We start from the raw sequence: 56,906 nt of genomic DNA, 5'->3' as shown, positions 1-56,906 counted from the left end.
CAGATGGGACGCCCTGCGAACCCTCGCCGCGTGGTGAGCAGCATCGCCCCCGCGCCCGCGCGCGAGGTCGTCACGTCACGGGAGGCCGACGCGTTCGTGGAGCAGTGGATCGATTCATGCAACTGAGCGGAGTCGCAACCGATCGGGTGTCTCCTCCCCACAGTCGGACCTCAACGGCCATCGCATTTTTCATAGGATCACGCGCATGGAGTCCCATGAGGACACGCCCGGCATTCTCTATGTGATCGCGTGTGCCGCACCTGCCGCCGCCGATCTCCATCTCTTGATCCCCATGGCTCAGGCGGCCGGGTGGCAGGTGCACGTGGTCACCACACCGATGGGCGAACGCTTCGTCAATGTCCCCGAGTTGAAGCGCCTAACCGGTGACCTGGTCCGCAGCACGTACCGCATGCCGCAGGATCCCAAGGGCCTCCCTCCCGCCGACGCCGTGATCGTCGCTCCGGCCACGTTCAATACGATCAACAAGTGGGCGAACGGCATCGCCGACACCTTCGCGGTCGGACTGCTGTGCGAAGTGATGGGGTTCGGCGTTCCGATCCTGGCCGTGCCGCTACTGAAGGACGCGCTCGCCCGGCACCTCGCGTTCCAGCGGAGCCTGGACACGCTTCAAGAGATGGGCGTGCGGGTCCTGTTCGATCCCGCCGCCCCGCCGCAGTCCCGCATGCCATCCTGGGAACAAATCATCCAGGAGCTACACGCCGTTGTCGGGGAGCGACAGACCCAGGGGTGATGGCATGGACGCCCACAAGGAGATCGGCCAGCGGATCGCCCGGGCACGCCGTCGCCGTGGACTGTCCCAAGCCGTCCTAGCCGGTCTCGTCGGCCGTTCCGAAAGCTGGCTGAGCCAGGTGGAGCGTGGGCAACGGGCCGTCGACAACCACACCGTGATCAACGCCCTTGCTGACGTCCTCGGTCTGCCTGTGGACGAACTCACCATGAAGAAGACGAACGCGATGACGCGCTACCAGGCAGCATCGGCCATCCGGCAGGCGATGATGGGCTACGACGGCCTGTCCTCGCTCATCGATCCCCGGCACGCGCAGGGCTCCCCGGAGAGCGTCGTGTGGCTGCGGCACGAGATCCGCCGCGTGAACCGGCTCTACCAGGCCACGCGCTACGACGAGGTGGGCAGGCGGTTGCCTCACTTGATCGTGGCCACCGAACTGGGCAGCCGCCACGCACCCGCCGCCCAGCGCCGGGCGTACCAGACCCTTCGCTCGCTGACCTACCACTCCGCCACCACGACCCTGCGCCGCGTGGGAGAGGCGGAACTCGCCTGGGTGGCCGCCGACCGATCGCTGGCCGCCGCCCAAGAAGCCGACAGGCCCCTTCTCGCCGCCGTGAGCGCCTACCGGCTCGGCTACGTCCTGGTACGGCTCCGTGAGACCGAACGCGCCCTACACCTGGTTCTCCAGGCAGCCGACGCCTTGCAGGGCGCCACCGGGCGGCCCACTCTGCGCGCCCTGCCCATCGTCGGCGCGCTCTACCTGGTCGCCGTCACCGCCGCTGCTGCCGCGTACGACCAGGCCGCCATGCGTACCTTCCTCGCGCAGGCCCGGCAGATCGCCGACATGCTCGGCGAAGACCGCAACGACTTCTGGACCGCGTTCGGCACGACCAACGTGACCATTCACGAGATCTCGGCGGCCGTCGAGTTCGGCGATACCCGGCAGGCGATCAGCAGCAGCGAAACCCTCGACCTGGCGCAGCTCTCTGACGGCCTGGTCGGACGCCGCGCCCAAGTGCACCTGGACCTCGCTCGTGCCTACGCCCTGAAGCGCAAGGACGCCGCGTCGGTCAACATGCTCCTCGAAGCCGAGCGGCTCTCGCCCGAACTCGTCCGCTACGGCGGCCGTCCCCGCGAGCTGCTGACCCAACTGCTCAAACGGGAGCACCGTGCCAGCACCCCGCAGCTCCGCGGGCTGGCCCACCGGGCGGGCATCGTCTGACCCGCACTTTTATGCGGCTTCTTGACCTTCACCACCGTGCGGGTTCCCCCATTGACCCGCACATACGGTTCCTCCTGCGTGGCGCGACCAGAGGCCACGTCCCCCAACAGGAGGGAACGTCACATGCGGCACGAACAGAGAAACCCGTGGAATCGGTGCGTCTGCTGCCCCGAGCCGTCTCAAGCGGTCGGCCTCGCCCCCATGACTGCCACGGTTCGGCCCCTCTCGGCGCTGGAAACCGCCGACCAACTCTGCGCAGCCTTGGCGCGCATGGAGATCCCCGCCGACATCCACAAAGGGCGCGGGCTCGCGCTGGTGTCTGTATGTACCGGACTCGTGGTGTGGACGGACGGCTTCTGGTACCGGTGGTGGACGGGGCGTCGCTCCAGGACGGGCCGCTGGCTGTACGCGCATCATTCCGCGTTCGAGCCGGAGCACGCCGCGCGCAGGATCACTGCTCGATATGCCGAACTCCACCGAGCGCCAAGCATCGTGACCGTAGGTGTGTCATGACGGTTGGTGAAGGCTGCCTGAGCCCGCACATCCCCATGGCCCAGCGTGACCACGTCCAGCTCACGTGGCTGAAACCGTGTGCGGCCGTGGATCGCCTCCGCGTCGTGGCGTGGACGTGCGCCTGCCGGGCGGTGTTCTACGAGTTGTGCGAGGGCGGCGGTCAGACACTCATCCGCCGTACCCTGCAGGCCGAAACCGGGGACGTGGTTCACGAGACCCACCAATGCTCGATCGTTGAAGCTCGCACGCTCTGGACCGCACTGCTGTCAGGCCGAGCCCGATAGACGGGCACGGCGGCTGGGATGACTCCGGGCGCCGTCCCGTCGCCGTGCCGCACCCCGTGGTCGTCGCATCCCACGGCCACTCTGCCCCGCCCCCGATAGCTGCCCGATTGTGTGTCCCGCCCGAGGTGTCAACTCCGTCTTCGGACGCCCTGCCCTGTGGCGTTCCACGCGGCCCACATCCCATGCCGCACAGACGGAGTTGACGCCGACCGAGGGACACGAACAATGCGGTATCGGGGGCGGGGTACGGACCTCAGCCCGCGAACCATGCGTGATGAGAGTGGAGCGGCCGGCGCCCATGCGAAGCACCCCGCAGGGCCGCGAAGCGGTGGGGGCCGGCGGCGGAACGGCCATCGTTCGCTGCACCGCCGTGGAGCGGAGGCGGCGCGCGCCGGGACCGAGCTCCGCCCCGTCCTCCTGGAAGGCGCGGAGGCCATGGACCTGATCTTCCCCGGCGAGAACCGGGAAGCATAGTCACTCAGAAGATCAAAAAGGCCACTTCCGATCTACGGAAATGGCCTTCGAGCTGGGTGGGGCTACCAGGACTTGAACCTGGGACCTCTTCCTTATCAGGGAAGCGCTCTAACCGTCTGAGCTATAGCCCCGCGCACACCGCACCGTATCGCATCGGCTGAACCAACGCGACCCGGTTGTTCGGTCGAAGAAAGCTTACCGTGTCTTCGCCCCTGCTCGCGCCGCCCCCGGCGTCGGGTGCGGCGCGAGCGGCGGGTCATTCGGCTTCGCTGAAGGTCACCTCGACGCCACCCACCAAGTCGGAGGCGATGTTGTAGATGACCGCCCCCAGTGTGGACAGGGCCGTGATCAGGACGACGTTCACCGCGCCGATCAGGGCCGTGTAGCCGAGGATGCGGACGGGTTCGAACCAGGAGGCGATGTCGATCGGGATCGAGTTCTGCCCTCCTTCGCCCTTGCCGAGCTGGTTGACGAGGTCCACCAGCGAGTCGAACACGCCCAGGGCGGACAGCACGCCGTACAGGACGGCCACCGCCACGAAGAGCACCACGAAGCAGACGAGCGACACCACGAAGCTGAACTTCATGGCCGACCACGGTTCGACACGACGCAGCACAAGATGGGCCTTGCGGGGGAGACGCCCCCCGCCCCCACCTGAAGACTTCTTCTTATTGGGAATCTCAACGGCAGGCGGAGCTTCGGACGTGAGAGACGGGCGGACGTGGATCGCCGTCTCGTTGCCCTCCTGCTCCTCCCTGGCCTGGCCGGGACCCGGCGGGGCCGGTTTTCCCTCGTCAGCCGGGCCGAATATCTCAGGCTCGCCGGGCTTGTTCGGCTGCTGCCCGTTCTCCCGACCCGCCTTGGTCCTCGCGGGGCCACCCTGGGCGCTCATGAGTTACTCTCCTCCCCCGTCTTCCTCATTCTCAACCGAGCTGTCCATCGACTCGGCGTTGCGGGCGAGGGCCACCACACTGTCGCCTTCAGCGAGGTTCATCAATCGCACTCCCATGGTCTGGCGGCCGGACTGCTTGATCTCGCCGGCACTCGTCCGGATCACCCCGCCAGCGGACGTGATCGCGAAAACCTCGTCCTCCGGGTTGACCATGACGGCTCCGACCAGCTTGCCACGGGAACTTACGATTTTCGCAGTCAGCACACCCTTACCGCCGCGTCCTTGGACTGGATACTGCTCCACTGGCGTCCGTTTTGCGTACCCGGCCTTCGTGGCGATAAGCACATCTTGACCGTCGCCCATCCGATTCATGGCGAGAAGTTCGTCGCCTTCGAGGAATCGCATGCCGATGACGCCGCTCGTGGCCCGGCCCATGGGCCGCAGCGCGTCGTCGGAGGCGGTGAAGCGGATGGACTGGGCTCCCTTGGAGACCAGCAGCAGGTCGTCCTCTTCAGAGACCAGCCTGGCGCCGATGACCTCGTCATCGTCGCGCAGGTTGATCGCGATCAGGCCGCCCGTCCTGGGCGAGTCGTACTCGGACAGGCGGGTCTTCTTCACCAGCCCGCTGCGGGTGGCGAGTACCAGATATGGCGCGACGTCGTAATCGCGCAGATCGAGAACTTCCATGACTGTTTCGTCGGGCTGCATCGCCAAAAGGTTCGCGAGATGCATACCGCGAGCGTCGCGCCCGGAGTCGGGAAGCTCGTACGCCTTTACCCGGTACACCCGGCCCTTGTTCGTGAAGAACAGCAGCCAGTGGTGGGTGGTGGTGACGAAGAAGTGGTCGACGATGTCGTCCTGGCGCAGCTGGGCGCCGCGCACGCCCTTTCCGCCGCGCTTCTGCGCCCGGTAAAGGTCGGTACGGGTGCGCTTGGCGTATCCGCCCCGGGTGATGGTGACGACGATCTCGTCCTCGGCGATGAGGTCCTCGATCGACATGTCACCGTCGTAGGCGATGATCTCGGTGCGCCGCTCGTCGCCGAACTTGCCGACGAGCTCGGCCAGCTCGTCGTTGACGATCTCGCGCTGGCGGGCCTCGCTGGCGAGGATCGAGTTGTACTCGGCGATCTGCGCCATCAGCTGGTCGTACTCGTCCTGGATGGCCTGGCGCTCCAGGGCGGCGAGCTTGCGCAGCTGCATGTCGAGGATGGCCTGCGCCTGGATCTCGTCGATCTCCAGCAGCGACATCAGGCCCTGCTGGGCGTGCGACGCGGACTCGGAGGCGCGGATCAGCGCGATGACCTCGTCGAGCCGCTCAAGGGCCTTCAGCAGGCCGCGCAGGATGTGCGCCCGCTCCTCGGCCTTGCGCAGCAGGTAGCGCGTCCGGCGGACGATGACCTCGATCTGGTGGGCCACGTAGTACCGGATGAACTGGTCGAGCCTGAGCGTGCGCGGCACGCCGTCGACCAGCGCCAGCATGTTGGCGCCGAAGGTGTCCTGGAGCTGGGTGTGCTTGTACAGGTTGTTCAGCACGACCTTGGCGACGGCGTCGCGCTTGAGCACGATCACCAGCCGCTGCCCGACGCGCGAGGAGCTCTCGTCGCGGACGTCGGCGATGCCGGTCAGCTTGCCCTCGCGGACCAGTTCGGCGATCTTCAGGGCCAGGTTGTCGGGGTTGACCTGGTACGGCAGCTCGGTGACGACGAGCGCCTGCCGCCCCTTGTCCTCCTCGACCTCGACGACGGCGCGCATGGTGATCGAGCCGCGCCCGGTGCGGTAGGCGTCCTCGATGCCGCGGCGGCCGACGATCAGCGCCCTGGTCGGGAAGTCGGGCCCCTTGACCAGCCGGATCGACGCCTCCAGCAGCTCCTCGTCGGTGGCCTCCGGGTTCTCCAGGCACCACTTGACGGCCGCGCCGACCTCGCGCAGGTTGTGCGGCGGGATGTTGGTGGCCATGCCGACCGCGATGCCGCCGGAGCCGTTGACCAGCAGCTGCGGGAAGCGCGCCGGCAGGACGTCGGGCTCCTGCGACTTGCCGTCGTAGTTCGGACGGAAGTCGACGGTGTCCTTGTCGATGTCGCGCAGCATCTCCATGGCGATGGGCGCGAGCTTGCACTCGGTGTACCGCATCGCCGCGGCCGGGTCGTTGCCCGGCGAGCCGAAGTTGCCCTGCCCGTCGACCAGTGGGTATCGCAGCGACCAGTCCTGCGCCAGGCGCACCAGCGCGTCGTAGATGGAGGTGTCGCCGTGCGGGTGGTAGGTGCCCATCACGTCACCGACGACGCGCGCGCACTTGAAGTAGCCGCGGTCGGGACGGTACCCACCGTCGTACATGGCGTAGAGCACCCGGCGGTGCACCGGCTTGAGACCGTCGCGGACGTCCGGCAGCGCCCTGGACACGATGACGGACATCGCGTAGTCCATGTAGCTGCGCTGCATCTCGGACTGGATGTCCACAGGCTCGATGCGCTCAGCCGGGGGAGTGGTGTTCACTTCCGTCACAGGTAGTCCTTCTTTGTGATTCGGCCGGCCACTAGACGTCGAGGAAGCGGACGTCGCGCGCGTTGCGGATGATGAAGTCGCGCCGGGCCTCGACGTCCTCCCCCATCAGCACGCTGAACAGGTCGTCGGCCTGAGCCGCGTCGTCCAGCGTGACCAGGCGCAGCAGCCGCGTCTCGGGGTTCATGGTGGTCTCCCAGAGCTGGCCCGCGTTCATCTCGCCCAGACCCTTGAACCGCTGGACGTTGTCGCGGGGCCGCGGGTCGGGCTTGCCCGCGTCGATGCCCGCCTGGATGACGGCGTCGCGCTCGGCGTCGGAGTAGGCGTAGGACGCGTCCTCGCCCTTCCGGTCCCACTTGATCTTGTAGAGCGGCGGGCAGGACAGGTAGACGTGCCCGGCCTCGATCAGCGGCCGCATGAACCTGAACAGCAGCGTCAGCAGCAGGGTGTTGATGTGCTGGCCGTCGACGTCGGCGTCGGCCATCAGGATCACCTTGTGGTAGCGCAGCTTGGCGATGTCGAACTCGTCGTGGACGCCGGTGCCGAGCGCCGTGATCAGCGCCTGGACCTCGTTGTTCTTGAGGACCTTGTCGATCCGCGCCTTCTCCACGTTGAGGATCTTGCCGCGGATCGGCAGGATCGCCTGGAAGCGCGAGTCGCGGCCGCCCTTGGCCGAGCCGCCGGCCGAGTCGCCCTCGACGATGAACAGCTCGCACTTCTCCGGGTCGTTCCACTGGCAGTCGGCCAGCTTGCCGGGAAGCCCGCTGCCCGCTTCGAGCAGCGACTTGCGCCTGGTCAGGTCGCGCGCCTGGCGGGCCGCGATGCGGGCGCGGGACGCCTGCAGCGACTTGTTGATGATGTCCTTGGCCTCGCCGGGGTTGCGCTCGAACCAGTCGCGCAGGTGGTCGTTGCAGGCCTTCTGGACGAACGACTTGGCCTCGGTGTTGCCCAGCTTGGTCTTGGTCTGGCCCTCGAACTGCGGGTCGGACAGCTTCACCGAGATGATCGCGGTCAGGCCCTCGCGGACGTCCTCACCGGAGAGGTTGTCGTCCTTGCCCTCCTTGAGGAACTTCTGCTCGCGCGCGTACCTGTTGACGATGGACGTCAGCGCGGCGCGGAAGCCCTCCTCGTGGGTGCCGCCCTCGGCGGTGTTGATCGTGTTGGCGAAGGTGTACACCGACTCCGAGTAGGAGTTGTTCCACTGCATCGCGATCTCCACCGCGATGCCGTCGCCCTCCTCCTCGAAGGAGATGACCGACGCGTGCGCCGCCTCCTTCTTGGCGTTGAGGTGCTGGACGAAGTCGGCCAGACCGCCCTCGTAGTGGTACTCGACCCCGCGCGGCTCGCCGTTGACGTGGTCGGGACGCTCGTCGGCGAGCGTGATCGTCAGGCCCTTGTTGAGGAAGGCCATCTCCTGGAAGCGACGGGAGAGGGTCTCGTAGTTCCAGTTGGTGGTCTCGAAGATCTCGGGGTCGGGCCAGAACGTGATCGTGGTGCCGGTCTCGTCGGTCTCCTCGCCCTTGGCCAGCGGGGCCTGCGGCTTGGCGTTGACGAGGCGCAGCCGCCAGAAATGGCCGTTCTGCTTGACCTCGACGTCCATGGCTGTGGACAACGCGTTGACGACGGCGGAGCCGACGCCGTGCAGGCCACCGGAGACCGCGTAGGACTGGCTGTCGAACTTGCCGCCCGCGTGCAGGGTGGTCAGCACGACCTCGACCGCCGAGCGCTTCTCCACAGGGTGGATGCCCGTGGGGATGCCGCGGCCGTTGTCGACCACGCGCACGCCGTTGTCGGCCATGAGAGTGATGTCGATCCTGTCGGCGTAACCCGCCAGAGCCTCGTCGACCGCGTTGTCTACGATCTCGTAGACGAGGTGGTGCAGGCCGCGCTCACCGGTCGACCCGATATACATACCCGGGCGCTTGCGAACCGCCTCAAGCCCTTCGAGTACGGTGATTGAGCTAGCGTCGTAGGACAACTGCGAAATCCTCCTGCCGCGGACACGCGGCGGGGGAGAAGCCAAACTGCTCGTTGCCCCTGCCGTGCCCGTCACCGTCGTGAGTGCCCCGATGCGCGGTCACCCAGGGGAGTCGGCTTGGTGCCGGGGTGACACGCAAGCGGACGTGTCCGGAATCCGCTTTCATTCTACCGGCTCCGGAGCCCGAAGGTGGCAATGAACGCGCCTGTAATGCTCTCTAGCTCGTTTTGCCCCCCAGGCGAGCATCCCCCCTCTCGAACGGGGGGTCATCGCGTCAGGGGCTATCTGATCGCCTGGCGCGACCTAGCCGTAGGTGTCTCCGGGGCCCCGGCTTCCGGTCACCCGCAACCCTCCGGACGGCCGCGGAGCGTTCTGCGGGCCCCTGACCTTCACCTTCGTGACCGTGCCGTCGCCGAGCTCCTCGTTGAGCCTGCGTACGAGGGTCCTGGCCAGCAGGCGCACCTGGGTCGCCCAGGCCGTGGAGTCGGCGACGACGAGCACCTCGCCGTCGTCGAACGACTCGGGTTTGGTGTGCGCGGCCAGGTCGGGGCCGACGATGTCGGGCCAGCGGCCGAACACCCCGCCGACGGCCGCCGACTGCTCCCAGCCCCGGTCGGCCAGCAGGTCGAGAATGGCGCGTCCGAAAAGCTGGGGATCGCCGGACGCCCTGCGCGGCCCCGCGGCCCTGCGCCTCGGCTCGCGGCGGGGGAGCTGGCCGCGTTTGGCGGCGTCGGCCTTGGCCTGGGCGAGCTTCTCCCTCGCCATGGCGGCGCCCCTGGCCGCGGGGTTGTCGTCAACGGACACGGGTCACCTTCCCCTCTACGACGTCGTATCTGGCTCCGGTCAGTTCCTGTGGGATGTCGTCGGCCACGGCCGCGGTGATGAGCACCTGCTCGGCCGGTGCGACGATCTCGGCGAGGCGGCGCCTGCGCTGGCTGTCGAGCTCGGCGAAGACGTCGTCGAGGATCAGCACCGGATCGCCGCCGTCGGCCCTGAGAAGGTCGTAGGCGGCCAGGCGCAGCGCGAGCGCGAACGACCAGGACTCGCCGTGGCTGGCGTAGCCGCGGGCGGGCAGCTCGCCGAGGCCGAGGATCAGGTCGTCGCGGTGTGGACCGACGAGCGTGACCCCCCGCTCCAGCTCGGCCGAGCGGACCTCCAATAGCCGCTCACGCAGCCGCGCTTCAAGGGTTTTCCCCAAGTCTGTGGATAACGTCTGTGCATCGGAAGATCCGCGCTCACCGGCGACTTCGTCCTCCGCTTCATCCCCACCTGTGGACAACGTGCTGCGGTAGGCCAGCGTCGCGGGGGCGCTCGTGGGGGCGAGCGCGGCGTACGCTCCGGCGACCAGCGGGCGCAGCGCCTCGATGAGGTCGAGCCGGGCCTGAAGGAGCTCCGCACCGTGCCGGGCCAGATGGGCGTCCCAGACCTCCAGAGTGCTCAGGACGTCGCCGGCGCCCGCCGACGCGAAGCCGGAGTCACGCTCGGCCCGTCGGGCGCTCCTGGCGCCTCTCCGGGCCTGCGAGGCCGTACGCAGCAGCGCGCCGCGCTGCTTCAGCACCCGGTCGTAGTCGGCGCGCACGCCGGCGAATCTGGGAGCCCGCGAGACCAGCAGGTCGTCGAGGAACCGCCGCCGCTCCGACGGGTCGCCCTTGACCAGGGCCAGGTCTTCCGGCGCGAACAGGACCGTGCGCAGCAGGCCGACGACGTCGCGCGGCCTGGACATGGGGGAGCGGTTGAGCCGCGCCCGGTTGGCCCGCCCCGGGTTGATCTCCAGCTCGATCAGCGCCCGCCGCTCATCCCTGTGGACGGCGCAGCGCACGATCGCCCGGCTCGCTCCCTGCCGCACCAGCGGCGCGTCGGTGGACACCCGGTGGCTGGAGTGCGTCGCCACGTACCCGAGCGCCTCGACCAGGTTGGTCTTGCCCTGGCCGTTGGGCCCCACGAACGCCGTGACGCCCGGCTCCAGGCCGAGCTCCACGGACGCGTAGGACCGGAAGTCGGTCAGCGAGAGGTGGGCGACATGCACCCCACGAAGGTTAGTGGGCCACGCGCGCCGCTGGGGTCACCGGCTCACAGCCTGTGGAAAACCGTCACACGGCCTCGGCCGGCGGGACCACGTCGGCGCCCGGCGCGTCGGCCCCCTTCTCGGTGGAGCCCTCGGTCGCGGAGACCGCGTGCCCGCCGAACTGGTTGCGCAGCGCCGCGACCACCTTCATGGACGGCGAGTCGTCCTGGCGCGAGGCGAACCTGGCGAAGAGCGCGGCCGTGATCACCGGCAGCGGCACCGCGTGGTCGACCGCGGCCTGCACCGTCCACCTGCCCTCGCCGGAGTCCTGTGCGTAACCACGGAGCTTGTCGAGGTGCTCGTCGTCGTCGAGCGCCCGCACCATCAGGTCGAGCAGCCAGGAGCGGATCACGGTGCCCGTGCGCCAGCTCCTGAAGGAGCCCTTGACGTCGGTGACGATGTCGGACGCCTCGAGCAGCTCCCAGCCCTCCGCGAAGGCCTGCATCATGCCGTACTCGATGCCGTTGTGGACCATCTTCGCGAAGTGCCCGGCGCCGACCTCGCCCGCGTGGACGAAGCCGTCCTCGCCCGCGGGCTTGAGGGTCTCGAAGATCGGCATCAGGCGCCGGACGTAGACGTCGTCGCCGCCGCACATCAGCGCGTAGCCGTTCTCCAGGCCCCACACACCGCCGCTCACACCGCAGTCGACGAAGCCGATGCCCTTCGCGGCCAACTCCGCGGCATGCTTCTGGTCGTCCACATAGTGGGAGTTGCCGCCGTCGACCACCAGGTCGCCCTCGGACAGCATCTCGCCGAGCTGGTCGACCGTCTGCTGGGTGGGCTTGCCGGCGGGAACCATGACCCAGACCACCCGAGGCGCCTGCAACCTGTCGACCAGCTCCCTGAGGCTGCCGACGTCGCTCACCTTCGGGTCGCGGTCGTACCCGATCACCTCATGACCGCCGCGGCGCAGCCGCTCGGCCATGTTGCCGCCCATCTTGCCCAGCCCGACCATGCCGATCTGCATGTTGGTTACCCCCTTGTACAGGCTTCCATCATCCCTGATGGCCGGATCAGCCCGACAAGCGGATCGGCATGATCAGGTAACGGTAGTCGGGAGTGCCCTCGCCGTCCACAGGCTTGCCGCCGGTGAGGATGGCGGGCTTCGTGGACGTGGTCATCTGCAGGCGGGCGACGTCGGAGTCGATCGCCCCCAGCCCTTCCAGCAGGAACTGGTGGTTGAAGGCGATGTTCATCTCCTCGCCCTCGTAATCCACCGGCAGCACCTCGACGGCCTGCGCTTCGTCGCCGCTGCCCGCCTCCAGGACGACCTCGCCGCTCCTGAACGCCAGCCGCACCGGCGTGTTGCGCTCGGCGACCAGGGCCACGCGCTTGACCGCCTCCACGAACGGGCCTGTGGACAGATCCGCGCGGGCGGAGAACTCGGTGGGGAGCAGCGAGCGGTACTTGGGGAACTCGGGGTCGAGCAGGCGGGTGGTGGTGCGCCTGCCGGCGCTGGAGAAGCCGATCATGCCCTCGCCGGTGCCGCCTGCGGCGCTGAGCGCGACCTCCACCTCGGCTCCGGTGGCACCGAGCGCCTTGGCGGCGTCGGCGAGCGTCTTGCCGGGGATCATCGCGACGGACGAGAAGTCGGGTTGGCCCGGCTGCCACTTCAGCTCTCGGACGGCCAGGCGGTAGCGGTCGGTCGCGGCGAGGGTCACGGTGTCGCCCTCGATCTCCATGCGGACGCCGGTGAGCATGGGGAGCGTGTCGTCGCGGCCCGCGGCGACGGCCACCTGGCCGACGGCGGAAGCGAAGACGTCTGCGCCGACGCGTCCGGCGGCCGGGGGCATGGCCGGGAGCGACGGGTAGTCCTCCACAGGCATGGTCAGCAGGGTGAACCGGGCGCTGCCGCACGTGACGACCGCCTTGGCGCCCTCCACGACGAAGTCCACAGGCTGTGCGGGAAGGGCGCGGGTGATCTCGGCGAGCAGCTTGCCCGAGACCAGGACGACGCCGGCCTCACCGGTGTGGAGTTCCAGCGTCACCTCGGCGGAGACCTCGTAGTCGAAGCCGGAGAGCTTGAGCTGCTGCTCCTCGGTGACCTCCAGCCGCATTCCGGCGAGGACGGGCACGGACGGGCGCGCTGGGAGGCTGCGTGCCGTCCATGCCACCGCCTCAGCGAGGACGTCTCGCTCGATTCGGAACATCACGGTGATCAGCCTCCTGGTTTCGTCGTTGCTTCAAGTGTTGCCTCTCCCGCACCTTGGATCCGGGAGAACCCCTCTATGGGTCTTGAGTTTCTTTGTAGGAGAGATAAGAGGTCATCACACTAGGGGGTGTGGATACTGTGGACAACCGGCGTTGGCGCTGGTCACTGGCCCTGTTTTCATCCACTGCCCATGTGGGTGACGCCTGGGGGTAACTCTGCCGCCTGGGGATGAAGGTTCGTTGCACACAGGCCGTCCCCAGATCTTGGTGCGTTCATCCACGAGTTATCCACTGGGTTTCCACCGGTTGTCCACCGGGTAAACGGCCTCTCGGAGCGGGCCCGAAAGAGTATGCACAGGCCGTCCCCAGGCTATCCACGAGTAGTCCCCAGGTTCTCCTCAGGATGTCCCCAGACTTATCCCCAACCTCTGTGCAGGAAATTTCGGGCCAAGAGGGGGCGTAAGGCCGCCGCGTTTGGACGTTTTCCCTGATCCACAGTGTTATCCACAGGGTGTGCATGACGCTCAAGATCCGCGAGATGTCTGCTTGATACGCATTGTCAGCTCGTTGACCTGGTTGTACATCGACCGACGCTCCGCGATGAGCGACCGGATCTTGCGCTCGGCGTGCATGACCGTCGTGTGGTCGCGACCACCGAACTGCTGCCCGATCTTCGGCAGCGACAGCTCGGTCAGCTCCCGCGCCAGATACATCGCGATCTGCCTGGCGTTGACCAGAGCCCTGCTGCGGGAGCTGCCGCACAGGTCGTCGATGCTGATGCCGAAGTACTCGGCCGTCTTCGCCATGATCGTGGCGATCGTGATCTCCGGCCCGGACTCCGAGGTGATCAGGTCCTTCAGCACCACCTCGGCCAGCTGGAGGTCCACACCCTGCCTGTTGAGGCTGGCGAACGCGGTGACCCGGATCAGCGCGCCCTCCAGCTCGCGGATGTTGGTGGAGATCCGGCTGGCGATGTACTCGAGCACCTCGGGCGGCGCTGCCAGGCCCTCCTGGATCGCCTTCTTCCTGAGGATCGCGATACGCGTCTCCAGCTCGGGCGGCTGGACGTCGGTGATCAGCCCCCACTCGAACCGGTTGCGCAGCCGGTCCTCCAGCGTGATGAGCTGCTTGGGCGCGCGGTCGCTGGAGATCACGATCTGCTTGTTGGCGTTGTGGAGCGTGTTGAAGGTGTGGAAGAACTCCTCCTGCGTCTGCTCCTTGCCCTCCAGGAACTGGATGTCGTCGACGAGCAGGATGTCGATCGCGCGGTAGCGGCCGCGGAAGCCGTCGGCCTTGTGGTCGCGGATGCTGTTGATGAAGTCGTTGGTGAACTCCTCCGAGCTCACGTACCTCACCCGTGCGCCGTCGTACAGGCTCTGCGCGTAGTGCCCGATCGCGTGCAGCAGGTGGGTCTTCCCCAGACCGGAGTCGCCGTAAATAAAGAGGGGGTTGTACGCCTTCGCGGGGGATTCAGCGACGGCCACGGCGGCGGCGTGCGCGAAACGGTTGCTGGCGCCGATGACGAATGTCTCAAATGTGTACTTTTGGTTGAGCCTGGCCGTTTCACTGGGCTTGCTGCTCTTCGCCTCCCACCTGTTCGGCGCCGGGTCCGGCGCTTTCTCCACAGTCGGCTGGCCCTGTTCAAAAGTGAACGTCGGCTGTGGATATTCAGTGGATACCTGGGGCGGCTCGGGCTGTGGAGAATAGAACTGCGGAGGCTCGGATGCCTGGTAGACCTGCGATTGCGGGGGCTGTGCAAAACGCGGCTGCGGCTCCTGGCTCTGGGGATAACTTTGAGCCACAGGCTGTTGATGAAGGTCCGGCATCGGCTGCTCGGGCGCCGTTGTGTCGATCATCACGGCCAGCCGCGTGGCCCGTCCGAGCTCCTGGGAGAGCGCGTGGGCGACGAGGGACTTGAGCTTGCCCTCGATCAGGTCCTTGAGGAAGTCGTTGGGGACGCCCAGCACGATCGTGTCGTTGGCCAGCGCGATCGGGCGGACCATGGAGAGCCAGGTGCGCTGCTGGATGGGCACGTTCTCGTTGAGAAAGTTGCCCAGAGCTCTCTCCCACACCGTGCCGAGTTCGACACCGTTCATGGTGCGGCTCCCCTCCTTCCTCTCGCGGCCCCCCGCGATAGTTATCCACATGGGCCCGCCGTCCTGGCGGCGTGCGGCCCCTTCGTCCACAACGTGGATTCCGCGCTGAGTACCCAGGGAGTCCACAGGAGATCCACAGGTTGTGCACAGCCCTGCAGCGGCTCTGGAAGGGCCGACAGTATCCCTGTGCACAGCAGGGTTCAAGGCGTTGTCCACAGCCTAGTGGCACCACGATGCACATACTGTGGACGCGACCACAGCGGTGGAAAACCCGCATGTGGATTAGTGGATAACCGGCTCATGTTCGCCGCCGGTTTGACCTGGGCCATGATTGGCCCGTAACGTACGACGGTCGGCTTGCCACGCGACGGCTATTTCGCGTGCCCTCGCTACAGTGGTAGGCCAGCCATGTGTGTAAGCGCCCTAGCGGCGCACCCTCAAGCCTGGAGCCCACCCGTGAGCAAGCGTACTTTCCAGCCGAACAACCGTCGCCGCGCGAAGACCCACGGCTTCCGGCTGCGGATGCGCACCCGGGCCGGTCGCGCCATCCTTGCCGCTCGTCGCCGTAAGGGCCGCGAGAAGCTGTCGGCCTGATCGTCCCGCGCCAGATAGTCCTGCCCGTCGGCGAGTCCTGCCGGCGGGCGATAGGCGTATAGCGGTGCTTTCCCGAGGATCCCGCATGCGGCGCGGGGATGAGTTCGCGTTGGCGATCAAGCGCGGTAAACGCGCGGGTCGCCCCACTCTGGTGGCGCATCTCAACATTTCCGGGGGTGCGGCGCCCCTGGTCGGCTTCGTGGTGAGCCGGGCAGTCGGGGGCGCGGTCGTCCGCAACAAGGTCAAACGGCGGCTCCGACACCTGATGCGAGACCGTCTCGACCGGCTCCCGCGAGGTAGCCTGCTTGTGGTACGCGCCAATCCACCGGCCGCGTCAGCGCGATATGAGTATCTTGCCGCCGAGCTTGACCAAGCGTTGGATCGACTGCTCAGGCGGCGCGAGTCCTCGATGGATGGACACAGATGACGGAGCAGCCGCAAGGGACGCTCCCGAGCCTCGCCGCTCGGGTGCTGATCGTCCCGATCCGGTTCTACCGGGCCTTCATCGGCCCGATGCTCGGTCCACGCTGCCGTTTCCACCCTTCGTGTAGTGCGTATGGGCTGGAGGCGCTGGCCGTACATGGAGCTTTGCGCGGCACATGGCTGACTGTCCGGCGCATCGGGCGGTGCCACCCATTCCATCCCGGAGGTATAGACCCGGTGCCCCCACGCCCGGTTCGGTCCCACGAAACGCAAGGGAGATAGCTCAGTGGAGCTGTCCTGGCTGAGCTGGCTCTACGAAGCCGTAGCCCACGTCATCATCTGGATCCATACCGGATACAGCGCGGTCCTCAACCCGGACAGCGGGCTGACCTGGGCTCTCACCATCATCACGCTGACCGTTTGCATGCGGCTCCTGATCTTCCCGCTGTTCCTCAAGCAGATGAGGTCCTCGCGGAAGATGCAGGAGCTCGCGCCCAAGGTGGCGGAGATCCGCAAGCGGTATAAGAACGACAAGCAGCGCATGAACCAGGAAGTCATGGCGCTGTACCAAGGAGCGGGCGCCAACCCGCTCGGAGGCTGCCTTCCGGTCGTCGCCCAGTTCCCGATCTTCATCTCGATGTTCACCGTGCTGCGCGCGATGGCCGACGGCCACGCCAAGTACGGCATGACCCAGGAACTCGTCGACAGCGCCAGGTCCGCGCACATCTTCGGTGCGCCGCTCCCCGCCAGCTTCTGGATGTCCGAGGCGCAGATCGCCAGCTTCGACGCGAGCGTACTGCAGACGAAGATCGTGCTTGGGATCTTCGTGGCGATCAGCTCGCTCACCACGTTCCTCACCGTCCGGCAGAGCGTCGGCCGCTCCATGGCCCAGATGCCGGACAACCCCATGGCGCAGCAGCAGAAGATCCTGATGTACATCTCTCCGCTGTTCGCCTTCTTCAGCCTGAACTTCCCCCTGGGGTTGATCCTCTACTGGGTCACCACCAACCTGTGGACGCTGGGGCAGCAGCACTGGTTCTACAGCCGGCACCCGATGCCGCAGTACGACGCCAAGGGCAACGTGATCCCGGTCGAGCCCAAGCCCGGCCTGATCGCCAAGCTCCGCAAGTCCGCTCCCGAAGAGCAGGCACCCCCGCCGCCTCCGGAGCCTAAGATCATCAGGCAGCAGCCCAGTCGCCAGTCACGCAGCAAGCGCACGGGCAGCAAGAAGTCGTGAACACGAAGGAGAGGCCGGCCATGACCGACGAGGCCGAGCAGGAGAAGACTCCTGACCTCAACGCGCTCGAGCAGGAAGGCGAGATCGCTGCCGACTACGTCGAGGGCCTTCTCGACATCGCCGACATCGACGGCGACATCGACATGGACGTCGAGGGCGACCGTGCGATGGTCTCCGTTGTCGGGGTCAAGGGCAACGAGCTGGTCGGCCCTGGGGGCGAGGTCCTCGAGGCGCTGCAGGAGTTGACGCGCCTCGCCGTCCACAGGCAGACGGGGGAGCGGTCGCGGCTGATGCTGGACGTCGCCGGCTACCGCGAACGCCGGCGCGCGGAGCTGACCAAGCTCGGCACCGAGATCTCGAACCAGGTCAAGGAGCGGGGCGAGCCCAAGTCGCTCCAGCCCATGACGCCGTTCGAGCGCAAGATCGTCCATGACGCGGTGGCGGCGGCAGGCCTCCGCAGCGAGTCGGAAGGCGAGGAGCCCAACCGCTACGTGGTGGTCCTCCCCGCCTGACCTGATCGCTTTCCCGCGCGACCGATCGGCCGCCGACTCCGCCTCACCCGAGGTGGATCGGCGGCCGTTCCACTTCCCCCGGCAACGAGCCCTGTCTGCCAGCCCTCGCGCCCGCTCTCCGCGCACGCCCGCCGTCCGCTTCTGCGGCGCCGTGTTGGGGCGGCGCTTCGCGCCTCGAGGTCTTTTGGTACGGCATGCATGGGTCACCCGGCCCGCCGCGGCCGTCGCGTTCCCCGTGACGCCGTTGCGGGGGAGCCATGGGGCATCGAGAGGTGGCGACTCTGTGATGCGATAGCGAGGCCGCTCCGGGGAATGAGGATGTTTCGACCGGACCACTTCGTACCGCAACGCATGCCCGATATAGCGTGCTCGTCAGTTCCCACTTGGGGCGGCCCGTTAGTCTTTTCACAGTGATCGCACACTTAGCCTTGGGTTTGACAGTGAACCTGACCCGACCCCCGAGACCACGCCCTCACCGGGCGAAACCCGCCAGCCCGTAACAGAACCCTAGAAAGGGCCACCATCCCGTGAGCGACGAGCTACCCGCTCCGCCGGACATTGCGCGAGACGTCTTCACCGGCGAAGCCTGGGATCGGGCGAAGGCATTCGCCGAGCTCCTGGCAGGCCCAGGGGTGGTTCGTGGGCTGCTCGGCCCGCGCGAGGTGCCGCGGATCTGGGACCGCCACCTGCTCAACTGCGCCGTCGTCGCGGAGGCCGTCCCTGAGAACGTGCGCCTGGTCGACATCGGCTCCGGAGCCGGGCTGCCCGGCCTGGTGCTCGCGATCGTCCGGGACGACATCACGGTTACGCTGCTGGAGCCGCTGCTTCGCCGTACCGTGTTCCTGGAGGAGTGCGTTGCGGCGCTCAAGCTCGACAACGTCGAGGTGCTGCGCGGGCGAGCGGAGGAACTGGCGGGAAAGCGTGAGTTCGACGTGGCCAGCGCCCGCGCCGTCGCGCCGCTCGACCGGTTGCTGAAGTGGGCCATGCCGCTCCTGCGTGAGGGTGGCGAGCTGATCGCCATGAAGGGGGAGCGCGCCGCTGAGGAGCTCGCCGAAGCGGAGCCGCAGTTGCGCGCGAGCGGAGCGACCACGGCTGAGCTTGTGACCGTCGGGCGCGGTAAGGTCGAGCCGCCTGCAACTTTGGTTCGGGTGGTAGCGGGCCGCGCGCCGGAGCGAGGTAGGCGGCGACGAAGGAGGTGACAGGCTGTGCCGATTGGGCCATGCGGGCTTGGCTGGCCGGACAGTCCTTCGTCCGAGAGTCCTGCTGGGGTTGGCTGGCCCGAAATGGGCGTGTCGCGACAGCAAATTCCCGGCACCACCATGCCGCTGGTTGAAAGGATGGCCATCGTGACCCAGACCCCCCTGAACCCCGGTGACTCCCCGTTGGTACGAGAGGCGCTCAGCTCAGTGGTTTCACGTGAAACATCTGCCACCCAGACGGCGGCGCAGTCGGACGAATCCTCCCGGCCGGGCAGCGGGGCCTGGCCTCGTCCGTCCAAGGGCAGAGTGATCGCGGTGGCGAACCAGAAGGGGGGTGTCGGCAAGACGACGACGTCGGTCAACATCGCGGCGGCGCTCTCCATGAACGGCCAGCGGGTCCTTGTCGTCGACCTCGACCCCCAGGGCAACGCTTCCACCGCGCTGGCGACCGAACACCGGGGCGATGTCCCGGATGTCTATCAAGTCCTTGTGGACGACCTCCCGTTGGCCGAGATCGTCAAGCAGGTGCCTGACATGCCCGGCCTTTACTGCGCTCCCGCCACGATCGACCTGGCGGGAGCCGAGATCGAGCTCGTCTCCCTGGTGGCCAGGGAAGCCCGCCTTCGCCGGGCCCTCGCGGCGTACGATGCGATCGACTTCGACTACATCATCATCGACTGCCCGCCCTCGCTGGGGCTGCTGACGGTCAATGCCCTGGTCGCCGCCGACGAGGTGATGATCCCGATCCAGTGCGAGTACTACGCCCTGGAAGGGCTGGGCCAGCTCCTCCGCAACGTGGACCTGATCAAGGCGCACCTGAACCCGACGCTGCGCCTCTCGACGATCGTCCTCACCATGTACGACGGCCGCACCCGCCTCGCCTCCCAGGTCGCGGACGAGGTCCGCGCGCACTTCGGCGAGACGGTCCTCAAGGCCGTCATCCCCCGGAGCGTCCGCCTGTCGGAGGCACCCAGCTACGGTCAGTCCGTCATGACGTACGACCCAGGTTCCAGCGGCGCGATGGCCTACATGGACGCCGCCCGCGAGATCGCTCACCGCGCCACCGTCTGACCGACCGCACCCCGTCATCCACAGGACTGTCTCGCGCCTGGGACCGCTGGTCTCGGCGGGGGGTTGGCATGTGCCGCTCGCGCCGGAAGCCATTTCCTGGGTCTGCCCAGGCATCCCTGAGGAGCCCGGCGGAAGCATCGGCTCGGCCGCTCCCATCGGTGGGCTGGCACAGGTATTCCAAAAGGACAGCGGAAGCGCCAGCTCAGCATTCCCGTCAGGAGGCCAGCACAGCCATCCCGAGCGGGGCGGTAGCACCGGCTCGGCATTGCTCGGGCGCGTCACCTGGGCTCGTCGTTATCCATAGCCGGCACCGAGCGTCGGTGGCCGGGGCTGGGTGCCCGGCTCGTGGCGTCCGTGATCCGCTGGCTGGTCGTGCGGGGAATCGATGTGCTCAGCGGTGGGCACGGCACGGAGCACCTGGGGGACGCGGCGCGCGCAACGGCGACTGGTCGCGAGGGTGGCGGCAGGGGAGATTGGTTTCCGTTGCTGGGCGGGTGATGGGCTCTGGGGGAGTTTGGTGGAAATCCGGTGGAGTCGCGTGTGGCGAGAGGGTACCCCGTCGCGTTCACGACGGTAACCTCTCCTGGAGTGACCGGAATCGGCCGGGTGGTGAGGAGACGCAGTGAGTCAGCAGCGGCGGGGATTGGGCAAGGGGCTCGGGGCGCTCATCCCGACCGGTCCCATCGTTGACGGCGCGGGGGCGGTGGCCAACGGCAGCGGGTCAACGGGGGAGACCGAGCTCAAGCCGATCGCTGGGGCGTACTTCAAGGAGGTCACCCTCACCACGATCGTGCCCAACCCTCGGCAGCCGCGTGACGTGTTCGACGAGGAGCGGCTGCACGAATTGGCTGCGTCCATCCGTGAGGTCGGGCTGCTACAGCCGATCGTGGTGCGGCCGGTTGGTGGCGGGCAGTACGAGCTGATCATGGGGGAGCGGCGGTGGCGGGCCAGCAAGCTGGCCGGGCTGGAACAGGTCCCCGCGATCGTCCGCAACACACAGGACGACGAGCTGCTCCGCGACGCGTTGATCGAGAACCTTCAGCGGGAACAGCTCAACGCGTTGGAAGAGGCCGCGGCGTACCAGCAGTTGCTCGACGACTTCCAGGCCACTCACGAGCAGCTTGCGCAGAAGGTCGGGCGCTCACGGTCGCACATCACGAACACCCTGCGTCTGCTGAATCTGCCGCCAGAGGTTCAGACCAAGGTGGCTGCCGGCACGATCAGTGCCGGGCATGCGCGCGCTTTGCTCAGCCTCAGCGACCCGGACGAGCAGATCCAGTTGGCCAAGCGGATCGTGGCCGAGTTGCTGTCGGTGCGGGCGGTGGAAGAGATCGTGAGCCTCGGTAGCGCCAAGGCCGCCCCGAAGGCTCCGCGTGAGCGGCAGGCGAACAAGCCGATCGCCCCTGGCCTCACGCACCTCGCCGACCGGCTCTCCGACCACTTCGAGACCAAAGTGAAGGTCGACCTGGGTCGCCGAAAGGGGAGGATCGTCGTCGAGTTCGCGACGATCGACGACCTGGAGCGGATCATCGGCACCATGGCTCCGGAGGCTGTCCGCGCCATGCGTGACGCAGAGGACTGACGCTGTTTCACGTGAAACCATCGTGGCGCCCTCGTTCAGGGGGCGTTTCACGTGAAACAACGGCGCATGGAGAGCTGTAGCGACGGTTGTACTCCTCTCCCGTGCGCCCACCGAAACCGTCCCTGTGGGCGTTGCGGAGTCGAAGGTGCGGCACCCCAAGTGCTCAGGGCGTGCGGATCAGGCGCCATGCGAGGGCGGGCGGCTTGTGGGTAAGCGGCGTGTGGGGAGGCAGCGTCGGGTCCGTGGCGTGCGGTCAGCGCCGTCCGGGGCGCATGGCGTGCGAGCGAGCGGCGTGTGGGGCCGAGCGGCGTCCGGGAGCGAGCAGGGGCGAGTGGCGGTCGGGGTGGTGCTCGCGGTTGGGGTGCCCAACGCGATGGTGCTCTCGGATTAGGGAGTGCTTTACGCGGCCGCGTGCGGCAGTCGCGAAGGTGGAGTGGGGCGGGGGTGGCAGGCTCCACCTGCCGCCGCTTAGTTGGAGCCGACCGGTCGCGCCCTCGCGCAGAGGCTGGGAGTTCGACTTGGTTTCACGTGAAACAGCGAGACGTCGGCTCTCATCATCCGGCGAGACTCCGGATCCCTCCTCGGGGTGTCAATGCTGCACGCTCTGTTCGGCCAGTGCTGCACGCTCTGTTCGGCGTCCGCTGAAAGGCTGGATAGCCTGCCGCCACTGTTTCACGTGAAACAGCGTGCCGCTTCGTCGGCTGCTCCTGTGGTGCTGACCGTCACAACTGCAGCGCTCGCGTGCGATGTCCGATGCTGGGGTCGTAAGTCTTTGCCGGGGCGGCACGGAAGGCCGAGCTGGCATCCACACGCGAGTGAATCCCGATGAGCCCTTCCGGCCGCCGCACTAGCCGTCGTGCTAGCTCTCAGTCGCGGCGAGCTTTCTCTACCGTGAGCTCTCCCGCGAGGGGCGTCTCCGCTGCTCGCTCGCCGCGTCCGACAGCTGTCGCTGGACGCTCCACATGGGGGTTGTCAGGAAGTCGTTGAGGCGCGGATGTCCGCGAGGAAGTCGTCGATGTGAGTCTCCGTGGTGTCGAAGGCGGTCATCCAGCGGACCGTGCCGGTGGACTCGTCCCAGGGGTGGAAGAGGTAGCGCGACAGGAGCGTGCGCGTGGCTTCCGGCGGGAGGGTGGCGAAGACGGCGTTGGACTCCACCGGGTACGCCAGGCGCACGTCCGGGATGTCGGCCAAACCGGTCGCCAGGCGTTGGGCCATGGCGTTGGCGTGTCTGGCGTTCTGGAGCCAGAGGTCGTCCGTGAGGAGAGCGGAGAGTTGCGCGGAGATGAAGCGCATCTTCGAGGCGAGTTGGAGCGACTGGCGCCGCAGGAAGGGAACGGCGGTCGGCAGCGACGGGTCGAGGACCACCACCGCCTCCGCCGCGAGCGCCCCGTTCTTGGTGCCGCCGAAGCTGAACACGTCGACTCCCGCGTCCGTGGTGATGGCGGCGAGGGAGCAGTCGAGGTGCGCGGCGGCGTTGGCGAGCCTGGCGCCGTCGACGTGGAGGCGTAGGCCGGACGCGTGCGCGATCTCGGCCAGGGCGGCGATCTCGGCCGGGGTGTAGCAGGTGCCGAGCTCCGTGACCTGGGAGATGGAGACGACGGTGGGCTGCGGCTCGTGGTGCCGGCCGAGGACGTGCAGGCGGCTGGTGACGTCCTCAGGGCGGAGCTTGCCGTCCTGCGTCGGGACGGTGAGGAGTTTGACTCCGAGCAGCCGTTCCGCCGCGCCCGTCTCGTGGGTGGCGATGTGCGCGGTGTCGGGGCAGATGACGGCGTCGTAGCGGCCGAGCGTGAGGGCCAGCCCGACCATGTTGGCGCCTGCCCCGTTCAGCACCGCGAAGCCCTCCGCCGCGGGGCCGAACACGTCCTTGATCTGGTTTGAGAAGGTGGACGTCCAGCGGTCGTCACCGTAGGCGGGGGCGTCTCCTTGGTTGGCGGCCGTCATGGCCTCCATGACGGCCGGGTGGACGCCCGCGTGGTTGTCGCTGGCGAAGCTCTTGGGATAGTTGGGATCGATCAGCACCCCGCCAGGCTACTTACCCCGGGCGGCGGCGTTCTGAAGGAGGACGCGGCAGAGGTCGCCGAGGTCGCGCCCGGCGGCCTCGACCGCCATCGGGAGGAGCGAGGTCTCGGTCATGCCGGGCGCCACGTTCACCTCCAGGAAGTGCGGCTGGTCTGACGCGTCGACGATGAGGTCGGTGCGGGAGATGTCGCGCAGGCCGAGCGCGGTGTGCGCGGTGACCGCCATCTCCGCGCAGGCGGCCGCAGCCTGGGGGGAGAGGCGGGCGGGGGCGAAGAACTCGGTGTGCCCGGCGGTGTAGCGCGCGGCGTAGTCGTAGACGCCTTCGTCGGGGACGATCTCGACGGCCGGGAGCGCCGCCGGGCCGTCGCCGAGGTCCACCACGGAGACGGAGACCTCGACGCCTTCGACGTACCGCTCGATGAGCGCGGTGTCGCCGTAGGCGAAGCAGCCGACCATGGCGGCGGGCAGCTCTTCGGCGGTGCGCACGATGGACGCGCCCAGCGCGGAGCCGCCACGGGAGGGCTTGACGAAGAGGGGGAGGCCGAGGTGCTCCACGATGCGGCCGAGGACGACCGTGGCGCCCAGGTCGTGGAAGGTCTCCTTGGGCAGCGTGACCGACTCGGGAGTGCGCAGCCCGACGCCGCGGACGACCGCTTTGGCGGTGGGCTTGTCGAACGCGACCCGGCAGGCGTCAGGGTCGGCGCCGACGTACGGAACGTTGAGCAGCTCCAGCACGGAACGGATCGCGCCGTCCTCGCCCGCGCCGCCGTGGAGCGTCACGAAGACCGCCTCGGGCGGGTCGGCGAGAATCGAGGGGACGAGCGAGGCGTCGGTGTCGCGCGCCTCGACGTCGACGCCGGCCGCGCGCAGCACCTCGCTCACCCGGCGGCCTGAGCGCAGGGACACCTCCCGCTCGTACGAGAGGCCACCGGCCAGCACGAGCACGTGGCCCAGATCGCTCATCACAACTCCTCCGCTGATGGCACGCCGCACCACCGTACCGGCGCTGGGGCGGAGTGGCCGCCCTGCGGCCGTCCAACCGTACCGGTGTCGGGGACGGGGGTGTCCGCGCGGGGAGCGAGCCCCCGCGATGGTCGTCCCACCGTACCGATGCCGGAACCGGCCGGCATCCCGAGGGGGGCCGGCCGGTGGGCGGAGGTCAGGCCAGGTCCGGGCCCGGGGTGTCGATGCCGTTGTGACCGCGGGCCGAGGCGGTGCCGAACGTGTCGCGGAGCTGCATCTCCTGCTCGATCACTCCGGCGAGCCGTCGTACGCCTTCGCGGATGCGGTCGGGCTCGGGGAAGCAGAACGACAGCCGCATCTGACGTGAGCCGCTGCCGTCGGAGAAGAAGCCGGTGCCCGGTACGAACGCGACCCGTTCGGCCACGGCGCGCGGCAGGATCGCCTTCGAGTCGAGCCCCTCGGGCAGCGTGACCCAGACGAAGAAGCCGCCCGCGGGTTTGGTCCAGGTGACCTCCGGGGGCATGAGCGCGTCCAGGGCTTCGAGGAGGGCGTCGCGGCGCTCGCGGTAGAGCTCCTTGAAGGACTTGATCTGCTCGCGCCACGGCTGCGTCGCCAGGTACTGCCCGACGGCGAGCTGGGTGAACGACGAGTGCGACAGCACGGCCGACTCCATGGCGAGCACGAGCTTGTCGCGGATGGCGTGCGGTGCGAGCGCCCAGCCGACCCGGAACCCGGGGGCGAGCGTCTTGGAGAACGACCCGAGATAGACCACTCCGTCGGGGTTGTCGGCCCGGAGCGCGCGCATCGGCTCGGCGTCGAACCCGAGCAGCCCGTACGGGTTGTCCTCGATGATGAGGATTCCGGCCCGCTGGCAGATGTCGAGCACCTGCTGCCGCCGCGGCAGGTTCAGCGTGACTCCGGCCGGGTTGTGGAAGGTCGGGATCGTGTAGAGGAACTTGATCGGCGCTCCGGCGGTCTCCAGGGCGTAGATGGTCTGTGCCAGCGATTCGGGCACGATGCCCTGATCGTCCATGGCAATATGCACCACTTTGGCCTGGTAAGCGGCGAACGTGCCCAGGGCGCCGACGTACGAGGGACCCTCGGCGAGCACCACGTCGCCCGGGTCGATGAAGATGCGGGTGACCAGGTCGAGAGCCTGCTGCGAGCCCACCGTGACGACCACGTCGTCGGCCCCGGCCTCGATCCCCTCCAACTGCATGACGTCGCAGATCTGCTGGCGCAGGTGCGGGTCGCCCTGGCCGGAGCCGTACTGCAACGCGACCGGGCCGCGCCTGGTCACCAGGTCGGAGACCAGCTCGCCGACCATGTCGAGGGGGAGGGCCGTGACGTACGGCATGCCGCCGGCGAGCGAGACCACCTCGGGTCTCGACGCGACGGCGAAGAGAGCTCGGACCTCGGAGGCGACCATCCCGGTAGCTCGGGCGGCGTACCGGTCGACGTAGGCATCGATGCGCGACCCCTGGGGCGCGGGCGTTTGACCGTGATCGAGCTCTTCTGTCACGGTCCACCTCCTAGATGTCATATGAGCCGAAATACCAGATTACGCCAGTCCGACATGTCGCCTGTGAGAGGGCACGTCCGTCGTGGTGCCCGCTGGCTGCGTCATCACTGAGCTACGATGCCAGCAACGGACGCGGTTTTCGCGCGCTTTTCCGGTTCAACGATTGGGGCCGTAGTTGTCGCGTCGGCTGGTCAACATCACCCTGGACAACCTGGACGATCTGCCTCGCCGCTGCCGGCGGTGCGTGTTCTGGGAGCTCGACCCTGTCAGCGGGGAGCGGGCCGTCGTGTCGGGTGACCCCGGGCTGGAGAAGGAGGCCTGGCTCTCCGGCACGCTGCTCGAATGGGGCAGCTGCGGAAAGATCGCCTATGTCGACGGGGTGCCCGCCGGATTCGTCATCTACAGCCCGCCCCTCTACTCGCCCCGCTCGGTGGCCTTCCCCACCTCGCCGGTGAGCGCCGACGCGGTCCTGCTGATGACCGCGCACATCATCCCCGAGTTCTCGGGTGGCGGCCTGGGCCGGATGCTCATCCAGGGCGTGGCCAAGGATCTGACGCGGCGCGGGGTGAAGGCCATCGAGGCGTTCGGCGACCTGAAGTGGGAGGAGCCGAGTTGCGTCGTCCCGGCCGAATACCTGCTTTCGGTCGGCTTCAAGACGGTCCGGCCGCACCTGCGCTTCCCGCGCCTGCGGCTGGAGCTGAAGACCGCCATCTCGTGGCGTGAGGACGTCGAGGTGGCCTTGGAACGGCTGCTCGGCTCCATGAGCCCGGAAAGGGCCCTTCGGCCCGTCTAGCCGCCTTTGAGGGCCGTACGCGAAGAGCCCCCCGCGAAGCGCGAGGGGCTCTCGGACGAGGACGGGCTAGATGATGCCGTCGAGCTCGCGCAGCAGCATGGCCTTCGGCTTGGCGCCGATGATCTGCTTCACGACCTCTCCGCCCTTGTAGACGTTCATCGTCGGGATCTGGAGCACGCCGTAGTCACGCGGGACGTTCGGGTTCTCGTCGATGTTGAGCTTGACGATCTCCAGCTTGTCGCCGTGCTCGTTGGCGATCTCCTCCAGGATCGGAGCCACCTGACGGCACGGGCCGCACCACTCGGCCCAGAAGTCGACCAGCACGGGCTTGTCGCTCTTGAGGACCTCGGCCTCGAACGTGGCGTCGGTTACTGCCTTCACGGTGAGCTCCTTACTTCTCGTTGTTGGCGAGCCAGCGCTCGGAGTCGAGCGACGCCGCGCAGCCGGTGCCGGCCGCGGTGATGGCCTGGCGGTAGGTGTGGTCGACGACGTCACCAGCGGCGAACACGCCGTCGATGTTGGTGGCGGTGGTCGGCGCCGCCACCTTGATGTAGCCCTCGTCGTCGAGGTCGATCTGGCCCTTGACCAGATCGGTGCGCGGGTCGTGGCCGATCGCCAGGAACAGCGCGTCGGCGGCCAGCTCGCACTCCTCGCCGGTCTTGACGTTGCGCAGCTTGACGGCCTCGACCTTCTTCTCGCCCAGGACGTCGACGACCTCGGAGTCCCAGACGAAGCGGATCTTCTCGTTCGCGAACGCCCGCTCCTGCATGATCTTGCTGGCGCGCAGCTGGTCACGCCGGTGCACGACGGTGACCATGCGGCCGAAGCGGGTCAGGAAGGTGGCCTCCTCCATCGCGGTGTCGCCACCGCCCACGACCACGATGTCCTTGTTGCGGAAGAAGAACCCGTCGCAGGTGGCACACCAGGACACGCCGTGGCCGGACAGCCGCTTCTCGTTCTCCAGGCCGAGCTCGCGGTAGCCGGAGCCCATCGCCAGGATGACGGACTTCGCGTAGTAGGTGCCGCTGTGCGTCTTGACGACCTTGGGGTTGGCCTCCAGGTCGACCTCGATCACGTCGTCGGCCACCAGCTCCGCGCCGAACCGCTCCGCCTGCTTGCGCAGGTTGTCCATCAGGTCGGGGCCCATGATGCCGTCGGGGAACCCCGGGAAGTTCTCCACGTCGGTGGTGTTCATCAGCGCGCCACCGGCGGTGACGGACCCCTCGAAGATCAGCGGCTTGAGTTCGGCGCGCGCGGAGTAGACGGCCGCGGTGTACCCAGCGGGGCCGGACCCGATGATGATCACGTTACGGACGTCGCTCAACGCGCTCACGCCTTCCTCGTCTGCTGTTGCCTGTCGCCTCAACAGATCCTAGGCCGCCCTGATTCCCGGCCTTCACCCACAGCGCCCCAGGAAACCGAAAGAGCCCGCCGAAGCGGGCTCTGACGTGCGGTTTTCGCGTGGAGCTACCAGCGGCCCAACGCGGGCCTGCGCAGGTTCTTGCAGTTGAAGGGGTCCACGACGTCGATGCGGAGTTTCTTGGCCTGCGTGTCCTTCCAGGAGGTCACGATGATGGCCTCCTGGCCGTTGTACTGGCCCTGGTCGACGGCGAACGTCTTCAGCTTGGACCGGTCGGCGACGCGGGTGACGCACTTGGCGACCTGGTCGACGTCCGGCGAGCCGCCCGCCATCGCAGGCGCGGGCGCGAGGAAGCCCGCCAGAGGCTGGCGCAGCTCCTGGTTGCTGTAGTTGTGACCGCTGTCGGTCAACGCGTACGGCCTGGCCGGAACCTCCTTCTTGGTCTGCGCCTTGCTCGGCGCCGCGGGTTGGGCGACCCGCTGGGCGCCCGCGCCGTCGCTGCCACCGCCGGCGAGCAGGCCGGTCGAGAGGGCCGCCGTGCCGACCACGGCCACCGCCGCGACCGCCGCCGCAGCCGCGGCGGGCATCGCCCACCTGCGCTGCCGCGCGGGACGCCGCCGGGCCGGGACGACCGTGCCGTCGTCGGACACCACCCCGAGGCGTACCGGCTCGGGGACCTCGACTGGCTGCCGCTCCCACGGGGAGTCCCGCATGAGCTCATCCCAGTCGGGTGTTTCCACGAGGCCGACACCTCCGCGCCGAGACTCGCTCTCGGCGGCAAGTGCCTTGTCGATGCGCAGTGCGACCCCCATCGGCATGGCCGGTGTGGAGGTCGCCGCGAGCACCTCGCGAACCGCTGCCAGGTCGGCCAGAAGCTCCCCACAGGGGTCACATACCGCGAGATGCTCGCGGACCTGGCGGGCCGTGCCAGCGTCCAGGAGACCTTCGGCCAGCTCGGCCAGGATCTCCAGATCGTAGTGCGTTTCACCCGTCACGAAGTTCTGCTCCCTTCGCGGATGAGACGCGACTGAGGTCTGATCGGTTCCGTAGATGCGAAAGAATTGGGGCAAGTTTCGCGCGCCCCCGCGCACACCGGCTTTTCACCGTCCCGCTGGGCACTTGGAGCACCTGAGCTGCGTCTTCGACCGAGTAGCCCATCATGTCGACGAGGACGAGAGCCGCTCGCTGATCGGTGGGCAGCAGTTTCAGCGCGGCCGAAACCTCCATCGAGACCTCGCGCTCGCCCGTCTGGTCGGGCAGCGGGGTCTCTCGCTCGGCGGCCTCGATGAGCTCGTCGTCGGCGACCGGCCTGACGGACTTCCTGCGCATCCGGTCGAGGCAGGCGTTGACGACGATGCGGTGGAGCCAGGTGGTGACGGCGGCCTCGCCGCGGAAGGTGCCGGCCTTGCGGTACGCGGACACGAAGGCGTCCTGCACGGCGTCGGCCGCCTCGTCGGGGTCGCCCAGCGTGCGCAGAGCGACCGCCCACATGCGGTCACGGTGCCTTTTGACGATTTCGCTGAAGGCGCGTGGGTCCCCGTTGATGTGCGCAGCCAGCAGTTCGGCGTCGCTGACCGCGGGCCGTTCCGCTTCTGAGGGAGTATCGGGTGGGGAGTTCACAAGAGAGTTTCCTGATTATGCCGATCCTGGGGAATGCACCACTACCTCATAGATGGTGCCATGAAACCCGCCAGCATCTGCCGGAAGACGCGTAAACCAGATCAAAACGTACTGACCGGTTGCGGGTTGATCCGGGGTAAAGGTGACCTTGCCTGCCGCGTCCTTCTGGCGGGCGACCGTCTTCAGCGAGCCGAGCTCGGGCTTGTCGCCGACCTTCAGCTCCACGTTCGCGCCCGGCGCCTGCGCCAGCGTCGCCACCACATCACTCACCTGGACGGACTTGCCCATGTCGAGCAGCAGACCGACACCGGGCTTCAGATTGCCCAGCTCGGCGCTGGTGTACGCCTCCGTCTTCCACAGCGTGCTCGGCTGCCCGTCGATCGCCAGCGGCGCCATCTCGGGCTTCTCCTTGCCGTCGCCGAGCGGGTCGAACCCGGTCGCCTTGGACGGCTTCACGACCTGAACCGCCACCGGGGCCGAGGTCGAGGGCTTGGGAGAGGACGACGCCTGCTCAGGCGTGCCCGGATTGCCGAGGCTGCGGCCGACCGTCCAGGCGCCGACGCCGACGGCGGCGATGACGAGCAGCACGACCACCGTCATCAGCACCCGGTTCAGCGTGCCGCTGCTCGGCCGCGGCTGCTGCACCGTCAGAGACTGGATCGGCCGTGCGGGACGCTGCTCGGTGTCGGGCCCCTCGGCGTGCGAGACCGAGGGCGTCACCGCCGGCGCGGACGGGTACGCGATCGGGATGGGCATCGGCCTGGCCACGTCGGCGAGCGACTCGGCCACCTCGGCCGCGCTCGACAGCGCGCCCTGCCCCTTGCGGGACTCAGGCAGGCAGGCCCGGACCGTGACCGTCTCCAAGTAGCCGGGCACGCCCGCGGTCACCTGGCGCGGCGTGCAGAAATGCCCGTCGATCGTCGGTGCGGCGGGCAGCCCGCCCTCTTCCTCGTCGCCGGGCCAGTGGCCGGTCAGGCCCGCGTAGAGCAGGCGGCCGAGCCCCTCGGCGTCCTCCAGGTCCGGTTGGTCGGTGGTGAGCCCGGACAGCGCGGCGTCGACCGCCACGCCGAGCACCTTCACCGTGTTGCCGGTCGTCCAGACCAGGTGGGCGGGGCGCAGGCACAGGTGGTAGAGGTTCGACTCGGCCGCGTGCGCGAGGGCCTCGGCCGCCTCGGCGACCAGCCCGGCCGCGCGCTCGGGCTCCATCGGGCCGGCGGCGAGCAGGTCGGTCAGCGTGTCGCCGGTGACCCACTCGCTCACCACGTAGGAGTGGTCGTCGTCCTCGGCGGCGTCGAAGACCTGCGTCAGCCGCGGGTCGGTGAGCCGGCTGGCGGCGCGGGCGGCGGTGACGACCTCGTGGACGCGCGGGAAGTCCGGACCGAAGGTGTGCACGGCGACGGGCCGGGCGAGGATCTCGTCGATGGCCTTCCACAACGTGGCGCCGTCAGACTCGCTCACCCGATCTTCCAGCCGGAAGCGCTCGGCGAGGCGGGTGCCAGGTTCGACCGCCGACGTGCTCACTGGCTCACTCCGCTCGGCCGATCGGGCGTGCTCATGACTCGTCTCACCTGCGTGGGAGTGCCCCACGAAGGCGTGTTATGCCGCGTGGATCCGCCCACGCCCCTCCTGCTTCCATTCGCGCGTGTCGGGCACCATGCTAGTGGCGGGGTGGTTCCGCCCGTGTTCTTTACCGGCCTACCCGCCTCGCAACCATCCCAACGATCGAGTTCACCTCCGGGATGCGCATCCGGTGGGCCACACCGAGATACAGCAGCCCGCCCAGCCCCCCGCCGACGGCCAGAGTGATCAGCGAGTTGACGAAGGTCAGCCCACCGAGCAGCTGCTGGACGCCCCAGACGGCGGCCAGCGCCACCACGGCCGTGGGCAGCGCCGCCAGGTACATCCTGGTCATGGACATGCCGATGGTCCAGCCCCCCAGGCCGTGGACCCGCCGGCTGGCCACCACCCAGGCGACCGCCGCCCCCAGCGCGTACGAGATCGCGTACGCGAAGGCCAGGCCCATGACCGTGTACTCGTACGGCAGCAGCACGTAGAAGGCGTACATGAGCAGCGCGTTGACGGCGGTGGTTCCGGCGCCCACGTACACGGGGGTGCGGGTGTCGCCGAAGCTGTAGAAGACGCGCAGCAGGAGCTGGAAGATCGAGAACGGCACCAGCGCGAGGCCATACACCTGCAGGACGTTGCCGATGTAGACGGCGGCCTCGAAGGGGACGACGCCGTGGTGGTAGAGCGGCACGGTGATGGCCGGGCCGAGCACCATCAGCATCAGCGACACCGGCACCATCACCGCGCTGATCAGCCGCACGCTCGACCCGAACTCCGCCCGCACGTCGTCGAGCCGGCCCTCGCCCACCGCGCGGCTCATCCGGGGCAGCATCGCGGTGATCACCGAGACGCCGATGACGCCGTAGGGGAGCTGGAAGAGCTGGAAGGCCAGCGTGTACGGGGTGATGCCGTGGCCGGAGACCGCCGCTCCGGCCGCGCTCGACAGGTTCGTGGTGAGCATGAAGCCGAGCTGGGTGATCACCACGTAGCCGATGGTCCAGACCCCGGCCCTGCCCATCTCGCCGAGCCGCGCGTTGCGCACGTCGAAGCGGGGGACGAAGGAGAAGCCGATCCGCTTGAGCGCGACGATGAGCACCACCGCCTGCGCCACGATGCCCGCCGTGGTGCCGAGGCCGAGCAGGGCCAGGTCGCCGTCGGTGATGCGGGAGATGTCGCTGCGCGCGTCACCCGCGACCACCACGTAGAACAGCATCACGACGATGACGACCAGGTTGTTGAGGACGGGCGCCCACATGGGTGCCGCGAACCGGTCGCGGGTGTTGAGTATCGCCCCGGCCACCGCGCCGACGCCGAAGAAGGCGAGCTGCGGCAGGATGAACCTGGCCAGCATCACCGCGACCTCGAACTTGCGGCTGCCGGGTGCCCAGTCGGTGGTGTACAGGTCGATGAGCAGCGGCGCGGCCAGCACGGCGAGGGCGGCCACGGCCACCAGCACGACCGTGGCCAGCGTCATCAGCCGCTGCTCGTAGGAGCGCCCGCCGTCGGGGTCGCTCTGCTGCGCCCGCACGATCATCGGCACCACCACGCTGCTGAGCACGCCGAGCAGCAGCAGGTCGAGGATGCTGTACGGGATCGCGTAGGCGGCGTTGTACGCGTCGCCCATGGCCATGGTGCCGATGGCGTACGCGAGCACCATCGTCCGCACGAAGCCGGTGGCCCTGGACACCAGGGTGCCCGCCGCCATGATGGCGCTGGCCCGCATCATGCGGCTCATACGGTCTCACTCTCTCGGGACTTGGCCCGCGCCAGCCGTCGCTGCGATCTGCGCCGGAGCACCCGGGTCACGACCGCGGCGAGCATGACCGTCAGCGCGCCTCCGACGATGACCAGGGCGACGCCGGTGTAGCCGGTGCTGCGGATCGTGAGCTTGCGGGGTTCGCCGTACGGTTTGTGGTCGACGGTGCTCAGCTGGACGGTCACCGTCGCGTCGCCGCTGGTCAACGCGGTCATCTCGACCTGGACGGTGGCGCTCTGCTGGCTGAGGATCTTCTGCGGTTCCGTCTGGTCGAACTTGACGTGCAGCAGCTCGGGGTTGTCGGACTTCACGTCGATGAACACGTAGACCGGGTCGTCGAGCGTGTTCTTCACGCTGATGGGCACCACGCCGTCGCGCCCGGCCAGGGTGCGCGGCTGGTCGGGGTCGGCGCCGGCGATCGAGATGCCGTCTATCCGCTTGTCGACGGCCTCGTTGACCAGCTTGGTCGCGGCACGTCCGGTGCGGGTGGTGTTGCGCCAGCCCGACGAGGCGAGCCTGAGCACGGAGGCGTCGAAGTCGGACTCCTGCTGGCCGGTGATCGAGGCGGTGGCGTGCGCCTTCGCGGCGACCTCCTTGACCCGGCCGAGGTACTTCGCGCCGAGCTCGTCCTTGCGGTTCTCCTCGGTGTAGGTGAGGGGCGCCCGCGGTGTCGAGGTCTTGGTGGCCTTGAGGGAGCTGAGCGGGGTCAGCGTCAGCCAGGGCAGCCGGTCCGCGGTGTCGAGCAGGGTCTTGACCAGCTGCGGGTTCGGGTCCCAGCGGCGCGACGGGGCCACCACGAGCTGCCTGGGCGTCGTCTGGCCCGGCTCGGACGCGATCAGCGCGGTCTCGGCGATGAAGCGCTGCTTGCTGAGCACCGCCGACCCGGGGACACCGGGGACGGGCTCGAACAGCTTGCTCAGCTCGGTGTCGGCGACGAGGGCCGTGACGGGGCCGTTGACGCTGTCGAGCGTGGTGGCGGCGTCGGGGGTGAACGTGACGGGCGTCTGCGTCGGCAGGTTGGCGGAGTTCAGCAGGACCCGGTCGGTCTTGGCGACCTTGGGCTTGCCGACGGCGAGCAGGTCGAGCGCGTCGGCGTCGAGCACGCCCGCCGCCGGCCAGTTCGTGGACGTCTGCACGTCGGGCTTGATCAGCCGCCGGGCCTCCTGCGCGCCCAGCTCCATCGCCCGGCCGGTCTGCGTGTCGAGGCCCTGGTGGGCGAGCGCGGTCACGTCGGGGTCGGCGTACGGGGTGGCCACCACCGGCACGTTCGCGAGGGACTGGCGGATGTCGGCCAGCCACGCGGCGGCGTTGGCGTCGGCGGGCCTGCCCTCCTGCTTGTCCTTGGTCTGGATCGTGTGGCCCTTGGTGAGGGCCTCGACGTCGGCGAACAACGCGGGGTCGGCGAACCAGGTGACCGTCTTCGGCGCTGACTTGGCGACGCGGGCCAGGTCGGCGAGGCGGCCCTTGCCCGCCAGCGCGGCGCTGAGCTTGTCGTCGACGAAGATGGCGCCGGTCGGCTTCGCCCGGGGGTCGACCGGCAGCGCGACCTGGTGCGGCTGGTCGATGAGGGGCAGCGCGACGGCCAGCTTGTTGCGCGGCAGCTTCTGCGGCGTCGGGGGCGCGTACGTCAGGTAGGTGCGCTGCACGGCCAGCGGCGCATAGCCGTTCTGGACCACCTCGACGGCGAGCGGGTACACACCGAACCCGGGCAGCGCGAACTGCGCGGGCGTCACCTTCAGCGAGAACGTCGCGGAGCCGTTCGTGTCGAGGGACTGGATCCGCAGGCTCGACTGCGGCGTTCTGGTCGAAGGCGTGGGCGGCAGGGTCGCCTGGTTCTGGTCGCTCTGGTAGGCGCTCAGGTTGGCGCGGTCGGTGAAACGTTGCGTGGAGTAGCGGACCCTCACCCACAGGTTGGGCAGGGGCGTGCCGCTCTCGTTACGGACCGTGCCGGAGATCGTGATCTCCTGGGCCTGCTGTGTGGGCACATCGGGCGTGATGGACGAGATGGACAGGCTGATCGCCTGCCTGGCGCTCGTCTTCGCGGCAGCCGCACCCGGCGTCGTCGCGACCATGGGCGCGAGCAACGTGGCGGAGAGGACGGCGAGCAGCGTGGCCTTACGGATCACGCGTCAGCCCGAGCAGGAGAACGACGCACGCCCGCCATCGTACGGGTTCAGTGCCGAAGCGCGACCGCTCGGCGTGCCCCTCTGGGCCGCGGCGCGTGGAGGTCGACCGGCTTGCCCGGCACGAGTGTCAGCAGGTCGAGCGCGCTCATGGTGAGGGCGGTGTGACGTTCCCCGGTGGGCATGAAGATCGGTTCCTTGTCCGGGCGGAGCCGGCGGTCGATCAGCACGGGCAGCGGCTGGGGGAGCAGCAGCGGGCTGACCAGCCCGGCCGCGTAGTCGGTAGCCGAGTTGACCAGGAAGGCGGGCGCGGGGCGTACCTTGCGCGCGCCGAGGAGTGCGCCCACCGCTCCGGGGGGCGGCGGGTCGGCCACCGTCGAGACGACGGCCACGACGGCCTCGCGGCCGACCCTGGTGGCGACCTCGAACACCGTGACCGCGACGCACCGCGCGGGCGCCGCGGAGATCGTCTCCGGTAGCTCTTCCGCGCATGTCATAGGGCGCGGAAGGCGTACGATCTCATGGTGGACCTGGTGTGCGAGGAGCCAGCGGTGGATCGCGAGGGCGTCCTTCATGTACACGCTCCTTCGTTCCATGTCCCCCGACGATGCTTTAGACCCGACGGTAACCCGGACCTCGTATGGCTCGGGGGATATGTTCCGCAATCGAAGGACCTCTCAGCTTGTCCGACTCACATCTGACCGAAACCCAGCAGCGGGCCATGAACGACCTGTTCCGCAAGATCGCCCCGGCAGCCGACGAGCTCGGCAGGCTGTTCGCCGATCACGGCCACGAACTGGCCCTCGTCGGAGGCCCGGTGCGCGACATGCTGCTCGGCCGCGTCGGTAACGATCTCGACCTGACCACCGACGCCCGTCCGGAGCGGGTGCTCGAGATCGTCCGAGACTGGGCCGACTCCGTCTGGACCATCGGCATCGACTTCGGCACGGTCGGGCTGCGCAAGGGCGGCTGGCTGATCGAGATCACCACGTACCGGAGCGAGTCCTACGACCCCAAGTCGCGCAAGCCCGAGGTCATGTACGGCGAGACTCTCGAGGCCGACCTGGAGCGGCGCGACTTCGCGGTCAACGCGATGGCGGTGCGGCTGCCCGACCACGAGTTCGTCGACCCCTACGGCGGCCTGGCCGACCTCGCGGCCAAGCGGCTGCGCACGCCCGGCACGCCGCAGCGGTCCTTCGACGACGACCCGCTGCGCATGCTCCGCGCCGCGCGGTTCGCCTCCCAGCTCGGGTTCACCGTCGACGCCGCGGCGGTGGCCGCGATGACCGCGATGGCCGAGCGCATCGAGATCGTCTCGGCCGAGCGCATCCGCGAAGAGCTCGACAAGCTGGTCTGCGGCGCCTACCCGCGCGAGGGGCTGCGCCTGCTGGTGGAGACCGGGCTGGCGGCGTACGTCCTGCCCGAGCTGCCCAAGCTGCGCCTGGAGATCGACGAGCACCACCGGCACAAGGACGTCTACGAGCACACGCTGACCGTCCTCGAGCAGGCCATCGCGCAGGAGGAGGACGCCAAGCCCGACCGGATCCTGCGCTGGGCGGCGCTCCTGCACGACATCGGCAAGCCCAAGACCCGCCGGCACGAGCCGGGCGGGCGCGTCTCCTTCCACCACCACGAGGTGGTCGGCGCGCAGCTCGCCAAGAAGCGGATGACCGAGCTGAAGTTCCCCAAGGACGTCGTGGCCGACGTGTCGCGGCTGGTGGAGCTGCACCTGCGCTTCCACGGCTACGGCACGGGCGAGTGGACCGACAGCGCGGTCCGCCGCTACGTCCGCGACGCCGCCCACCTGCTCGACCGCCTGCACAAGCTGACCAGGGCCGACTGCACCACCCGCAACAAGCGCAAGGCGTCGGCGCTGTCGCGCACCTACGACCAGCTGGAGGAGCGCATCGCCAGGCTGGCCGACGAGGAGGAGCTGGCCAAGATCCGGCCGGAGCTCGACGGCAACGAGATCCAGCAGATCCTCGGCGTCGGGCCGGGGCCGCTGGTCGGCCGCGCGTACAAGTTCCTGCTGGACCTCCGTCTCGACAAGGGCCTGATCGGCAAGGAGGCGGCCACCGAGGCGCTCATGGAGTGGGCCCGCGAGAACGGCGCCGCCTGAGGTCAGCGCGGCGCGGGCACGCGGCGCAGGGTGATCATCCGGTAGGCCAGCGCGCCCAGCAGGTAGCCGACCGCGATGATCGCCACGGCCGCGTACGACTTGCCGTTGGGCGGCAGGATCGCCGCCGACAGCGCCGCGGCCAGCACGTACATCCCGTTGAACAGCATGTCGTAGATGGAGAAGGCGCGGCCGAGATAGACGTCCTCGACGTCGCGCTGCACGGTCGTGTCGGCGCAGATCTTGACGCTCTGCCCGGCGACGCCGAGGACGAACCCGGCGACAGGCAGCCCCCACTCCTGGAACGGCGCGACCAGCGCCGCGGCGAGCACCCCCGCCGCGGCCAGCGCGATGGTCACCCAGCGCTCGATGGTGAACCGCTCGGTGGCCCACGGGGTGATCAGCACCGCGAGGAAGTAGCCGACCCCGGACGTGGCCACCACGATGCTGATCCCGCGCAGCGCCGCCTCGCTGTCACCGTCGGTGAAGTAGTAGCGGTACAGGATGATGCCGAGCGCCGTCGCCATGCCGTACATGAACCGGTGCGCGGCCATCGCGCCCATCGTGGCGGCGGCGGTGCGGTGGCGGACGAGGTGCCGCGCGCCGTCGGCCAGCCCGGCCAGGACGTGCCGCACGGCCTCGCGGGCCTGCGGCCGCTCCGTGGCGTAGGACGGGCCGAGCAGCGAACGCTCCATCGTCCGCGCGATCAGCGCACTGAGGCCGAACACCACGCCCGAGATGACGAGCAGCAGCGCGGTGCCCAGGTCGTCGCCGCCGAACACCTCGCGCAGCAGGAACCCCACCCCGGCCCCGACGAACGTGACCACGGTGCCGGACGTGGGCGTCACCGCGTTGGCCGCCATCAGCCGGTCCGAGGGGACGACGTGCGGCAGCGACGCGCCGAGCGCGGCCAGGAAGAAGCGGTTCACGCCGAGCACGCCGAGCGCAGCCGCGTAGAACCACGGGTCGGGGACGTCGGACGCGACCAGCCCGGCGGCGAGGAGCAGCAGCGCGCCCCGCACGACGGGGGCGATCACCAGGATCTGCCGCCGCGACCAGCGATCGATGAAGACGCCGACGAACGGCCCGAGGACGCTGTACGGCAGGAACAGCACGGCCAGCCCGGCGGCCACCTGCAGGGCCGTGGTCTGCTTCTCGGGGCTGAAGAAGGCGAACCCCGTCACGCCGAACTGGAAGATCCCGTCGGAGAACTGGGAGACCAGCCGCGTGCCGAACAACCGGCGGAAGTCACGGCCCCGTAGGACCACGCGCAGATCAGCGACGAAGGACACGCGGTCAGCCTAGCCCTGTCACGGATTGGCGTTGTAGGTGCGCCAATCGGGTCCGAACCCCAACATGATCACGTACGCTTCGTAGCGTGACGACTGAGGAACACGTGGTGCTCGTCGATGGCGACGGGAACCGAATCGGCACCGCGCCCAAGACGTCGGTGCACGGCGCCGAGACGCCGCTTCACCTGGCCTTCTCGAGCTACGTCTTCGACCATGACGGCAGCGTGCTGCTCACCAGGCGCGCCGACCACAAGATCACCTGGCCGAGTGTCTGGACCAACAGCTGCTGCGGCCACCCGCTTCCCGACGAGCCGCTCGAGCAGGCGGTCACCAGGAGGCTGTCGTACGAGCTCGGGCTGAGCGTGGAACGCGTCGACCTGATGCTGCCGAGCTTCGCCTACCGCGCGGTGATGGCCAACGGGGTCGTCGAGCACGAGCTGTGCCCCGTCTACCGGGTGGTCGTCGACGCGCGGGAGGTGCCGAACCCCGACGAGGTCGGCGAGACGCGGTGGATGCCGTGGAAGGAGTTCGCCGACGGCGTGCGCAACGGCCTGCTGGCCGTCTCGCCGTGGTGCAGGGAGCAGGTGCCGCTGCTGGAGGAGCTGGGGCCCGACCCGCTGTCGTGGGAGCCGGCGCCCCGGGAGGAACTGCCCCCGGCCGCTCGCGTGTGAGCGGCCGGCGGCTCGCCGAGGCGGTTAGCGCTCGACCTCGCCCCTGATGAACTTCTCGACGTACTCGCGGGCCTCGTCGTCGGAGTACTGCACCGGCGGCGACTTCATGAAGTACGACGAAGCGCTGAGGATCGGCCCCGCGATGCCCCGGTCAAGGGCGATCTTCGCGGCCCGCACGGCGTCGATGATGATGCCGGCGGAGTTCGGCGAGTCCCAGACCTCCAGCTTGTACTCGAGGTTGAGCGGCGTGTCGCCGAAGGAGCGGCCCTCCAGCCGGACGTAGGCCCACTTGCGGTCGTCGAGCCACGGCACGTGGTCCGACGGCCCGATGTGCACGTCGGCCCTGGCCATCTCGTGCGGGATCTGCGAGGTGACGGACTGCGTCTTGGAGATCTTCTTGGACATGAGGCGCTTACGCTCCAGCATGTTCATGAAGTCCATGTTGCCGCCGAAGTTGAGCTGGTACGTGCGCAGCAGCTCGACCCCGCGGTCCTCGAACAGTTTGGCCATCACGCGGTGCGTGATGGTGGCGCCGACCTGCGACTTGATGTCGTCGCCGACGATCGGGACGCCCGCCTCGGTGAACTTCTCCGCCCACTCCGGGTCGGAGGCGATGAACACCGGCAGCGCGTTGACGAAGGCCACCTTGGCGTCCAGCGCGCACTGGGCGTAGAAGCGGTCGGCCTCCTCCGAGCCCACCGGCAGGTACGAGACCAGCACGTCCACCTGGTTGTCGCGGAGCACCTGGACGACGTCGACCGGCTGCTCGTCGGACTCCTCGATGATCTCGCGGTAGTACTCGCCCAGCCCGTCGAAGGTGTGGCCGCGCTGGACCGTCACCCCCGTCGGAGGCACATCCGCGATCTTGATCGTGTTGTTCTCGCTGGCGACGATCGCCTCGGACAGGTCACGACCGACCTTCTTCGCATCGACGTCGAACGCCGCGACGAACTCCACATCGCCTACGTGGTAGTCGCCGAACTTCACGTGCATCAGGCCCGGCACCCGGGTGGCCGGGTCGGCGTCCCTGTAATAGTGCACGCCCTGGACCAGCGACGCCGCGCAGTTGCCGACACCGACGATGGCCACGCGAACCGAACCCATCGCACTCGCTCCCTTACTCATCAGTTGACGTGATATCTCTTCCGGGCTCCTCGGAGGCCCGTCTCTCTGTTGCGATCAACTCGTTCAGCCACCGCACCTCGCGCTCGACCGACTCCAGGCCGTGGCGCTGCAGTTCGAGCGTGTAGCTGTCGAGGCGCTCCCGCGTGCGGGCGAGAGCGGTGCGGACACTGTCGAGCCGCTCCTCCAGGCGGCTGCGGCGGCCTTCGAGGATGCGCAGGCGCACCTCGGCCTCCGTGTGCCTGAAGAAGGCGAAGTGGACGCCGAAGCTCTCGTCCTCCCATGCGGACGGACCCGCCTGGGTGAGCAGCTCCTGGAGCCGCTCCTTGCCCTCGGCGGTGAGCTTGTAGACGATCTTCGATCGGCCGCCCACGATCGTGGTGGGAGCCGGCTGCTCCTCCGCGATCAGCCCCTGTGCCAGCAACGAGCGCAGGCACGGATACAGGGACCCGTAGGAGAAGGCGCGGAACATGCCCAGCAGTGCGTTGAGCCGTTTGCGCAGCTCATAGCCGTGCAGCGGCGTCTCGTGCAGGGACCCGAGCACGGCCAGTTCCAGCACTCTGCCCTGTCCGCCGCCCATGCGAACCGCCCCCCTCTCGCGCCGATGTATCGAACCGATACATCCTGAGGATACGTCGGTTCGCTATATCGCTGCAATCAACGACTTTCCCAAGAGGTTCGGATGAATCGGTAAAAAGCCGTAGTGTGGCGCGTATGTGGTCACAGAGAAGGGTGGTGGATTACAGCCTCGCGAAGCGGGCGGTAGTCCGCTCTCTGCGCACCGGGCGGACGTCGCCCGGTGACGTCTGTGATGCACAGCCCTACCTCCTCCGCGCGGCACGCGCCTTCGGTGAGCCGACCGAACGCCCCTGCCCGGTATGCGAGAGGGAGAACGTCATCGACGTGACCTACGTCTATGGGGATTCGCTGGGGCGACATGCCGGTCAGGCAAAGGGAGCAGCAGAACTCGCCGAGATGGCCCATGATTACGACGAGTTCCGGGTGTACGTCGTCGAGGTCTGCCAAGGTTGTTCCTGGAACCACCTGACGGTCACGTTCGTCCTCGGCAACGGGCCGCCGGGCCTCGTCGGCCAACCCTGAGACAGATAGCGGCGAGGAGCTTCACGCCTGACCCGCCGTGCAATCCGACGACGATGTGAGGACGTGTGAGTAGCAGCATGAATGAGGGGACGGCCCGCCCAGGAAGGCGCCGTCGCTCCGACTCATCCCGTTCTGTGCCCCAGGCCTCCGCGCCGCAAGCCGGCGAGGCCACCTGGGGTGCGGCGCCGCCTCGCCGTCCGGAAGCCGCGTACGAGGAGACCGGGGCGATGGCCGCGCAGTCGTATGACGAGCCGCCTCGGCCTGCCGCGCAGTCGTACGACGAGCCGCCCCGGCGCGCCGCGCAGCCTGGCCCGCGTGAGCCGTACAGGGAGGCGGCGCCCCGCGAGCCGCAGCAGGGCCGCCGCGCCTCGCGCGCTGCCGGTGAGCGGGAGACGCGGAGCCAGTCCAACCAGGAGACCATGATCGCCGACAGGCCGCGGCGGGCGCGCGGGCGCGGGTCCGGCGGTCCCGGAGGGCCGGAGGAGCCGCCGACCAGGGGCGGTGGCGGCGACAAGCCGAAGTGGCGTCGCTTCCTCCCGAACTGGAAGATCGTCATGGTCGCCATGGCCGTGCTCGCGGCCGGCATCTTCGGCATGATCGCGGTGGCCTACGCCAACACCCCGATGCCCACCGAGAACCAGACCCAGGCCGAAGCGCTGGCGCAGTCGAGCACGATCTACTACAGCGACGGCAAGAAGAAGATCGCCACCCTCGGCACGCCGCGGAAGATCGTCCAGTTCGACCAGATGTCGCAGTTCGTCAAGGACGCCGCGGTGGCCATCGAGAACAAGACGTTCTACGAGGACTCCGGCATCTCCATCTCGGGCATGGTCCGCTCGCTCTGGAGCACGGCCACGGGTCAGCAGCTGCAGGGCGCCTCGACGATCACCCAGCAGATGGCCCGCAACTACTTCCAGGGCCTGAGCCAGGAAATCTCCATCAAGCGAAAGATCAACGAGATCTTCGTCGCGGTCAAGCTGGACAAGCAGATGACCAAGGAGGACATCCTCAAGACCTACCTGAACACCGTCAACTTCGGCCGGGCCTACGGCATCGAGGCCGCCTCGCAGGCGTACTTCGGTGTCAGCGCGGCGAAGCTGAACGAGTCGCAGGCCGCCTACCTCGCCGCGCGCATCCAGACGCCGGCCTGGGACGCCGACGCGCCCGCGCTCCAGGACCGCTGGAAGACCGTCGTCAAGTACATGTCGGAGCAGTGGCCCGACAAGTACGGCCAGCTTCCGAACACGGCCACCTTCCCCAAGACCAAGAAGGCCAGCGACGCCAACGTGTACGGGGGCCTCAAGGGCTACATGATCAAGGCGGTCCTCAACGAGCTCAAGGAGCGGCGCGGGCTGACCGAGGACATGATCAAGAGCGGTGGCTACCAGATCATCAGCACCTTCGACAAGAGGCTCATGCTGGCCGCGAAGACCGCGGTGCTGAGCACGACCTCGAGCCTGTCCAAGGAGTTCCACACGGGTCTCGCCGCAGTCGACCCGAAGAACGGCCGGGTCGTCGCGTTCTACGGCGGCACGGACTATCTCAAGGACCCGTGGAACGAGGCCTTCGACTCGGCCAAGCAGGCCGCGTCCGCGTTCAAGCCCTACGTCCTGGCGGCCTGGCTGCAGGCCGGGTACTCGCTCAAGAGCTACGTGCCGGGCCGGGAGACGGTGCCCAAGGAGCTGCCGGGCCAGCAGGCGGGCGGGTTTAAGAACAGCCACAACGAGGCCGCGTCCATCGACGTGATCAAGGCGACCGCCGACTCCGTCAACACCGCCTACGTGTCGATGGCCTACGCCCTGCCAGGCAAGATCGAGGACGTCCAGAACCTCGTCAAGGCGGCCGGGTTCAGCGAGACCCGCATGGACAAGGACGTCGACGTGCACAGCTACCAGTTCGCCATCGGTAGCGCCCCGGTCACCCCCGTGGAGCAGGCGTCCGGATACTCGATCTTCGCCAACGGCGGCAAGTACACCAAGTACCACGTGGTGCGGGAGGTCCGGCAGAACAAGGTGGTGAAGTACCCCGAGCAGCTGGTCGCTAAGAAGGTGGTCGATCCCGACGTCGCCGCCGACGCCACGGTCGCCATGCAGGAGGTGCTGAGAAGCGGCACCGCCCGGGGCAAGGGCCTCGGCAACCGTCCGGCGGCCGGCAAGACCGGCACGAACAACGACGAGAAGGAAGCCTGGTTCGTCGGCTACACCCCGCAGTACTCCGTCGCGGTCGGCATGTACCGCGAGGTGTGCAAGACGAAGAAGAACACGGTCGTCCCGCCCATCAACTCGAACTGCCCGATCACCCCCAAGGGCAGGCCGCAGGACAAGAAGTACAACATCAACAAGCCGTACACCCTGCCCTACGAGACGACGCTGGGCTTCGAGGGCGCCGACGCGCCCACCGCGACCTGGCGGGCGTTCATGCTGGCCGCGCACGAGGGCAAGCCCGTCGAGCAGTTCCCGACCAGGGTCGACCTCGGCCAGCCGGAGAACATCGTGCCGAGCCCGACGCCCACGATCAAGCCCACCGAGGACCCGTCGTTCCAGAACGAGGACCCCAACCAGGACCCGACCCAGGAGTGCCTCGTCGCGCCCTGTGACGACGGCAACGTCTCCGTCGACCCGAACGACAACCCGATCGACGACCAGGGCAACATCCCCACGGGCGACGACAGTCAGGTGGCCCGCGGCGACGAAGGCCCGGCTTCGGGGCGCCCGACCGTGACGCCCGGCCCGATGCCGGGCCGGCGCGAGCAGCGGTGACGTCCAGCACGGAGGCCCGCGTGCCGCTGATGGCGCGGGCCGTGCCGTACCTGCCCCTGGGGCTGTTCGCAGCCCTGGGGGCGACCCTCGCGTACGTGGTGCGGCTGCCGTGCCGCACCGGAGGCTGGAACGACCAGGTCTCGACGTACACCAACTTCTGCTACACCGACATCTACCCGCTCTTCTTCGACCGTCAGCTCGGTACGCAGAACCCGTACTTCGCGGACGTGCCGTTCGACAAGCAGGTCGAGTACCCGGTCGTGCTCGGCGAGGTCATGCAGGTGATCAGCTGGCTCGCCCGCTGGCTGGGGCGGGGCGAGGCCGCCCAGGCGGTCCTCTTCTTCGACCTCACCGTGATCCTGCTCGGGATCTGCCTGGTGATCGGCGTGCTGCTGATGGCCGCGGTCGCGGGGCCCACCAGGCGGTGGGACGCGCTCTGGTACGCGCTCGCCCCCTCGGTGATCCTGGCCGCGTACATCAACTGGGACCTGGTCGCGGGCGCGCTGTCGATGGGCGTGCTGCTGGCCTGGAAGCGGCAGCGGCACGTGCTCGCGGGTGTCCTGCTCGGGCTGGCGATCGCCACCAAGTTCTACCCGCTGATGTTCGTCGGCGCGCTCTTCCTGCTCGCGTTGCGCACCGCGCGCTGGCGGCCGTTCCTCCTCACGATGCTGTCGACGGCGGCCGCCTGGCTCGCCGTCAACGTGCCGTTCATGCTGTTCGCCTGGGAGGGCTGGCGCAGGTTCTACGTGTTCTCCCAGGAACGCGGCGTCGACTGGGGCTCGCCGTGGCTGTTCTTCCAGAACAAGGGCTGGCCGGTCCTGGGCGACGGCGACCCCAGCAAGCTGGGCATGGCCTCGCTGGCCGTGCTCTGCCTGGGCATCGCGGTGCTCACGCTGGCCGCCCCGCGCAGGCCGCGGCTGGCGCAGATCTGCTTCCTGGCGCTGGCCGCGTTCATGATGACGAACAAGGTGTGGTCGCCGCAGTTCGTGCTCTGGCTGGTGCCCTTCGCCGTGCTGGCCAGGCCCAACTGGAAGCCGCTCGCGCTCTGGCAGCTCGCGGAGATCTGGTACTTCTTCGCGATCTGGCTCTACCTGCTCGCCCAGCCGCCGCTCAGCCGCGCCGACCTGGGCATCGGTGACGACACCTACTTCAGCGCCGTCTGGGGGCGCATCCTCACGATCGCCATCATGATGGCCTTCGTCGTCCGCGACGTCCTCCGCCCTGACAAGGACGTCGTGCGGCAGGCGGACCTCGACGACCAGGCCGACGGCGTGTTCGCCGGAGCGCCCGACCGGTTCACGTTGCTGCCCGGCCATCGATGATCACGGGCTCGGCCAGGCGCGACGCGCTGCTGCTCTGGCTGGGCTCGCGTGCCGGGCTGGTGCTGGCGACGCTGCTCGGCGTGACGTTCCACGAGTACCTGAACAGGTGGCGGCAGTGGGACGCCGGGCTGTTCGTCACCATCGCCCAGCACGGCTACGACGGCGACCCGAACAAGCCGGCGGACACCGGTCTGCCCGCGTTCTTCCCCGGCCTGCCGCTGCTGCTGCGCCTGACCCACCTCGTGGTGCCCGACTGGACGGCGAGCGGGCTGCTCGTCTCGCTCGTGGCGGGCGCGGTGGCGATGGTCGCGCTGGCCAGGCTGGCGGAGTTCGAGGGCGCCTCGGGCTGGATCGCCGTGCTGGGGCTGCTGCTCTTCCCGACGGCCGTGTTCCTGATGGCCGGCTACAGCGAGTCGCTGTTCCTGGCGTTCGCGATCCCGGCCTGGCTCGCCGCCCGGCAGGGGCGCTGGCCGCTCGCGGCGGCGCTGGCCGCAGGCGCCTCCTGTGTCAGGATCACCGGGCTCTTCCTCGCGGTCGCCCTGCTGGTGGAGTTCGTCGCCGGCGAAGCTCCGGCGAGGAGGGCGGGGTGGCTGGCGGTGCCGTTCGCGCCGCTGGTCGCGTACTCGTACTACCACTTCACCCGCTCGGGCGACTGGCTGGCCTGGAAGCACGCCCAGGAGGCCGGCTGGGGCAGGGAGATGGTGTGGCCGTGGGAGGCGTGGCGCACCACCTGGCAGTCGGCGATGGGCACGGACGACTTCGCCGTCGCCTTCCGCATGGAGATCGCCGGAGCCGTCATCGCCCTGGCGGCCCTCGCCTGGCTGCTCTTACAGCGCAGGTGGAGCGAGCTGGTCTACACGGGGCTGCAGGCGGGGGCGCTGATGACCTCCGCCTACTACCTGTCGATCCCGCGCTCGCTGCTGCTGTGGTTCCCGCTCTGGGTGGCGCTCGCCAGGCTCGCGACCGCCAGACGCTGGGTGATCGTGGTCTACGCCCTGCTCGCGGGGCCCCTCATGGTGCTGGACGCGGCCCGCTTCCTGAGCGGCGCCTGGGCGGGGTGACCATCCTGTCTACCCACTCGTGCGGCTGCGTAATCCAGGGAAGTTATCCACAGCCTGTGTGTTTTCCCTAGAGGTTCTTCCTGAGGAACGCGATGTCCTCGGCCTGGCCCTCCGCCGGGGTCTCCACCACGATCGGCGCTCCGGCCGCCCGGCACACCGCCAGGATCAGCTCCGGATCGATCTTCCCCTGGCCGAGGTTGGTGTGCCGGTCGGCGCCCGAGTCGAAGTCGTCGCGCGAGTCGTTGCAGTGCACCAGGTCGATCCGGCCGGTGATCGCCTTCACCCGGTCGACCAGGTCGACCAGCTCCTCGCCGCCCGCGTGCGCGTGGCAGGTGTCGAGACAGAAGCCCACGTCGAAGCCGTCGAGGGCGTCCCAGAGCCGGGCGATCCGCTCAAGCTTGCGCGCCATCGCGTTGTCGCCGCCCGCCGTGTTCTCGATCAGGACGGGGATCGGGCTCTCCATGCGCTCGAACACCTTGCGCCAGTTGTCGAACCCGGCCTGTGGATCGTCGCTCTTGTTGACGTGCCCGCCGTGCACGATCAGCCCCTTGGCGCCGAGCCCCGCGGCGGCCTCGAGGTGCTGGGACAGCAGTTTGCGGCTCGGGATGCGGATGCGGTTGTTGGTCGTCGCCACGTTCACCAGGTACGGCGCGTGGATGTAGACGTCGACGCCCTCCACCGGCCGCTCCGGGAGCACCGGCGCCTTGTAGCCCTGCGGGTCGCCGAGGAAGAACTGCACCACCTCGGCCCCGACCGCGGCGGCGTGGGCCGCGGGATCGTCCTGACTGACGTGAGCTCCGATGCGCACCATGTCAACGAGCCTATCCGTTTGACCGAACCGCGGCAGGGCAGCCGCCAAGCGCCCCCTACCCGAGGAGAACGACATGGCCCGCTGGCGCTCCCTGATCCTTCTGATCTGGGTTCTGGTAGGCATCTACGTGGCCTGGGCGCACCACTACATCACACCGGGAGTTCTCAGGGACATCGCCCAAGCCCTGCTCGCCGTCTTCCTGTGGTTCCTCGTCCTGCTGGGCGTGGACCTGCGCATCGGAGGGTGACAGATAACAGGACGGCCCCGTGCGCCGGGGCCGTCGCTCTGGTCAGGCGAACTACGGGAGGAAGCCGCCGCGGGCGATGCCGAGCGCGACACCGACGAAGGACGCCACCACCCCGACGATGTTCAGCGAGCGCTGCGGCGTGGTCACGGAGATGTACTGCGAGTAGAGCCCCATCCCGAAGCCGAGCGTGCCGAACCACGACGAGACGACGTGACCGCCGGGGAAGAACGTCGCGACGAACGCCACGAGCCCGCACACCAGGGTGCTGATCGCCATGAGGTTCTCGATCGGGTGCGACTGCCCGTCGGAGTTCAACGTGAGGCGGAACCGCTCGCTCTTGGAGGGCTGGAGCAAGTGTGGCATATTCACCACCCCCTTATTCCTTAAAGGCCTTCCCACCTGCGGGGGGCTGGTAACCTGGTCAGCGCTGCGTTGTGATGGGTGCCCCATCACCCCTGGGCGCCGAAAGGGGCGCCGGGGCTGAACGTCAGCGTCCTCCTGTCACGGCAGAGCGCCGTGACCGCAAGAGTCCAGAGGAGGTTGGAGTCCCGCATGCGTCGTTACGAAGTAATGGTCATCCTGGACCCTTCGCTCGATGAGCGCACTGTGGCGCCGTCCCTCGACCAGTTCCTCACCGTGGTCCGCACCGACGGCGGCACCGTGGAGAAGGTCGACGTCTGGGGCCGTCGCCGTCTCGCCTACGACATCGACAAGAAGTCCGAAGGCATCTACGCCGTCATCGACCTGTCCGCGGAGCCCGCGACGGTCAAGGAGCTCGACCGGCAGATGAACCTCAACGAGGGGATCCTGCGTACCAAGGTCATCCGCCCCGACGTGCACTAAGCAGCTCGTTGCCCGGCTTTTTGTCGGGCGGCAGCCGTAATCTGAGCCGTAACCCAAGCGAAGGCGTGCAGGAAGGCGAGCGCTAGCCATGGCAGCAGGCGACACCGTAATCACCATCGTCGGCAACCTTGTCGACGACCCGGAGCTGCGCTTCACCCCGACGGGGCAAGCGGTGGCTCGATTCCGCATCGCTTCCACTCCGCGGTTCATGGATCGACAGACCAACGAGTGGAAGGACGGCGAAAGCCTCTTCCTGACCTGCAACGTGTGGAGGCAGGCGGCGGAGAACGCCGCCGAGAGCCTCCAGCGCGGCATGCGGGTCATCGTGCAGGGGCGGCTCAAGCAGCGGTCCTACGAGACCAAGGAAGGCGAGAAGCGCACCGTCTACGAGGTCGAGGTCGACGAGGTCGGCCCGTCTCTGCGTAACGCCACCGCCAAGGTCAACCGCACCTCCCGTCAGGGTGGCGGCGGCGGCGGCTTCGGCGGCGGCCCGGCCGACGACCCCTGGGCCTCTGCCTCGCCCGCCCCGCCTCAGGGTGGTGGCTTCGGCGGCGGTGGCGGCGGCTTCCAGCAGGGCGGCGGCCAGCAGGGCGGCGGCTTCGGCGGCGGCGGCGACTTCAGCGACGAACCGCCTTTCTAATCCCAGTTCATCAGCCCGAGTCCATTCCCGCTTGACGGCGGGGCTCTGAAAGGAGCACCACGATGGCCAAGCCGGCACTGCGCAAGCCCAAGAAGAAGGTTTGCCTGTTCTGCCACGACAAGATCTCCTACGTCGACTACAAGGACACTGCGCTGCTGCGGAAGTTCATCTCCGACCGCGGCAAGATCCGTGCGCGTCGGGTGACGGGCAACTGCACCCAGCACCAGCGTGACGTAGCGACCGCGATCAAGAACGCCCGTGAGGTGGCTCTGCTGCCTTACACGAGCACCGCGCGCTAAGGGAGGACTGTCGATATGAAGCTCATCCTCACCAACGAGGTCTCCGGCCTCGGCGCCCCTGGCGACGTCGTCGAGGTCAAGGACGGCTACGGCCGTAACTACCTCATCCCGCGCGGCTTCGCGATGCGCTGGACGCGCGGCGCGGAGAAGCAGATCGAGTCCATCAAGAAGGCTCGTGACGCCCGCGAGATCCGCGACCTTGGCACCGCCAAGGAGGTCGCGGGCCAGCTCGGCGCCCTGCGCGTCCGGCTGACCACCCGCGCCGGCGACGCCGGCCGCCTGTTCGGCTCGATCACCACGGGCGACATCGCCGAGGCCGTCAAGGCCGCCGGCGGCCCGGTGCTCGACCGTCGCCGCATCGAGATCGTCAACCCGATCAAGAGCGTCGGCAGCCACAAGGTCAGCGTCAAGCTGCACCCCGAGGTCTCGGCGTCCGTCGACGTCGAGGTCGTCGCCGGCTGACGATCAGCCTGCACGCCGTCGCCCTCTCCGGAGGGTGACGGCTCAGCCTGTACGCGGCTCCTCTCCTCGGAGAGGGGCCGCGTTCTGCTGTCAGGAGGGCGTGTTCCTGGGGCTTTCGGTGGTCAGCCACAGGCGGATGAGGTCGCGGCGGCGCTCCTGCTCGGGGTGGTCCTCGTAGGCGGTGCGGCTGTGCATGACGGCGTGGTTGTTGAGGAACTGCATGTCGCCCGCGCGCAGGTCCATGGTCAGTGCGAAGCGCGGGTCGTTGTTGAGCGTGTCGATGACGTCCATCGCCTCCAGTTGCGCCGGGGTGAACGGTGGCACGTGGGCGCCGCGCTGCGCCGAGCGCATGTAGTCGGGGCCGTAGTTCGCGGCCATCCTCCCGTCGTGAACGGTGTAGACCGGCCTGGTGTAGAAGCTGTCAGGGCCGTCTCCGGTGCGCCGGTCGAACCACCACGGCTCGTACAGCACCTCGGCCAGATCGGGGCGAGTGCGGACGATCTCGTTGTGCACGGCGGTCGAGCTGACGATGGTGCTGAGGCCACCGAACTTCGCCGGCCGCACGCACAGGAGGGCGACGACGTCGGTGGGGTCGGTGTGGTAGCCGAGCCGCCTGCTGTGCTGGTAGCTGCGGCTCGTCGGCTCCGACGGGTCGACACCCACGTCGCGCACGTGCCGGAGCGGAGTCTCGCCAGGGCCCTGCGTGACGATGCCGCCGACGTGGCAGCCGATGCCGAGGGCGGCGATCTCGCACTGGCGCTCGCTCATCCCGTCGACGGGCACGCCTTCGACCAGGCAGAAGCCGCGACCGTCCATGAGTTCGCCGGTGAGCCGCCGGAGGACGGGGCCGAGCGTCGGCAGCGCGAAGGTCTCGGGTGAGATCCGGGTGAGTGGCAGGTCCGCCGCCTCCACGGCGCCGACCGCGGCGAGCAACTCGGCCCGGTGGGCCTCGCCGAGCGGGAGCCGCCACTCCGAACTGCCGCCGATCTCGCCACCCCGCCAGTCGGACGGGCTGTGCACCTGTGTGATCGCCACCATGCCACCACCTCACCAGTCGGGCCTTCACGGCCGTACGTCACCGCCGAGCGCTCCCGCCGCCGTCTCGTGGGGGCCGGAGATCACGGTTTCCTCTCAGAGTGCCTGCGTCGCCTGCGGCGGAGAGCCCTGCATCGCTCATGGCGGAACGGCTTCGCCGCGGGCGAAGGCGGTCGTCTCAGGGGCTTGCGGTGGAGGGCGGCCTCGCTTCGCTCGTGGAGGGACGGCTTCGCCGCGGGGCGAAGGTCATCGTCTCAGCAGGTGGGGGGACATATATCCCTATTCGGACGTCGTAGAATTTGCTCGTTCTTCCCCGCGTTCTCCCCTGGAGGCCCCGCCATGGTCCGTCCCTCTATGTTGCTCGCGCTCGGCGCGCTCGCGGTGGCGGCCGTCGCCTGCGCGCCCGCCGACAACACGGCCACGGCCGGCCCGACGACGCCCACCTCGTGCAGCAAGGACCAGCTCAAGCTCGTCAACGCGGGCAAGCTGACGATCGGCACCGACAAGCCCGCCTACGAGCCGTGGTTCAAGGACAACGACCCGAACAACGGCCAGGGCTTCGAGAGCGCGGTGGCGTTCGCCGTGGCCGGGGAGCTCGGCTTCGACCGCACCGAGGTGCAGTGGAGCACGGTCAAGTTCGACTCGGCCTTCGCCCCCGGTGAGAAGCAGTTCGACTTCGACGTCAACCAGGTCTCGATCACCCCGGAGCGGGCCAAGGCCGTCGACTTCAGCAAGGGCTACTACACGGTCAAGCAGGCGATCGTCGCCATCGACGGCAGCAAGTATGCCGCCGCGAAGAGCCTGGCCGAGCTGAAGGACGCGAAGATCGGCGTGCAGGTCGGCACCACGTCGTTCAGCGCGGTCAAGGACGTCATCAAGCCCGCCGCCGACCCGAACGTCTACAACGAGCAGATCGACGCGGTCAACGCGCTGAAGAACAAGCAGGTCGAGGCGTTGGTCGTGGACCTGCCGACGGCGTTCTACGTGACGGCCGCGCAGATCGAGAAGTCGAAGATCGTCGGCCAGTTCAGTGCGACGGGTGCCGCGCCCGAGGAGTTCGGCATGGTCTTGGGGAAGGGCAGCCCGCTGAAGAGCTGCCTGGACAAGGCCGTCGACACGCTGAAGTCGAAGGGCGACCTGGCCAAGATCGAGCAGCAGTGGCTCGGTGCGGCCGCCGGCGCGCCGGAACTGACGTGACCATGCGGGCCCCGAGCGAGGGGCGTGGCCGCTTGCCGTCCGGGGACGGAGACGTGCGGGCCCTGGGCGGCCTGCGTGGCCGATTGCCGTTCGCGATCGGGGCGTGCCGGGTGGCGGTGGGGTCGTGAGCGACGCCGTCTGGGTCAAGAGCGAGCGGCAGGTCGAGCGGGAGCGGGTCCGTAAGTCGCGGGGCCGCCGTTCGGGATCGATCGCCACCGCTTCGACGATCGTCTTCATCGCCCTGGTCGTCCTGGTCGTGACGAACGCGCCCGGCTGGCCGCGGGTCCGCGAGACGTTCTTCAGCGGCGAGGAGTTCGTCAAGGCGATCCCCGACGTGGTGAACGGCTTCCTGATCAACATCAAGATCTTCCTGATCGCCGAGCCGCTCATCCTCGTCGTGGGCCTGCTGGTGGCGCTGGCGCGGGGCATCAGAACGCCCGCGTTCTTCCCGATCCGGGTCCTGGCGACGCTCTACACGGACATCTTCCGGGGCGTGCCGACGATCCTGGTCATCTATCTGGTCGGGTTCGGGCTGCCGGCGCTCAAGCTGCAGGGCATCCCTTCGGACCTGGCCACGCTCGGCATCATCGCGCTGACCCTCTCGTACGGTGCGTACGTGGCCGAGGTGTTCAGGTCGGGCATCGAGTCGATCCACCCGAGCCAGGTGGCGGCGGCCCGCTCGCTCGGCCTGAGCCACGGCAAGACCCTGCGGTTCGTGGTGCTGCCGCAGGCCACCCGCCGGGTCGTGCCGCCGCTGCTCAACGACTTCGTCTCGCTGCAGAAGGACACCGCGCTGGTGGCGACGATCGGCCTGCTGGAGGCGTTCAGGCAGTCGCAGATCCACGTGTCGCTGAGCTTCAACTACGCGCCGTACCTGGTGGCGTCCCTGCTGTTCATCCTGCTCACCATCCCGATGGCCAGGTTCACCGACCATCTGGCCGAGCGCACGCGAAGGAGGCGGGGCGCGTGAGCCTGCTGACGATCGACGGGGTGTGGAAGAACTTCCACGGTCACAGCGTGCTGCGCGGCATCGACCTGGAGGTGCGTCCGCACGAGGTGGTGAGCCTGATCGGCGCGTCGGGGTCGGGCAAGTCCACGCTGCTGCGCTGTGTGAATCTGCTGGAGACGGTCGACGACGGCGCGATCCACCTCGACGGCCAGGAGATCACCGACCCGCGCGCGGACGTCGACGGCGTGCGCAAGCGGCTGGGCATCGTCTTCCAGGCGTTCAACCTGTTCCCGCACATGTCCGTGCTCGACAACGTCACGCTCGCCCCCCGTCAGGTGCACGGCGTCGGGAAGGCGCAGGCGGAGGAGCAGGCGCACGACCTGCTGACCAGGTTCGGCCTGGCCGGCAAGGCCCGCGCCTACCCCGACCAGCTCTCCGGCGGCCAGCAGCAGCGAGTGGCGATCATCCGGGCGATGGCGACGCAGCCCAGGCTGATGCTGCTCGACGAGATCACCTCGGCGCTCGACCCGGAGCTGGTCATGGAGGTTCTCAACGTCGTGCGGGAGCTCAAGGAGTCGGGCATGACGATGATCCTGACCACCCACGAAATGAGCTTTTGTCGCGATATTTCCGACACGGTGTGCTTCCTCGACGGCGGCGTCCTCCTCGAGAAGGGGCCGCCGGAGCAGGTCTTCACCGACCCGGAGCACGACCGTACCCGCGCCTTCCTGCGCAGAGTGCTCGACGCCGGGCGGCTCTAACGCCGGTGCCGCCCGCGGCCGAGGGGCTCGGGCGGGCGGTACCCGGTGGCGAGCAGGCTGTGCCGCCTGCCGTACAGGAGGTAGGCGAGCAGGCCGAAGGCCATCCACAGGGCGAACCACAGCCAGGTCAGCACCTGCAGGTTCACCATCAGCCAGAGCGTCGCCAGCAGCGAGAGCGCGGGCAGCAACGGCGAGAGCGGCATGCGGAAGCCGCGCTCCAGGTCCGGCATGCGCCTGCGCATGACGATCACGCCCGCCGAGACGAACAAGAACGCGAACAGCGTCCCGATCACTACCAGCTGCTGCAGCGTGAGCACCGGCACGAACTCGGCGAGCAGGACCGCGACCAGCCCGATCACCAGCGTCACCCGGGTCGGGGTGTGGTACCTGCGGCTGATCGAGGCCAGGCCGCGCGGGATGAGCCCGTCGCGGGCCATCGAGAAGAGCACCCGCGTCTGCCCCACGATCAGCACCAGGATCACCGTGGTCAGCCCGAGCACCGCGCCGACGTCGATGACGTGCGCCATCCAGTCGACCCCCGCCGCCCGGAACGCGCTGGACAGCGGCGCCTCCCGCGAGATGCTCGAGTACGGGACCATGCCGACCATGACCAGGGCCACCGCGATGTAGACGACGGTGGCGACGACCAGGCTGCGGATCATGCCCTTCGGCACCTCCCTGGACGCGTTCACGGTCTCCTCGGCGGCGGTGGCGACGACGTCGAAGCCGATGTACGCGAACGCGATGGCGGGCGCCGCGGCGAACACCCCGAACCAGCCGAAGGCGTGGCTCTGCCCCACTAACAGGTCGAGCACGGTGGCGGAAGGCACCGAGATCGGCTTCGGCTGGGTGGAGAAGTCGCCGAAGTTGGCGACGTCCACGTGCAGCGCGCCGACGACGATGACCGCGCCGATGGCGAGCAGCTTGGCCGCCACCATGATCCACAGCGCCCGCAGCCCGATCCGGGCCCCCACCGCCACGACGCCGGTGAGCAGCACCAGGATGAGAAAGACGAGGACGTCCTGGAGGACGTCCTGGTGGGGCAGGAGCACCCCGAAGCCGCTGATCGCCTTGACCGCGATGACCGCCCACGCCCTGGCCACCACGGCGGCGGCGAGCTGTAGCTCCAGAATCAGCGCGCAGCCGATGATCCACGCCCAGACCTCGCCGAAGATGACATAGGTGAAGGTGTACGCGCTGCCGGACGTCGGCATCGTGGACGCCAGCTCCGCGTAGCAGAGGCAGGCGAGCATGCACGCGATCCCGGCGATCATGAAGGAGAGGATCACGCCGGGCCCGGCCATGGTCGCGGCCTGCTCTCCGGCGATGCTGAAGATGCCCGCGCCGATCATCACGCCGAGCCCCAGCACCACCAGGTCGGCCGGGCGGTAGAGCTCGGCGAGGCCGTGCCGGGCGCCCGTGCGCAACCCGGTCGCCTCGGCAGGCGGCAGCCGCCGCAGAATCGTGGACAAGGCACACCCCGCTCGTGGAACTCGCCCACAGTGCCCAGATCACTTGCGCAACAGCAAGCACAGGACGGTCACGCCCCGGTCACCAGCCAGGCATCACCCACCGCGCGCCGGACGAGCGTGATCGAACGTGCCACGATCCACAGCCCGAGCGCGCACCAAAGAGCAACGACGCCGAAACCGGAGGCGACGAACGCGGCGGGCAGGTACGCCAGCGTCGTCCACACGCCCGCCCACGCGAGGTAGCGCTGGTCGCCCGCGCCGATCAGCACGCCGTCGAGCACGAACACCACGCCGCAGATCGGCTGGAACAGCGCGACCGGCCAGAGCACGGCCAGGAGCTGCTCGGTGACCTGCGGATCCGCGTCGAACAGGCCGGGCAGCAGCGGCCTGGCGGCCACGACCAGCAGGCCGAGCGCCGCGCCCGACCAGCAGCCCCAGGCCACCATGCGCCTGGTCGCGGCCCTGGTGGCCGCGGTGTCGCCCGCGCCGAGCGTGCGGCCGGTGATGGCCTGGCCCGCGATGGCGATGGCGTCGAGGGCGAAGGCGAGGAGGGTCCAGATCTGGGTGGCGATGGCGTACGCGGCCAGCTCGGCCTGGCCCATCCTGCTGGCGGCGACGGTCGCCACGACCAGCACGACGCGCAGGCAGACGGTACGGATGAGCAGCGCGAAGCTGGCCGTGCCCGCCTGTTTGACCCCGGCGAGGTCGGGCGTGAGCGGCGCGCCCAGCCGTACCGCGCCCTTGACGACCACGGCCAGGTAGACGGCCGCGCCGAGTGTCTGGGCCAGCACCGTGCCCCAGGCCGACCCGGCGATGCCCCAGTGCAGCCCGAGGACGAACCAGGCGTTCAGCGCGGCGTTGAGCGCGAACGAGCCCACCGCGACGACCAGCGGCGTGACGGTGTCCTGCAGCCCGCGCAGCACCCCGGTGCCCGCCAGCACGACCAGCATGCCGGGTGCGCCGAGCAGGCTGATCCGCAGGTACGTGACGGCCTGCGCGGCCTGTTCAGGGGCGGCCCCGAACAGCTGGATGACGGCGGGGGCCAGCGGCCAGCACACCGCGATGAGCGCGACGCCGATGGCGAGCGCCAGCCAGATGCCGTCGACGCCGTTGCGCATGGCCCGCATGTGGTTGCCCGCCCCTGTCTGGCGGGCGACGGACGCGGTGGTGCCGTAGGCGAGGAAGACGCACAGGTTCACCATCGTCGCCAGGACCGTGCCCGCCACGCCCAGCGCGCCCACCGCCGTGGTGCCCAGCCCGTGCCCCACGATGGCGTAGTCGGCGAGCAGGAACAGCGGCTCCGCGACCAGCGCGCCGAACGCGGGCACGGCCAGCCGTAGGATCTCCCTGTCCCTGGACGTAATGAGCACTCGACCATTATGGACATTACACGGCGTGGCGGTCCAACTTTCTTTCCTCCACAGTCGGTGGACAGTGTTTCGCCAGGTCGGAGTGGGTTCGGTGGATATCTCTGAGAGTTATCC

Annotated in this window: 53 protein-coding genes and 1 tRNA gene (1 of these 54 cut by a window edge); 26 read left to right on the top strand and 28 right to left on the bottom strand. The window is 68.7% G+C overall.

Annotation, left to right across the window (positions count from 1 at the left end; translation table 11 throughout):
• From ABZ297_RS02245 to ABZ297_RS02235, 3 genes are all read left to right on the top strand, one after another.
• Nucleotides 1-126: the 3' portion of a hypothetical protein gene (locus ABZ297_RS02245; protein WP_355337990.1), read on the top strand. 30 nt of this gene lie to the left of the window's left edge; 126 of the gene's 156 nt are visible here — the last part of the coding sequence; its start codon lies beyond the left edge, outside the window; it ends in the stop codon at nt 124-126.
• 79 nt (nt 127-205) lie between these two features.
• Nucleotides 206-751, top strand: coding sequence for a flavoprotein (locus ABZ297_RS02240; RefSeq protein WP_355337987.1), 546 nt, complete (start codon nt 206-208; stop codon nt 749-751).
• Between the two features lie 4 nt (nt 752-755).
• Nucleotides 756-1,970, top strand: coding sequence for a helix-turn-helix transcriptional regulator (locus tag ABZ297_RS02235; RefSeq protein ID WP_355337984.1), 1,215 nt, complete (start codon nt 756-758; stop codon nt 1,968-1,970).
• A 1,328-nt stretch (nt 1,971-3,298) separates the two neighbouring features.
• On the opposite strand, the gene ABZ297_RS02230 is transcribed toward ABZ297_RS02235, so the two are convergent.
• The 9 genes from ABZ297_RS02230 to dnaA all read right to left on the bottom strand — a co-directional run bounded on the left by ABZ297_RS02230 (nt 3,299) and on the right by dnaA (nt 14,922).
• Nucleotides 3,299-3,372: transfer RNA gene (locus ABZ297_RS02230), tRNA-Ile, on the bottom strand.
• Between the two features lie 125 nt (nt 3,373-3,497).
• The gene (locus ABZ297_RS02225) at nt 3,498-4,133 is read right to left on the bottom strand and encodes a DUF3566 domain-containing protein (protein ID WP_355337981.1); all 636 of its coding nucleotides are present in this window, start codon (nt 4,131-4,133) and stop codon (nt 3,498-3,500) included.
• Nucleotides 4,134-4,136: 3 nt separating this feature from the next.
• On the bottom strand, nt 4,137-6,635 hold the full coding sequence (gene gyrA / locus ABZ297_RS02220; protein ID WP_355337978.1) for a DNA gyrase subunit A: 2,499 nt from the start codon (nt 6,633-6,635) through the stop codon (nt 4,137-4,139).
• 31 nt (nt 6,636-6,666) lie between these two features.
• Nucleotides 6,667-8,610: a DNA topoisomerase (ATP-hydrolyzing) subunit B gene (gene gyrB, locus ABZ297_RS02215; RefSeq protein ID WP_355337975.1), complete on the bottom strand. Its 1,944-nt coding sequence runs from the start codon at nt 8,608-8,610 to the stop codon at nt 6,667-6,669.
• Nucleotides 8,611-8,913: 303 nt separating this feature from the next.
• Nucleotides 8,914-9,414: a DciA family protein gene (locus ABZ297_RS02210; RefSeq protein WP_355337972.1), complete on the bottom strand. Its 501-nt coding sequence runs from the start codon at nt 9,412-9,414 to the stop codon at nt 8,914-8,916.
• Nucleotides 9,404-10,636: a DNA replication/repair protein RecF gene (recF, locus tag ABZ297_RS02205; RefSeq protein WP_355337969.1), complete on the bottom strand. Its 1,233-nt coding sequence runs from the start codon at nt 10,634-10,636 to the stop codon at nt 9,404-9,406. Before recF ends, ABZ297_RS02210 begins: the two co-directional genes overlap by 11 nt.
• A gap of 64 nt (nt 10,637-10,700) precedes the next feature.
• Entirely contained in the window at nt 10,701-11,663 is a 963-nt protein-coding gene (gene gnd, locus ABZ297_RS02200) for a phosphogluconate dehydrogenase (NAD(+)-dependent, decarboxylating) (protein ID WP_355338116.1), read from the bottom strand.
• Between the two features lie 25 nt (nt 11,664-11,688).
• Nucleotides 11,689-12,828, bottom strand: a complete 1,140-nt coding sequence (dnaN, locus tag ABZ297_RS02195; protein WP_355337966.1) for a DNA polymerase III subunit beta — start codon at nt 12,826-12,828, stop codon at nt 11,689-11,691.
• Between the two features lie 522 nt (nt 12,829-13,350).
• The gene (dnaA, locus tag ABZ297_RS02190; RefSeq protein ID WP_355337963.1) at nt 13,351-14,922 is read right to left on the bottom strand and encodes a chromosomal replication initiator protein DnaA; all 1,572 of its coding nucleotides are present in this window, start codon (nt 14,920-14,922) and stop codon (nt 13,351-13,353) included.
• A gap of 456 nt (nt 14,923-15,378) precedes the next feature.
• On the opposite strand from dnaA, the gene rpmH reads away from it, so the two are divergent.
• From rpmH to ABZ297_RS02150, 8 genes are all read left to right on the top strand, one after another.
• Nucleotides 15,379-15,516 (top strand): 50S ribosomal protein L34, encoded by a 138-nt coding sequence (gene rpmH / locus ABZ297_RS02185; protein WP_043614899.1) that lies wholly within the window; start codon nt 15,379-15,381, stop codon nt 15,514-15,516.
• Between the two features lie 64 nt (nt 15,517-15,580).
• Nucleotides 15,581-15,943 carry a ribonuclease P protein component gene (rnpA, locus tag ABZ297_RS02180; protein WP_355337959.1) on the top strand — a complete coding sequence of 121 codons (363 nt, stop codon included), beginning with the start codon at nt 15,581-15,583 and terminating at the stop codon, nt 15,941-15,943.
• Nucleotides 15,940-16,221 (top strand): membrane protein insertion efficiency factor YidD, encoded by a 282-nt coding sequence (gene yidD / locus ABZ297_RS02175; RefSeq protein ID WP_355337956.1) that lies wholly within the window; start codon nt 15,940-15,942, stop codon nt 16,219-16,221. The genes rnpA and yidD overlap by 4 nt, the downstream gene beginning before the upstream one ends.
• Nucleotides 16,222-16,225: 4 nt before the next feature.
• Complete coding sequence (yidC, locus tag ABZ297_RS02170) at nt 16,226-17,176, top strand: membrane protein insertase YidC (protein WP_355337953.1); 951 nt, start codon at nt 16,226-16,228, stop codon at nt 17,174-17,176.
• Nucleotides 17,177-17,196: 20 nt separating this feature from the next.
• Nucleotides 17,197-17,688 carry a R3H domain-containing nucleic acid-binding protein gene (locus tag ABZ297_RS02165; protein WP_355337950.1) on the top strand — a complete coding sequence of 164 codons (492 nt, stop codon included), beginning with the start codon at nt 17,197-17,199 and terminating at the stop codon, nt 17,686-17,688.
• 527 nt (nt 17,689-18,215) lie between these two features.
• Entirely contained in the window at nt 18,216-18,887 is a 672-nt protein-coding gene (gene rsmG, locus ABZ297_RS02160; RefSeq protein WP_355337947.1) for a 16S rRNA (guanine(527)-N(7))-methyltransferase RsmG, read from the top strand.
• Between the two features lie 120 nt (nt 18,888-19,007).
• Nucleotides 19,008-19,958 (top strand): ParA family protein, encoded by a 951-nt coding sequence (locus ABZ297_RS02155; RefSeq protein WP_355337944.1) that lies wholly within the window; start codon nt 19,008-19,010, stop codon nt 19,956-19,958.
• A 622-nt stretch (nt 19,959-20,580) separates the two neighbouring features.
• Nucleotides 20,581-21,540 (top strand): ParB/RepB/Spo0J family partition protein, encoded by a 960-nt coding sequence (locus ABZ297_RS02150; protein ID WP_355337941.1) that lies wholly within the window; start codon nt 20,581-20,583, stop codon nt 21,538-21,540.
• A gap of 972 nt (nt 21,541-22,512) precedes the next feature.
• Here ABZ297_RS02150 and ABZ297_RS02145 read toward each other — a convergent pair.
• From ABZ297_RS02145 to ABZ297_RS02135, 3 genes are all read right to left on the bottom strand, one after another.
• Entirely contained in the window at nt 22,513-23,559 is a 1,047-nt protein-coding gene (locus tag ABZ297_RS02145; protein WP_355337938.1) for an aminotransferase class I/II-fold pyridoxal phosphate-dependent enzyme, read from the bottom strand.
• 9 nt (nt 23,560-23,568) lie between these two features.
• Complete coding sequence (locus ABZ297_RS02140) at nt 23,569-24,522, bottom strand: D-alanine--D-alanine ligase (RefSeq protein ID WP_355337935.1); 954 nt, start codon at nt 24,520-24,522, stop codon at nt 23,569-23,571.
• Nucleotides 24,523-24,718: 196 nt separating this feature from the next.
• Nucleotides 24,719-25,951 (bottom strand): PLP-dependent aminotransferase family protein, encoded by a 1,233-nt coding sequence (locus ABZ297_RS02135; protein WP_355338113.1) that lies wholly within the window; start codon nt 25,949-25,951, stop codon nt 24,719-24,721.
• A 268-nt stretch (nt 25,952-26,219) separates the two neighbouring features.
• Here ABZ297_RS02135 and ABZ297_RS02130 point away from each other — a divergent pair, with 268 nt between their 5' ends.
• Nucleotides 26,220-26,837, top strand: a complete 618-nt coding sequence (locus ABZ297_RS02130; protein WP_350813532.1) for a GNAT family N-acetyltransferase — start codon at nt 26,220-26,222, stop codon at nt 26,835-26,837.
• 66 nt (nt 26,838-26,903) lie between these two features.
• On the opposite strand, the gene trxA is transcribed toward ABZ297_RS02130, so the two are convergent.
• The 8 genes from trxA to ABZ297_RS02090 form a co-directional block, all read right to left on the bottom strand.
• Nucleotides 26,904-27,218, bottom strand: coding sequence for a thioredoxin (gene trxA, locus ABZ297_RS02125; protein WP_355337932.1), 315 nt, complete (start codon nt 27,216-27,218; stop codon nt 26,904-26,906).
• A gap of 10 nt (nt 27,219-27,228) precedes the next feature.
• Nucleotides 27,229-28,161 carry a thioredoxin-disulfide reductase gene (trxB, locus tag ABZ297_RS02120; RefSeq protein ID WP_355338111.1) on the bottom strand — a complete coding sequence of 311 codons (933 nt, stop codon included), beginning with the start codon at nt 28,159-28,161 and terminating at the stop codon, nt 27,229-27,231.
• 143 nt (nt 28,162-28,304) lie between these two features.
• A complete protein-coding gene (locus ABZ297_RS02115) occupies nt 28,305-29,192 on the bottom strand; it encodes a zf-HC2 domain-containing protein (RefSeq protein ID WP_355337929.1) in 888 nt (295 codons plus the stop codon).
• Nucleotides 29,182-29,817 (bottom strand): RNA polymerase sigma factor SigM, encoded by a 636-nt coding sequence (gene sigM, locus ABZ297_RS02110; RefSeq protein ID WP_355337926.1) that lies wholly within the window; start codon nt 29,815-29,817, stop codon nt 29,182-29,184. The genes ABZ297_RS02115 and sigM overlap by 11 nt, the downstream gene beginning before the upstream one ends.
• Nucleotides 29,818-29,832: 15 nt before the next feature.
• Nucleotides 29,833-31,338: a protein kinase family protein gene (locus ABZ297_RS02105; protein ID WP_355337923.1), complete on the bottom strand. Its 1,506-nt coding sequence runs from the start codon at nt 31,336-31,338 to the stop codon at nt 29,833-29,835.
• Between the two features lie 166 nt (nt 31,339-31,504).
• Nucleotides 31,505-33,118: a murein biosynthesis integral membrane protein MurJ gene (murJ, locus tag ABZ297_RS02100; RefSeq protein ID WP_355337920.1), complete on the bottom strand. Its 1,614-nt coding sequence runs from the start codon at nt 33,116-33,118 to the stop codon at nt 31,505-31,507.
• Nucleotides 33,115-35,265 carry a DUF6049 family protein gene (locus ABZ297_RS02095; RefSeq protein ID WP_355337917.1) on the bottom strand — a complete coding sequence of 717 codons (2,151 nt, stop codon included), beginning with the start codon at nt 35,263-35,265 and terminating at the stop codon, nt 33,115-33,117. Before ABZ297_RS02095 ends, murJ begins: the two co-directional genes overlap by 4 nt.
• 47 nt (nt 35,266-35,312) lie before the next feature.
• A complete protein-coding gene (locus ABZ297_RS02090; RefSeq protein ID WP_355337914.1) occupies nt 35,313-35,837 on the bottom strand; it encodes a YbaK/EbsC family protein in 525 nt (174 codons plus the stop codon).
• A 146-nt stretch (nt 35,838-35,983) separates the two neighbouring features.
• Between ABZ297_RS02090 and ABZ297_RS02085 the strand changes: the two genes are divergently transcribed.
• The gene (locus ABZ297_RS02085; RefSeq protein WP_355338109.1) at nt 35,984-37,381 is read left to right on the top strand and encodes a CCA tRNA nucleotidyltransferase; all 1,398 of its coding nucleotides are present in this window, start codon (nt 35,984-35,986) and stop codon (nt 37,379-37,381) included.
• 2 nt (nt 37,382-37,383) lie between these two features.
• Here ABZ297_RS02085 and ABZ297_RS02080 read toward each other — a convergent pair whose 3' ends face one another.
• Nucleotides 37,384-38,670, bottom strand: coding sequence for an MFS transporter (locus tag ABZ297_RS02080; RefSeq protein WP_355337911.1), 1,287 nt, complete (start codon nt 38,668-38,670; stop codon nt 37,384-37,386).
• A gap of 86 nt (nt 38,671-38,756) precedes the next feature.
• On the opposite strand from ABZ297_RS02080, the gene idi reads away from it, so the two are divergent.
• Entirely contained in the window at nt 38,757-39,341 is a 585-nt protein-coding gene (gene idi / locus ABZ297_RS02075; RefSeq protein WP_355337908.1) for an isopentenyl-diphosphate Delta-isomerase, read from the top strand.
• 24 nt (nt 39,342-39,365) lie between these two features.
• Here the strand turns inward: idi and ABZ297_RS02070 are convergent, their stop codons facing one another.
• Together ABZ297_RS02070 and ABZ297_RS02065 are read right to left on the bottom strand one after the other, a co-directional pair.
• Entirely contained in the window at nt 39,366-40,445 is a 1,080-nt protein-coding gene (locus ABZ297_RS02070) for an inositol-3-phosphate synthase (RefSeq protein ID WP_355337905.1), read from the bottom strand.
• A 13-nt stretch (nt 40,446-40,458) separates the two neighbouring features.
• Entirely contained in the window at nt 40,459-41,043 is a 585-nt protein-coding gene (locus ABZ297_RS02065; RefSeq protein WP_355337902.1) for a PadR family transcriptional regulator, read from the bottom strand.
• A 134-nt stretch (nt 41,044-41,177) separates the two neighbouring features.
• On the opposite strand from ABZ297_RS02065, the gene ABZ297_RS02060 reads away from it, so the two are divergent.
• From ABZ297_RS02060 to ABZ297_RS02045, 4 genes are all read left to right on the top strand, one after another.
• Complete coding sequence (locus ABZ297_RS02060) at nt 41,178-41,564, top strand: DUF5318 family protein (protein WP_355337899.1); 387 nt, start codon at nt 41,178-41,180, stop codon at nt 41,562-41,564.
• A gap of 227 nt (nt 41,565-41,791) precedes the next feature.
• Nucleotides 41,792-44,323 (top strand): transglycosylase domain-containing protein, encoded by a 2,532-nt coding sequence (locus ABZ297_RS02055; RefSeq protein WP_355337896.1) that lies wholly within the window; start codon nt 41,792-41,794, stop codon nt 44,321-44,323.
• On the top strand, nt 44,320-45,645 hold the full coding sequence (locus ABZ297_RS02050; protein ID WP_355337893.1) for a glycosyltransferase 87 family protein: 1,326 nt from the start codon (nt 44,320-44,322) through the stop codon (nt 45,643-45,645). The genes ABZ297_RS02055 and ABZ297_RS02050 overlap by 4 nt, the downstream gene beginning before the upstream one ends.
• The gene (locus ABZ297_RS02045; RefSeq protein ID WP_355337890.1) at nt 45,642-46,706 is read left to right on the top strand and encodes a mannosyltransferase family protein; all 1,065 of its coding nucleotides are present in this window, start codon (nt 45,642-45,644) and stop codon (nt 46,704-46,706) included. Before ABZ297_RS02050 ends, ABZ297_RS02045 begins: the two co-directional genes overlap by 4 nt.
• Nucleotides 46,707-46,773: 67 nt before the next feature.
• Here ABZ297_RS02045 and ABZ297_RS02040 read toward each other — a convergent pair whose 3' ends face one another.
• Entirely contained in the window at nt 46,774-47,517 is a 744-nt protein-coding gene (locus ABZ297_RS02040) for a deoxyribonuclease IV (protein WP_355337887.1), read from the bottom strand.
• A 73-nt stretch (nt 47,518-47,590) separates the two neighbouring features.
• Between ABZ297_RS02040 and ABZ297_RS02035 the strand changes: the two genes are divergently transcribed.
• Complete coding sequence (locus ABZ297_RS02035) at nt 47,591-47,764, top strand: hypothetical protein (RefSeq protein WP_355337884.1); 174 nt, start codon at nt 47,591-47,593, stop codon at nt 47,762-47,764.
• Between the two features lie 51 nt (nt 47,765-47,815).
• On the opposite strand, the gene ABZ297_RS02030 is transcribed toward ABZ297_RS02035, so the two are convergent.
• Nucleotides 47,816-48,127 carry a hypothetical protein gene (locus tag ABZ297_RS02030; RefSeq protein ID WP_350813449.1) on the bottom strand — a complete coding sequence of 104 codons (312 nt, stop codon included), beginning with the start codon at nt 48,125-48,127 and terminating at the stop codon, nt 47,816-47,818.
• Nucleotides 48,128-48,316: 189 nt separating this feature from the next.
• Between ABZ297_RS02030 and rpsF the strand changes: the two genes are divergently transcribed.
• The 4 genes from rpsF to rplI all read left to right on the top strand — a co-directional run bounded on the left by rpsF (nt 48,317) and on the right by rplI (nt 50,008).
• On the top strand, nt 48,317-48,607 hold the full coding sequence (gene rpsF / locus ABZ297_RS02025) for a 30S ribosomal protein S6 (protein ID WP_355337881.1): 291 nt from the start codon (nt 48,317-48,319) through the stop codon (nt 48,605-48,607).
• A gap of 88 nt (nt 48,608-48,695) precedes the next feature.
• On the top strand, nt 48,696-49,247 hold the full coding sequence (locus tag ABZ297_RS02020; RefSeq protein ID WP_355337879.1) for a single-stranded DNA-binding protein: 552 nt from the start codon (nt 48,696-48,698) through the stop codon (nt 49,245-49,247).
• Nucleotides 49,248-49,309: 62 nt separating this feature from the next.
• Nucleotides 49,310-49,546 (top strand): 30S ribosomal protein S18, encoded by a 237-nt coding sequence (gene rpsR / locus ABZ297_RS02015; protein ID WP_020543048.1) that lies wholly within the window; start codon nt 49,310-49,312, stop codon nt 49,544-49,546.
• Nucleotides 49,547-49,561: 15 nt separating this feature from the next.
• A complete protein-coding gene (rplI, locus tag ABZ297_RS02010; protein ID WP_355337875.1) occupies nt 49,562-50,008 on the top strand; it encodes a 50S ribosomal protein L9 in 447 nt (148 codons plus the stop codon).
• Nucleotides 50,009-50,098: 90 nt separating this feature from the next.
• On the opposite strand, the gene ABZ297_RS02005 is transcribed toward rplI, so the two are convergent.
• On the bottom strand, nt 50,099-51,046 hold the full coding sequence (locus tag ABZ297_RS02005; RefSeq protein WP_355337872.1) for a TauD/TfdA family dioxygenase: 948 nt from the start codon (nt 51,044-51,046) through the stop codon (nt 50,099-50,101).
• 336 nt (nt 51,047-51,382) lie between these two features.
• On the opposite strand from ABZ297_RS02005, the gene ABZ297_RS02000 reads away from it, so the two are divergent.
• The 3 genes from ABZ297_RS02000 to ABZ297_RS01990 all read left to right on the top strand — a co-directional run bounded on the left by ABZ297_RS02000 (nt 51,383) and on the right by ABZ297_RS01990 (nt 53,950).
• Nucleotides 51,383-52,240, top strand: a complete 858-nt coding sequence (locus ABZ297_RS02000) for an ABC transporter substrate-binding protein (RefSeq protein ID WP_355337869.1) — start codon at nt 51,383-51,385, stop codon at nt 52,238-52,240.
• A 124-nt stretch (nt 52,241-52,364) separates the two neighbouring features.
• Nucleotides 52,365-53,210, top strand: a complete 846-nt coding sequence (locus tag ABZ297_RS01995; RefSeq protein ID WP_355337866.1) for an amino acid ABC transporter permease — start codon at nt 52,365-52,367, stop codon at nt 53,208-53,210.
• The gene (locus ABZ297_RS01990) at nt 53,207-53,950 is read left to right on the top strand and encodes an amino acid ABC transporter ATP-binding protein (protein ID WP_355337863.1); all 744 of its coding nucleotides are present in this window, start codon (nt 53,207-53,209) and stop codon (nt 53,948-53,950) included. The genes ABZ297_RS01995 and ABZ297_RS01990 overlap by 4 nt, the downstream gene beginning before the upstream one ends.
• Here the strand turns inward: ABZ297_RS01990 and ABZ297_RS01985 are convergent.
• Together ABZ297_RS01985 and ABZ297_RS01980 are read right to left on the bottom strand one after the other, a co-directional pair.
• Nucleotides 53,947-55,422, bottom strand: coding sequence for an amino acid permease (locus tag ABZ297_RS01985; RefSeq protein WP_355337860.1), 1,476 nt, complete (start codon nt 55,420-55,422; stop codon nt 53,947-53,949). The genes ABZ297_RS01990 and ABZ297_RS01985 overlap by 4 nt on opposite strands.
• A gap of 68 nt (nt 55,423-55,490) precedes the next feature.
• Complete coding sequence (locus tag ABZ297_RS01980; protein WP_355337857.1) at nt 55,491-56,792, bottom strand: MATE family efflux transporter; 1,302 nt, start codon at nt 56,790-56,792, stop codon at nt 55,491-55,493.
• Between the last annotated feature and the right edge of the window lie 114 nt (nt 56,793-56,906).

Origin of the sequence: Nonomuraea sp. NPDC005983 (assembly GCF_040614375.1) — a bacterium.
In the GTDB taxonomy this organism is placed as follows: domain Bacteria; phylum Actinomycetota; class Actinomycetes; order Streptosporangiales; family Streptosporangiaceae; genus Nonomuraea.
Note: the sequence above shows the minus strand (reverse complement) of the source record. Positions and strands in the feature narration are given on the sequence as shown.

What these genes read in the sequence shown, in the direction of transcription:
- ABZ297_RS02240 (WP_355337987.1), top strand. Translation starts at nt 206, where the DNA reads ATGGAGTCCCATGAGGACACGCCCGGCATTCTCTATGTGATCGCGTGT.
- ABZ297_RS02235 (WP_355337984.1), top strand. Translation starts at nt 756, where the DNA reads ATGGACGCCCACAAGGAGATCGGCCAGCGGATCGCCCGGGCACGCCGT.
- ABZ297_RS02225 (WP_355337981.1), bottom strand. Translation starts at nt 4,133, where the DNA reads ATGAGCGCCCAGGGTGGCCCCGCGAGGACCAAGGCGGGTCGGGAGAAC.
- dnaA (WP_355337963.1), bottom strand. Translation starts at nt 14,922, where the DNA reads ATGAACGGTGTCGAACTCGGCACGGTGTGGGAGAGAGCTCTGGGCAAC.
- yidD (WP_355337956.1), top strand. Translation starts at nt 15,940, where the DNA reads ATGACGGAGCAGCCGCAAGGGACGCTCCCGAGCCTCGCCGCTCGGGTG.
- ABZ297_RS02165 (WP_355337950.1), top strand. Translation starts at nt 17,197, where the DNA reads ATGACCGACGAGGCCGAGCAGGAGAAGACTCCTGACCTCAACGCGCTC.
- ABZ297_RS02155 (WP_355337944.1), top strand. Translation starts at nt 19,008, where the DNA reads ATGCCGCTGGTTGAAAGGATGGCCATCGTGACCCAGACCCCCCTGAAC.
- ABZ297_RS02140 (WP_355337935.1), bottom strand. Translation starts at nt 24,522, where the DNA reads ATGAGCGATCTGGGCCACGTGCTCGTGCTGGCCGGTGGCCTCTCGTAC.
- ABZ297_RS02135 (WP_355338113.1), bottom strand. Translation starts at nt 25,951, where the DNA reads ATGGTCGCCTCCGAGGTCCGAGCTCTCTTCGCCGTCGCGTCGAGACCC.
- murJ (WP_355337920.1), bottom strand. Translation starts at nt 33,118, where the DNA reads ATGAGCCGCATGATGCGGGCCAGCGCCATCATGGCGGCGGGCACCCTG.
- ABZ297_RS02090 (WP_355337914.1), bottom strand. Translation starts at nt 35,837, where the DNA reads ATGAAGGACGCCCTCGCGATCCACCGCTGGCTCCTCGCACACCAGGTC.
- ABZ297_RS02085 (WP_355338109.1), top strand. Translation starts at nt 35,984, where the DNA reads ATGAACGACCTGTTCCGCAAGATCGCCCCGGCAGCCGACGAGCTCGGC.
- ABZ297_RS02070 (WP_355337905.1), bottom strand. Translation starts at nt 40,445, where the DNA reads ATGGGTTCGGTTCGCGTGGCCATCGTCGGTGTCGGCAACTGCGCGGCG.
- ABZ297_RS02065 (WP_355337902.1), bottom strand. Translation starts at nt 41,043, where the DNA reads ATGGGCGGCGGACAGGGCAGAGTGCTGGAACTGGCCGTGCTCGGGTCC.
- ABZ297_RS02060 (WP_355337899.1), top strand. Translation starts at nt 41,178, where the DNA reads ATGTGGTCACAGAGAAGGGTGGTGGATTACAGCCTCGCGAAGCGGGCG.
- ABZ297_RS02055 (WP_355337896.1), top strand. Translation starts at nt 41,792, where the DNA reads ATGGCCGCGCAGTCGTATGACGAGCCGCCTCGGCCTGCCGCGCAGTCG.
- ABZ297_RS02045 (WP_355337890.1), top strand. Translation starts at nt 45,642, where the DNA reads ATGATCACGGGCTCGGCCAGGCGCGACGCGCTGCTGCTCTGGCTGGGC.
- ABZ297_RS02040 (WP_355337887.1), bottom strand. Translation starts at nt 47,517, where the DNA reads ATGGTGCGCATCGGAGCTCACGTCAGTCAGGACGATCCCGCGGCCCAC.
- ABZ297_RS02035 (WP_355337884.1), top strand. Translation starts at nt 47,591, where the DNA reads ATGGCCCGCTGGCGCTCCCTGATCCTTCTGATCTGGGTTCTGGTAGGC.
- ABZ297_RS02030 (WP_350813449.1), bottom strand. Translation starts at nt 48,127, where the DNA reads ATGCCACACTTGCTCCAGCCCTCCAAGAGCGAGCGGTTCCGCCTCACG.
- rpsF (WP_355337881.1), top strand. Translation starts at nt 48,317, where the DNA reads ATGCGTCGTTACGAAGTAATGGTCATCCTGGACCCTTCGCTCGATGAG.
- ABZ297_RS02020 (WP_355337879.1), top strand. Translation starts at nt 48,696, where the DNA reads ATGGCAGCAGGCGACACCGTAATCACCATCGTCGGCAACCTTGTCGAC.
- rpsR (WP_020543048.1), top strand. Translation starts at nt 49,310, where the DNA reads ATGGCCAAGCCGGCACTGCGCAAGCCCAAGAAGAAGGTTTGCCTGTTC.
- rplI (WP_355337875.1), top strand. Translation starts at nt 49,562, where the DNA reads ATGAAGCTCATCCTCACCAACGAGGTCTCCGGCCTCGGCGCCCCTGGC.
- ABZ297_RS02005 (WP_355337872.1), bottom strand. Translation starts at nt 51,046, where the DNA reads ATGGTGGCGATCACACAGGTGCACAGCCCGTCCGACTGGCGGGGTGGC.
- ABZ297_RS02000 (WP_355337869.1), top strand. Translation starts at nt 51,383, where the DNA reads ATGGTCCGTCCCTCTATGTTGCTCGCGCTCGGCGCGCTCGCGGTGGCG.